This window comes from Mucilaginibacter sp. 3215 (assembly GCF_050433785.1).
Classification (GTDB): Bacteria; Bacteroidota; Bacteroidia; order Sphingobacteriales; family Sphingobacteriaceae; genus Mucilaginibacter.
This window is the reverse complement of record NZ_JBNPWO010000012.1, coordinates 115343-173013: the sequence shown is the minus strand read 5'-3', so window position 1 is coordinate 173013 and position 57671 is coordinate 115343. Positions and strand designations below refer to the sequence as shown.

The 57671-nt window shown below is 41.0% G+C and carries 55 protein-coding genes and 1 riboswitch (2 of these 56 running past the window's edge); of the genes, 28 read left to right on the top strand and 27 right to left on the bottom strand.

From position 1 onward, the window contains the following. The 6 genes from ABIC84_RS19105 to ABIC84_RS19080 all read left to right on the top strand — a co-directional run. On the top strand, positions 1 to 752 hold the 3' portion of the coding sequence (locus ABIC84_RS19105; protein WP_429264567.1) for a tetratricopeptide repeat protein. Its footprint begins 367 nt before the window's first position; only the last 752 of its 1119 coding nucleotides appear in the window; its start codon lies beyond the left edge, outside the window; the stop codon is at positions 750 to 752. Between the two features lie 5 nt (positions 753 to 757). Beyond that, entirely contained in the window at positions 758 to 2020 is a 1263-nt protein-coding gene (locus tag ABIC84_RS19100; protein WP_429264566.1) for a tetratricopeptide repeat protein, read from the top strand. 491 nt (positions 2021 to 2511) lie between these two features. Then, positions 2512 to 3372: a glycosyltransferase family 2 protein gene (locus ABIC84_RS19095; protein ID WP_426587753.1), complete on the top strand. Its 861-nt coding sequence runs from the start codon at positions 2512 to 2514 to the stop codon at positions 3370 to 3372. Positions 3373 to 3818: 446 nt separating this feature from the next. Beyond that, complete coding sequence (locus ABIC84_RS19090; protein WP_429264565.1) at positions 3819 to 4628, top strand: GNAT family N-acetyltransferase; 810 nt, start codon at positions 3819 to 3821, stop codon at positions 4626 to 4628. A gap of 7 nt (positions 4629 to 4635) precedes the next feature. Continuing rightward, positions 4636 to 5439 carry a phytanoyl-CoA dioxygenase family protein gene (locus tag ABIC84_RS19085; protein ID WP_426587749.1) on the top strand — a complete coding sequence of 268 codons (804 nt, stop codon included), beginning with the start codon at positions 4636 to 4638 and terminating at the stop codon, positions 5437 to 5439. 106 nt (positions 5440 to 5545) lie between these two features. Then, positions 5546 to 6340 carry an SDR family NAD(P)-dependent oxidoreductase gene (locus ABIC84_RS19080; RefSeq protein ID WP_429264564.1) on the top strand — a complete coding sequence of 265 codons (795 nt, stop codon included), beginning with the start codon at positions 5546 to 5548 and terminating at the stop codon, positions 6338 to 6340. An 81-nt stretch (positions 6341 to 6421) separates the two neighbouring features. On the opposite strand, the gene ABIC84_RS19075 is transcribed toward ABIC84_RS19080, so the two are convergent. Then, on the bottom strand, positions 6422 to 6622 hold the full coding sequence (locus tag ABIC84_RS19075; RefSeq protein WP_426587745.1) for a hypothetical protein: 201 nt from the start codon (positions 6620 to 6622) through the stop codon (positions 6422 to 6424). 174 nt (positions 6623 to 6796) lie between these two features. On the opposite strand from ABIC84_RS19075, the gene ABIC84_RS19070 reads away from it, so the two are divergent. The 4 genes from ABIC84_RS19070 to ABIC84_RS19055 are packed head-to-tail and all read left to right on the top strand — an operon-like array spanning position 6797 to position 9821. Next, a complete protein-coding gene (locus tag ABIC84_RS19070) occupies positions 6797 to 7273 on the top strand; it encodes a DUF4442 domain-containing protein (RefSeq protein ID WP_429264563.1) in 477 nt (158 codons plus the stop codon). A 9-nt stretch (positions 7274 to 7282) separates the two neighbouring features. Next, positions 7283 to 7738 carry a GNAT family N-acetyltransferase gene (locus ABIC84_RS19065; protein ID WP_354482810.1) on the top strand — a complete coding sequence of 152 codons (456 nt, stop codon included), beginning with the start codon at positions 7283 to 7285 and terminating at the stop codon, positions 7736 to 7738. A 15-nt stretch (positions 7739 to 7753) separates the two neighbouring features. After that, complete coding sequence (locus ABIC84_RS19060) at positions 7754 to 8386, top strand: AlbA family DNA-binding domain-containing protein (RefSeq protein WP_426587739.1); 633 nt, start codon at positions 7754 to 7756, stop codon at positions 8384 to 8386. Between the two features lie 52 nt (positions 8387 to 8438). Continuing rightward, positions 8439 to 9821 (top strand): MATE family efflux transporter, encoded by a 1383-nt coding sequence (locus ABIC84_RS19055; protein WP_429264562.1) that lies wholly within the window; start codon positions 8439 to 8441, stop codon positions 9819 to 9821. Here ABIC84_RS19055 and ABIC84_RS19050 read toward each other — a convergent pair. Genes ABIC84_RS19050 through ABIC84_RS19025 form a run of 6 tightly spaced genes read right to left on the bottom strand, consistent with a single transcriptional unit; the run spans position 9818 to position 14629 of the window. Continuing rightward, positions 9818 to 10720, bottom strand: a complete 903-nt coding sequence (locus ABIC84_RS19050; RefSeq protein WP_429264561.1) for a histone deacetylase family protein — start codon at positions 10718 to 10720, stop codon at positions 9818 to 9820. The two genes, ABIC84_RS19055 and ABIC84_RS19050, sit on opposite strands and share 4 nt — an antisense overlap. A 5-nt stretch (positions 10721 to 10725) precedes the next feature. Further along, positions 10726 to 11580 carry a bestrophin family protein gene (locus tag ABIC84_RS19045; RefSeq protein WP_429264560.1) on the bottom strand — a complete coding sequence of 285 codons (855 nt, stop codon included), beginning with the start codon at positions 11578 to 11580 and terminating at the stop codon, positions 10726 to 10728. A 14-nt stretch (positions 11581 to 11594) separates the two neighbouring features. After that, positions 11595 to 12878, bottom strand: coding sequence for a kynureninase (kynU, locus tag ABIC84_RS19040; protein ID WP_429264559.1), 1284 nt, complete (start codon positions 12876 to 12878; stop codon positions 11595 to 11597). Positions 12879 to 12903: 25 nt separating this feature from the next. Beyond that, positions 12904 to 13506 carry a DNA-3-methyladenine glycosylase gene (locus tag ABIC84_RS19035; protein WP_429264558.1) on the bottom strand — a complete coding sequence of 201 codons (603 nt, stop codon included), beginning with the start codon at positions 13504 to 13506 and terminating at the stop codon, positions 12904 to 12906. Beyond that, entirely contained in the window at positions 13503 to 14153 is a 651-nt protein-coding gene (locus ABIC84_RS19030; RefSeq protein WP_429264557.1) for an alpha/beta hydrolase, read from the bottom strand. Before ABIC84_RS19030 ends, ABIC84_RS19035 begins: the two co-directional genes overlap by 4 nt. After that, positions 14153 to 14629, bottom strand: a complete 477-nt coding sequence (locus tag ABIC84_RS19025) for a GAF domain-containing protein (RefSeq protein ID WP_429264556.1) — start codon at positions 14627 to 14629, stop codon at positions 14153 to 14155. Before ABIC84_RS19025 ends, ABIC84_RS19030 begins: the two co-directional genes overlap by 1 nt. 74 nt (positions 14630 to 14703) lie before the next feature. On the opposite strand from ABIC84_RS19025, the gene ABIC84_RS19020 reads away from it, so the two are divergent. Both ABIC84_RS19020 and ABIC84_RS19015 read left to right on the top strand, forming a co-directional pair. Beyond that, a complete protein-coding gene (locus ABIC84_RS19020) occupies positions 14704 to 15405 on the top strand; it encodes a DUF3291 domain-containing protein (protein WP_429264555.1) in 702 nt (233 codons plus the stop codon). A gap of 7 nt (positions 15406 to 15412) precedes the next feature. Continuing rightward, the gene (locus tag ABIC84_RS19015) at positions 15413 to 15661 is read left to right on the top strand and encodes a hypothetical protein (protein WP_090525603.1); all 249 of its coding nucleotides are present in this window, start codon (positions 15413 to 15415) and stop codon (positions 15659 to 15661) included. A gap of 225 nt (positions 15662 to 15886) precedes the next feature. Here the strand turns inward: ABIC84_RS19015 and ABIC84_RS19010 are convergent, their stop codons facing one another. The 4 genes from ABIC84_RS19010 to ABIC84_RS18995 form a co-directional block, all read right to left on the bottom strand. Further along, positions 15887 to 16600: a diphthine--ammonia ligase gene (locus ABIC84_RS19010; RefSeq protein ID WP_429264554.1), complete on the bottom strand. Its 714-nt coding sequence runs from the start codon at positions 16598 to 16600 to the stop codon at positions 15887 to 15889. 39 nt (positions 16601 to 16639) lie between these two features. Further along, positions 16640 to 17326 (bottom strand): SIR2 family NAD-dependent protein deacylase, encoded by a 687-nt coding sequence (locus ABIC84_RS19005; RefSeq protein WP_426587719.1) that lies wholly within the window; start codon positions 17324 to 17326, stop codon positions 16640 to 16642. Positions 17327 to 17408: 82 nt separating this feature from the next. After that, the gene (locus ABIC84_RS19000) at positions 17409 to 17981 is read right to left on the bottom strand and encodes a DUF6580 family putative transport protein (protein WP_429264553.1); all 573 of its coding nucleotides are present in this window, start codon (positions 17979 to 17981) and stop codon (positions 17409 to 17411) included. Positions 17982 to 18032: 51 nt separating this feature from the next. Further along, on the bottom strand, positions 18033 to 19982 hold the full coding sequence (locus ABIC84_RS18995; RefSeq protein WP_429264552.1) for a TonB-dependent receptor domain-containing protein: 1950 nt from the start codon (positions 19980 to 19982) through the stop codon (positions 18033 to 18035). Positions 19983 to 20102: 120 nt separating this feature from the next. Then, a riboswitch (cobalamin riboswitch) is annotated at positions 20103 to 20297 on the bottom strand. Here ABIC84_RS18995 and ABIC84_RS18990 point away from each other — a divergent pair. Together ABIC84_RS18990 and ABIC84_RS18985 are read left to right on the top strand one after the other, a co-directional pair. Continuing rightward, on the top strand, positions 20271 to 21596 hold the full coding sequence (locus ABIC84_RS18990; RefSeq protein ID WP_429264551.1) for a serine hydrolase: 1326 nt from the start codon (positions 20271 to 20273) through the stop codon (positions 21594 to 21596). Its footprint overlaps the riboswitch before it by 27 nt. A 68-nt stretch (positions 21597 to 21664) precedes the next feature. Continuing rightward, on the top strand, positions 21665 to 22399 hold the full coding sequence (locus ABIC84_RS18985; protein ID WP_426587711.1) for an SRPBCC family protein: 735 nt from the start codon (positions 21665 to 21667) through the stop codon (positions 22397 to 22399). Positions 22400 to 22451: 52 nt separating this feature from the next. On the opposite strand, the gene ABIC84_RS18980 is transcribed toward ABIC84_RS18985, so the two are convergent. The 6 genes from ABIC84_RS18980 to ABIC84_RS18955 form a co-directional block, all read right to left on the bottom strand. Further along, complete coding sequence (locus ABIC84_RS18980) at positions 22452 to 23525, bottom strand: acyltransferase family protein (protein ID WP_429264550.1); 1074 nt, start codon at positions 23523 to 23525, stop codon at positions 22452 to 22454. Between the two features lie 91 nt (positions 23526 to 23616). Further along, positions 23617 to 23961: a 50S ribosomal protein L20 gene (gene rplT / locus ABIC84_RS18975; protein ID WP_022829871.1), complete on the bottom strand. Its 345-nt coding sequence runs from the start codon at positions 23959 to 23961 to the stop codon at positions 23617 to 23619. Between the two features lie 81 nt (positions 23962 to 24042). Further along, positions 24043 to 24243: a 50S ribosomal protein L35 gene (gene rpmI, locus ABIC84_RS18970; protein WP_090525627.1), complete on the bottom strand. Its 201-nt coding sequence runs from the start codon at positions 24241 to 24243 to the stop codon at positions 24043 to 24045. Between the two features lie 84 nt (positions 24244 to 24327). Then, the gene (gene infC / locus ABIC84_RS18965) at positions 24328 to 24894 is read right to left on the bottom strand and encodes a translation initiation factor IF-3 (protein WP_090525629.1); all 567 of its coding nucleotides are present in this window, start codon (positions 24892 to 24894) and stop codon (positions 24328 to 24330) included. Position 24895: 1 nt separating this feature from the next. Continuing rightward, a complete protein-coding gene (gene thrS / locus ABIC84_RS18960) occupies positions 24896 to 26821 on the bottom strand; it encodes a threonine--tRNA ligase (protein WP_426587706.1) in 1926 nt (641 codons plus the stop codon). A gap of 233 nt (positions 26822 to 27054) precedes the next feature. After that, positions 27055 to 29658 carry a M1 family metallopeptidase gene (locus ABIC84_RS18955; RefSeq protein WP_426587704.1) on the bottom strand — a complete coding sequence of 868 codons (2604 nt, stop codon included), beginning with the start codon at positions 29656 to 29658 and terminating at the stop codon, positions 27055 to 27057. 248 nt (positions 29659 to 29906) lie between these two features. Here ABIC84_RS18955 and ABIC84_RS18950 point away from each other — a divergent pair, with 248 nt between their 5' ends. The 6 genes from ABIC84_RS18950 (at position 29907) to rseP (ending at position 36770) form a co-directional block, all read left to right on the top strand. Continuing rightward, the gene (locus tag ABIC84_RS18950; protein ID WP_090525633.1) at positions 29907 to 30857 is read left to right on the top strand and encodes a glycosyltransferase family 2 protein; all 951 of its coding nucleotides are present in this window, start codon (positions 29907 to 29909) and stop codon (positions 30855 to 30857) included. A 97-nt stretch (positions 30858 to 30954) separates the two neighbouring features. Next, the gene (locus ABIC84_RS18945; protein WP_426587701.1) at positions 30955 to 31923 is read left to right on the top strand and encodes a glycosyltransferase; all 969 of its coding nucleotides are present in this window, start codon (positions 30955 to 30957) and stop codon (positions 31921 to 31923) included. 5 nt (positions 31924 to 31928) lie between these two features. Then, entirely contained in the window at positions 31929 to 32630 is a 702-nt protein-coding gene (locus tag ABIC84_RS18940; protein ID WP_429264549.1) for a hypothetical protein, read from the top strand. Between the two features lie 2 nt (positions 32631 to 32632). Further along, positions 32633 to 34132 carry a GH3 auxin-responsive promoter family protein gene (locus tag ABIC84_RS18935; RefSeq protein WP_429264548.1) on the top strand — a complete coding sequence of 500 codons (1500 nt, stop codon included), beginning with the start codon at positions 32633 to 32635 and terminating at the stop codon, positions 34130 to 34132. A gap of 96 nt (positions 34133 to 34228) precedes the next feature. Further along, positions 34229 to 35416: a 1-deoxy-D-xylulose-5-phosphate reductoisomerase gene (locus ABIC84_RS18930; protein ID WP_429264547.1), complete on the top strand. Its 1188-nt coding sequence runs from the start codon at positions 34229 to 34231 to the stop codon at positions 35414 to 35416. Positions 35417 to 35435: 19 nt separating this feature from the next. Next, positions 35436 to 36770 carry an RIP metalloprotease RseP gene (gene rseP, locus ABIC84_RS18925; protein ID WP_429264546.1) on the top strand — a complete coding sequence of 445 codons (1335 nt, stop codon included), beginning with the start codon at positions 35436 to 35438 and terminating at the stop codon, positions 36768 to 36770. 176 nt (positions 36771 to 36946) lie between these two features. Here the strand turns inward: rseP and ABIC84_RS18920 are convergent, their stop codons facing one another. The 5 genes from ABIC84_RS18920 to ABIC84_RS18900 form a co-directional block, all read right to left on the bottom strand. Continuing rightward, positions 36947 to 37513, bottom strand: a complete 567-nt coding sequence (locus ABIC84_RS18920) for a DUF4199 domain-containing protein (protein ID WP_429264545.1) — start codon at positions 37511 to 37513, stop codon at positions 36947 to 36949. A gap of 449 nt (positions 37514 to 37962) precedes the next feature. Next, positions 37963 to 38535: a DUF4199 domain-containing protein gene (locus tag ABIC84_RS18915; RefSeq protein WP_429264544.1), complete on the bottom strand. Its 573-nt coding sequence runs from the start codon at positions 38533 to 38535 to the stop codon at positions 37963 to 37965. Between the two features lie 9 nt (positions 38536 to 38544). Then, on the bottom strand, positions 38545 to 39213 hold the full coding sequence (locus ABIC84_RS18910; RefSeq protein ID WP_429264543.1) for a hypothetical protein: 669 nt from the start codon (positions 39211 to 39213) through the stop codon (positions 38545 to 38547). A gap of 7 nt (positions 39214 to 39220) precedes the next feature. Further along, entirely contained in the window at positions 39221 to 40471 is a 1251-nt protein-coding gene (locus ABIC84_RS18905) for a dihydroorotase (RefSeq protein ID WP_429264542.1), read from the bottom strand. A 32-nt stretch (positions 40472 to 40503) separates the two neighbouring features. After that, complete coding sequence (locus ABIC84_RS18900; RefSeq protein ID WP_429264541.1) at positions 40504 to 42552, bottom strand: BatA domain-containing protein; 2049 nt, start codon at positions 42550 to 42552, stop codon at positions 40504 to 40506. 75 nt (positions 42553 to 42627) lie between these two features. Between ABIC84_RS18900 and ABIC84_RS18895 the strand changes: the two genes are divergently transcribed. From ABIC84_RS18895 to ABIC84_RS18865, 7 genes are all read left to right on the top strand, one after another. Beyond that, a complete protein-coding gene (locus ABIC84_RS18895; RefSeq protein WP_429264540.1) occupies positions 42628 to 43230 on the top strand; it encodes a CDP-alcohol phosphatidyltransferase family protein in 603 nt (200 codons plus the stop codon). 110 nt (positions 43231 to 43340) lie between these two features. Then, on the top strand, positions 43341 to 44336 hold the full coding sequence (locus ABIC84_RS18890; RefSeq protein WP_429264539.1) for an aldo/keto reductase: 996 nt from the start codon (positions 43341 to 43343) through the stop codon (positions 44334 to 44336). Positions 44337 to 44392: 56 nt separating this feature from the next. Beyond that, positions 44393 to 44848 (top strand): DUF3592 domain-containing protein, encoded by a 456-nt coding sequence (locus ABIC84_RS18885; RefSeq protein WP_429264538.1) that lies wholly within the window; start codon positions 44393 to 44395, stop codon positions 44846 to 44848. Positions 44849 to 44909: 61 nt separating this feature from the next. After that, positions 44910 to 46085, top strand: coding sequence for a dipeptidase (locus tag ABIC84_RS18880; RefSeq protein ID WP_429264537.1), 1176 nt, complete (start codon positions 44910 to 44912; stop codon positions 46083 to 46085). A gap of 73 nt (positions 46086 to 46158) precedes the next feature. Beyond that, the gene (gene trxB / locus ABIC84_RS18875; RefSeq protein ID WP_090526227.1) at positions 46159 to 47115 is read left to right on the top strand and encodes a thioredoxin-disulfide reductase; all 957 of its coding nucleotides are present in this window, start codon (positions 46159 to 46161) and stop codon (positions 47113 to 47115) included. 285 nt (positions 47116 to 47400) lie between these two features. Then, positions 47401 to 49704, top strand: a complete 2304-nt coding sequence (locus ABIC84_RS18870; protein WP_429264536.1) for a family 20 glycosylhydrolase — start codon at positions 47401 to 47403, stop codon at positions 49702 to 49704. A 17-nt stretch (positions 49705 to 49721) separates the two neighbouring features. Continuing rightward, entirely contained in the window at positions 49722 to 50465 is a 744-nt protein-coding gene (locus ABIC84_RS18865; RefSeq protein WP_429264535.1) for a hypothetical protein, read from the top strand. 144 nt (positions 50466 to 50609) lie between these two features. Here the strand turns inward: ABIC84_RS18865 and ABIC84_RS18860 are convergent, their stop codons facing one another. Both ABIC84_RS18860 and ABIC84_RS18855 read right to left on the bottom strand, forming a co-directional pair. Then, the gene (locus ABIC84_RS18860; RefSeq protein WP_426587685.1) at positions 50610 to 52238 is read right to left on the bottom strand and encodes an acyl-CoA carboxylase subunit beta; all 1629 of its coding nucleotides are present in this window, start codon (positions 52236 to 52238) and stop codon (positions 50610 to 50612) included. A gap of 187 nt (positions 52239 to 52425) precedes the next feature. After that, entirely contained in the window at positions 52426 to 53010 is a 585-nt protein-coding gene (locus ABIC84_RS18855) for a TIGR00730 family Rossman fold protein (protein ID WP_426587683.1), read from the bottom strand. 96 nt (positions 53011 to 53106) lie between these two features. On the opposite strand from ABIC84_RS18855, the gene ABIC84_RS18850 reads away from it, so the two are divergent. Continuing rightward, a complete protein-coding gene (locus tag ABIC84_RS18850; RefSeq protein ID WP_090525667.1) occupies positions 53107 to 53886 on the top strand; it encodes a hypothetical protein in 780 nt (259 codons plus the stop codon). Positions 53887 to 53963: 77 nt separating this feature from the next. Here the strand turns inward: ABIC84_RS18850 and guaB are convergent, their stop codons facing one another. The 3 genes from guaB to ABIC84_RS18835 all read right to left on the bottom strand — a co-directional run. Then, positions 53964 to 55436: an IMP dehydrogenase gene (gene guaB / locus ABIC84_RS18845; RefSeq protein WP_429264534.1), complete on the bottom strand. Its 1473-nt coding sequence runs from the start codon at positions 55434 to 55436 to the stop codon at positions 53964 to 53966. 573 nt (positions 55437 to 56009) lie between these two features. Beyond that, positions 56010 to 57287 carry a M16 family metallopeptidase gene (locus ABIC84_RS18840; RefSeq protein ID WP_429264533.1) on the bottom strand — a complete coding sequence of 426 codons (1278 nt, stop codon included), beginning with the start codon at positions 57285 to 57287 and terminating at the stop codon, positions 56010 to 56012. 102 nt (positions 57288 to 57389) lie between these two features. Continuing rightward, positions 57390 to 57671 carry the end of a M16 family metallopeptidase gene (locus tag ABIC84_RS18835; protein ID WP_429264532.1) on the bottom strand. Its footprint extends 957 nt past the window's final position, so only the last 282 of its 1239 coding nucleotides appear in the window; its start codon lies beyond the right edge, outside the window; it ends in the stop codon at positions 57390 to 57392.

Genomic DNA, 57671 nt, shown 5'->3' with positions numbered 1-57671 from the left:
GCTGCCTGGCAAACGTTTATATCCGAAAGGGGTTTGATGCGGTAAATAATTCTGATTTCACCAATGCTAAAACTTCGTTTGAAAACGCGAAAAAGTATGCGCCGGCGATGAATCAGATCAATACCTATATCGCTTTCGCAAACAATAAAGCCGGTAATTTGCAGGATGCTGCTGTGTATTATAGCAATATGCTCAAGGTTGACAGTGCCCGTACCGAGTATATCGAAACAGCATCAAATATCTATAAATCATTAGGCGATACGGCTAAAGCATTGCAAATCCTCCAAAAAGGAAGAAAGATTTTGCCGAATGATCGGTTCTTGCTGCTTGACGAGGCCAATATCTATAACAATAAGAAAAATTATAAAGCGTTAGAGCCTTTAATTGGTCCCTTGCTTGATATTAATGCCAATAACGCCGATATTGCATTTGTTGCAGCAAATTGCTATGATCATTTAGGTAAATTTGACCAGGCAGAATCACTTTATTTACACGCCATTGAACTAAGTGGGACTTATTTTGACCCCGTATTTAATTTGGGTTTATTGTATTTAAAACAAAGCACAACCACAAAAGGGGAGAGGAGCATTCAGGACTTGGGACGTGCTATACAGTGGCTTGAAAAGGCTAATGAAATTTCACCCAACAACGTAAATAGCCTGCAAGCTTTGCAAATGGCCTATGCCAAAACCAATAACCAGGATCAGTTAGATAAAATAAACAATAAACTAAAACAGTTAACCAATCAATAATAATCATGAAAATCAGACTTTTGATGGCGGGCCTGTTAGGCTTAGTTTCAGCAACCGCTTTTGCACAAAAAGGCGAGTTAAATACCGCAAAAGAAGAATATGAAAAGTATTCGGGCTTAAGAGGACAGCCGGCAATGGCAGCAATGGCGGGCAAAAGCCTTACTACTGCGAAAGAATCAATTGACAAAGCATCAGCCAATGAAAAAACCGCTACTTTACCGCTTACCTATGCTGTAAAAGGTTCAATTTACTCGGCGTTAGCTGTTCAGGACACTGTTCCTGCCACTTCATTGCCGTTATTTACTACAGCTGAAGAAGCTTTGAAAAAAGCTAAAGAAGTTGACACAAAAGGCGAAAACAAAAAAATGATTGATGAGGCTTATTTAAACCTTGCTCAATACCAGTTAACCAAGGGGGTTAAAGAATACTCTGCCGGTAAATATGATCTTGCTTATAAGTCGTTTGATTTTTACCGTACAGTATTGCCAGAAGATACTAATGCTATTTACTATACAGGCCTTGCAGCAGCAAACGGAAAAAACTATCCTGCGGCAATTTCAAACTACAGCAAACTGGTAACTACTAAATATTCAAAAAACGCTGGTGTTTACCTTGATCTTTCTTCGTTATATCTTGCCAGCAAAGACACCGCAAATGCTCTTAAAACTGTATCAGAAGGCGTAAGTAAATATCCGGCAAACAGCGAGCTGCGTAAACGTGAAATTGAAATCAGCCTGCAAACAGGCAAAGAAAAAGAGGTTACCGATAAGATCCAGGCGGCTTTAGCAAATGACCCAAAAAACAAAACCTTGTATTATTATGCCGGTTTAACTTACTCACAAACAGCCGATAATTACGCAAAAGAAGCGGGCGCAACTAAAGATGCCGCTGCAAAAGCAAAGCTACAAGCATCAAAAGCCGAAGCTTATGTTAAAGCCGGTGAAATGTATAAAAAAGCTTTAGAAATTGATCCAAATTATTTTGAGGCTAACTTAAACTATGGTTATGTAATTCTTAACCCGGCCATCGATGCTTACAACGCAGCCAATAAATTACCGGCTAACAAACAAAAAGAATATGATGCTGCCATTGCGAAAGCCAAAGCTCAGTTTGAACAAGCTAAACCATATTTAGTAAAAGCTGTAGAACTTCAGCCAAAATCGATTGACGCATTGCAAAATTTAAGAACTTATTACTTAGGTGTTAAAGATGATGCGAACGCCAATAAATTAAAAGCACAAATCGACGCACTACCAGCTAATCAATAATCTCCAAAGATATACTATAGAAGAGGGCCTTTTTATAAAGGCCTTTCTTTAAAAATCGTTATTTAACATAATGTTAATTATGAGAATTATTTAAGAAGCAATTTTTACGCGCTTAAGTACCTAAATTTAGGTCGGATTGCACGGATGCACACCTGATATTTACAGCCATTCACATGAGTGTAAACTAAATAAAAAAGTAGTTTACAATTTGGGAGTCAATAAAGTGCTGTTGACTGCTATTGGGTGTGGAATAAATATATTTGACATAGCAAAATGCTGTATTAGCCGACTCGGAATTATTTAATTTTTTGATCGAAACTCAACTGAAAAAAACCTATTTGACACAATAGGCTTTTTCAATTAAATAAATAATGTGAGTCATATGGCGAAGCATTGCACAATCTCCAAACGTATGAATGGTTCGGCATTTATCAAATGCCATTTCACCAGGAAACCACTTAATAAGCCTATAAATAAATTTTACTTTTTATATGATAACAGATCAGAACTTGATGGTCAGTGTTTGCTGTACTACTTATAACCATAAAGATTTCATCAGTCAAACCATTGAAAGCTTCCTGATGCAGGAAACTAACTTTCGATATGAAATTGTTATTGGTGATGATTGCTCAACCGACGGTACAACTGAAATATTGAGATCATACAAGGAAAAATACCCGGATAAGATCAAGATAATTTACCCGGAAAAAAATCGTGGTGCTCATTTAAACGCAATTAATACTATCAAAGCATGTGAAGGAAAATACATTGCGCTTTGTGATGGAGACGACTACTGGACGAGCCCAAAAAAACTGCAAAAGCAAGTGGACTTTTTGGAAAATAACCCGGAATATATTATTTGCTGTCACTACACGCGGGTAATTGACATCCATAACAATACGCTGAATATCGATCCCAACCCGGTACCGCTTGAGTATACTTATCACGATTTGTTGATTGGCAAGCAGGTAGAAACCAAAACGGCTACTGTTGTTTATCATAATATTCCTGAGGTACACGAATTATTTGAAAAACAATGGTATATGAGCTGTTATGCAGCTGATAAATTTTTTAAGATCTTCGCAACCTTTAAGACAGGGCGTAAAATATATGTAATTCCCGAGGTAATGAGTTGTTATCGCAATCATGTTGGAGGCATTTGGAGCATGATAAGGAATGAAGCTCGTATGGAAATGGTTATCAGTGATTTTAACCTGATCATCAGGCGTTTTCATTATCGCGGCATGCAAAAGAAAATGCTGCTGCTGTTGTATCTTAAAAGATATATACTATTTGAATTAGGCCGTTTTCGGTTACGTAAAGCTTTTGATACAATAAAATACCTGCTTTAAACTAAATTAGTTTATTCTTCCCAATACTTTAATTTGTGCTTTTTATCACAGCACCTGAATGTTTTTTTAACGTGTCAACTGGCCAATAACTGCTGTTGATCGCTCTCTACCTCCTGCCCTCCCCGGCATGTAATCAATAACCATGTATATAATAAAGAGATTCACTTATGAATTATCGAAGCGTCACTATACGTAATAGAAAAGATTGGGACGAATATATAAGCCGGTCACATGCACACGAGGGGTTTCATACCTGGTATTATCATTCTTTAAATACTGAGGGAGAACCACTTTTGTTTGTTTATGAGGAAGAGAAACTCTTCATTGCGTTGCCGGTGATCAAAAGAAAAATTGAAAACTCCGAATACTTCGATATGACTTGTGTGTATGGTTATTCAGGGCCTATATCCAACATCTATCTGAACAATTTGTCGGTCTCAACAATCATGCAATTTAAAAATGCATTTACAAGTTTCATGAAGGAAGAGTCGGCCATTTGCATCTTTTCGAGATTGCATCCATTTCTTAATCAGCATCATTTGTTAGAGAACATTGGCGGTATAAAGGATAATGGAACAACATTATACGTTGACCTCTCCATATCTGTGGAAGACCAGCGAAACAGATATGATAAAAGGCTTGGTCGTCAAATAAGAAGTCTTCGGAAAATGGGCTTTGTTATCAGAGAGGCAGGTACAGTTCAGGAAATTGAAGATTTTGCCGAAATGTATTATAAAAATATGGATCGGTTGAAAGCTTCATCCAATTACTATTTTGATGTCCAGCATTTCGTCAACCTTCTTAATGAAGAGTACATGAAAAACAAACTTATTTTAATATACGATGGGCCCAACCTCATGTGTGGAGCACTAATTCTACTGTCTGATAACATTGTTCGGAATCATCTTTCGGCTACATCACCGGATTACCTGAATATCTCTCCGAGTAAATTATTAACAGATGAAATAAGTATGATAGGCAGAAGATTAGGAAAAAAGATCTTTCACCTTGGAGGCGGCGTTGGCGGAAAGGAAGACTCGCTTTTTAATTTCAAAAAGCTTTTCTCCAACTTACAGATAAAAGACCGGATCTGGTGTTACGTTAACGATGAGTCTGTTTATAACGAGCTTGTTTTAAAATCGGGTGTGGATCCCAACCCTGAAATTAAATTCTTCCCTTTATATCGTCATCCTGACAAAAAAACACAGGCAGCTACCTCTGAATCAGAAACAACCACAATTGACAACCTTAATTAATTATAAAATGAAAAATAAGTTTAACTATTCCGATGCTGACCTTGCCGTATTTGACCGGGTAATGGATGAATATGGATGGATTATATACGAAAATGCCCTGGACGATGAATTCATTGTCGAAATAACAGATTCATTGATACCTGCATACAATCTCAGGCGTAAAATTCAAATTGCAAATGGTATAGGTGATAACATGAACGGAACATTACACCACCTTGTTGAACGGGAAAGATTTTCACTGAAGTTTCTTGAACGAAAATATTGTGCAGATCAGATAATGCATTTTTTAAAAGGAAATTACATTATAAATTCGTTGGGTGCGGTCATTAATTTAAAAGATGAAAAACCATATGTTCAAAACATCCATCGGGATATAAGAAGTTTTACCGGCGACTTTAAAGTAATGATTCAAATGATGATAATATTAGATGATTTTACTCTTGAAAACGGATCAACTTATTTTTTGTCAGGCTCGCATAAAAGCGATGAAAAACCGGAGAGCGATTTTTTTTACAAGAATGCTGATCGCGCCAATACAAAAAGAGGCAGCATTATCTTGTTTGACTCCAATTTATGGCATGCGGCCGGTAAAAATTACACTGATGCAACAAGGAGGACATTAACCATGGCTTTTACTAAGCCCTTTTTTAAACAACAGCTTGATTATCCCAGATTTTTGGGATATGAATTTGGCGAAGGATTAAGTGATGACCTGAGGCAAGTATTGGGTTATAAATCCCGGGTGCCGGAAAACTTAAACGAATATTATCAGCCTGTTGAAAAAAGAATGTACCAGCCCGGCCAGGGTTAATTCAAATTTGGCATCTATTGTCAATGCTATTTAATCTTTGATTTTAAAATCTGCCTTAAGCTAACAACAGTGCTACACTTGTGTTATTAAAGCAAAAATTAAAATTATGGATCTTAAACTTAATGATAAAACAGCGCTTGTAACCGGATCAACGGCCGGCATTGGTTACGCTATTGCGAAAGCATTAGCCAGCGAGGGTACTGCGGTATACGTAAATGGTCGTAACCAAACCAAAGTTGATGAAGCTGTAAAAAAAATAACTGCAGAAACCGGCAATAATAAAATTAAGGGCATCGCCGCCGATTTTTCAAATATTGCGCAAGTTGAAGCACTCATAACCCAATTGCCTGAAATTGATATCCTGGTAAACAATGTTGGTATTTTTGAACCTAAGCCATTTGCTGAAATTACAGATGCCGACTGGCTGAAGTTTTTTGAGGTTAATGTGTTGAGCGGGGTGCGGTTATCGAGGGCTTATTTTAATAAAATGATCAGCAAAAATTGGGGCCGTATCATTTTTATTTCCAGCGAATCTGCATATCAGATCCCTGAAGAAATGATCCATTACGGGACAACCAAAACAGCTCAAATTGCAGTTGCACGTGGCCTGGCCGAACTTACTAAAAGCACCGGTGTTACTGTAAATACTGTTTTACCCGGTCCAACCTTATCTGAAGGTGTTGGCGACTTTATAGAGGCGCTGGCGAAAGATCAGGGCTTAAGTAATGCAGAAGTAGAAAAAGAGTTTTTTACCAATATGCGCGGTACCTCCTTAATAAAGCGCTTTATTACTACAGATGAAATTGCCAGTATGGTTACTTATGTTGCCAGTCCGCTATCGGCAGCAACTAATGGAGCAACATTGCGCGCTGATGGCGGTGTTATAAAAACCGCATTCTAAAATTTAAAAAGAGGAAAACGAACGCATAAAAAATCCCGGTCTGGTGAAATACCCGGCCGGGATTTTTTATGCGTTACCAAATTACATTTTCTTGGTAGTGTCTTTTTTAGTAGTGTCGGTTTTAGTTGTGTCAGTGGCTGCCGGCGCCGGCGCACTCTGGCTTGTTGAATCCATTTTTGTACTGTCAGAGCCATCGCCTGCTTTTTTTTCCGAACTGCAGCTGGTCGCGATAGCGCCTATCATCGCCGCGACAAGTGCGAAACTTAAAAATTGCTTTTTCATAGTTATTTGCTTTTAATTAAATGATCAATTTATGTGAACCATACTATAAACCAACCTTTAACCGTATTGTTTACCCGTTATTCTGGATTTTGTTATCTTTTTATTTTTAAACATAGCCTTGTTTGATTAACATTTGCGACTCAGTGTTTAATTTTTTTCTCATCTTTAAGCGCTATGGTAGTATCCGAAGGATTATTAAAGTGGGTAATGCGCTTCTACCCTCCTCTCCTTTTCCAGCGCATCTGGGTAGTTAAATTCAGTAAAGGCTACCGTGGTGTTAAGGTAAAGATCAGGAAGAGTTTTCTTAACAAAAACTATAATAACTCAATTTTTGGCGGCACGCTTTTTTCGGCTGCAGATCCCTTTTACCCTATTCTGTTTTATCAAATATTTAGCCATAAAGGCTATAAATTAATGGTGTGGTCAAAATCAGCAACTGTAAAATACGCAAAACCGGCAGCAACAAATTTATTTTTTAATATTGAATTGACTGATAGCGATATAGCCGAAGCTGAGTGTGTTTTAAATACAGGAGGAAAATTTATTCGCTCCTTCCCTATTGACATTTACAATAAAGATGGCGAAATATGCGTATCCGTCATAATTGAGGTTTACGTACGAAACTTAAACTTTATTGATACTACTATATAACTTATACTGATGACTGTAATTATGAATGACGAGGCTTTTGAAAAAAAAGGCTTCATGATCTCAACTGATAAAAATCTGCTTAATGTTGATGGTATTTATGATTACCTAAATAATGAATCATACTGGGCAAAAGGGATCCCGCGTCAAAAATTAGCCAGGGCAATTGAAAACTCCATGTGTTTTGGCATCTATCTCAAGAATGAGCAGGTGGGTTTTGCGCGCGTTGTTTCTGATAATGCTACGTTTGCCTATATCTGCGACGTATTTATTTTACCCGGTTATCGGGGCATAGGCCTTTCCAAATGGCTGGTACAAACCATTGTCAAGCATCCCGATCTGAAAGGTTTAAGAAGGTGGTCGTTAGCTACAAAGGACGCGCACAACTTATATAGCCAGTTTGGCTTTTCACCCATTTCACGCCCTGAAACCTGGATGGAAATTTTCACACCATACATTAAGCCCTGATAATTATAAAAGGCTATGCATAAAACAAATGTAAAGAAGCTGATTTTTGAAGGAGAAGGCGTAACCGTCGACTTTAAAAAAACGATAACCAGTTGCGAAAAAATAGCCCGGACAATGGTATCATTCGCCAACAATAAAGGCGGCAAACTACTTATTGGCGTAGCTGATGATGGCACAATAAAAGGGGTAAAATCTGAAGACGAGGAAAAGTACATGATAACAAAGGCGGCACACTTATTTTCGCGCCCGGCCCTTGAGCCAACTTTTGAAGAGGTTTACTTTGACGATAAGCTGGTGTTGGTTGTTGATACACCGGCAAGTGAACTAAAACCTCACTATGCCCTTGCCGAAGATGGTAAATGGTGGGCGTATGTACGTGTAAAAGATAAAAGTGTATTGGCCAGCAAAATTGTACTTGAGGTCTTAAAACGTTCGTCAAATGACCAGGGTGTTTTAATTGAGTATTCTGAAAACGAGAGTACTTTACTTGGCCATTTAGAAAAGGCTGGCCGCATTACCATAAAAGAATGCAGCGAGCTGCTTAAAGTTGGGCGCAGACGTGCGCAAAATGTATTGGTAGACCTGATACTATCGGGCCTGATCAAGATCAATACAACCGAAAAGGAAGAATATTATACAGCCTGCTGACTGTTGTGTGTGCCCAAATGGTTACTTTTGCGCTCCTGTTGCCTGAGTAATTATGAGAGCCGTTTACCAAAAATACAAACCTTATTATCTTGAAAGCCTTAAACTCGCTATCCCGGTAATCATATCAAACGTTGGTCACACGGCTGTCCAGATGTCTGATACCATTATCGTTGGGCATTTTGCAGGCACTGTTTCATTGGCTGCGGTATCAACAGTAAATAGCCTTTTTATGGTGCCGCTGGTTATAGGCATGGGCATCTCGTATGGTTTAACACCGCTTGTCGCTCAAAATAACGGCCGTAAAAATTATAAAGAGTGCGGACTGTTATTGTCTAATAGCTTATTTCTTAATATCCTAAGCGGGATTATTTTATTTTGTGGAATTTACTTTGGTACCATGTTACTTATTGGTCACCTTGATCAATCGCCCGAGGTTGTAAAAGAAGCTAAGCCATATTTATTCCTGCTGAGCCTGTCTCTGATCCCGCTACTCATTTTTAATACGTTTAAGCAGTTTGCCGAAGGTCTTGGCTTTACCAAACAAGCAATGATGATATCTATATGGGGCAACCTCATTAATATTTTATTGGGGATAACTTTTGTTAAAGGCTTGTTCGGTATTCAGCCCATGGGCATCAAAGGTGTTGGTTACAGCACACTTATTGATAGATGTGTAATGGCTACCGTTATGGGTATTTATGTTTTCCGGTCGAAGAATTTCAAAGCTTATTTAACTGATTTCGCTATCAGAAATATCGACAGACTGCGGGGCATTCAGATCATGAAGATCGGGGCGCCTGTGGCTATGCAATATACTTTTGAGATCAGCGCCTTTGGCGGGGCAGCGTTATTAGTGGGCACCATCGGCGTGGTGGCACAGGCTGCACACCAGGTAACTATTACTATGGCTTCGATGACATACATGATGGCAAGTGGTATCGGCGCGGCTGCTGCTATTAAATCAGGGAATTATTTTGGCATAAGTGATCATCGTAATTTAAGGTTGGCGGCCATCTCCAATTACCATATCGTATTGCTGTTCATGAGTTTTACAGCCATTGTATTCGCCCTGGCAAGGAACTTTTTACCCTGGATAATTACTTCAGATAAAGAAGTGATAGTTATTGCATCACAGCTGCTTATCATTGCAGCTTTTTTTCAGTTGTTTGATGGAACGCAGGTTGTTGGGCTGGGCGTGCTGAGAGGCATGGGCGATGTGAATATTCCAACAGTTATTACCTTTTTGGCTTACTGGGTGATTGGTTTGCCCATTGGCTACCTGCTTGGTATTAAATTTAACCTTGGGGTTTACGGAGTTTGGTATGGCCTTGTACTTGGCTTGGGAACAGCATCGGTACTTTTGTTCGCGCGCTTCAACCTGCTTAGTAAGAGCCATAAGGTTAAACCGGCGATACCTGTAATTGCAAAAGATTAAAAATAAAGGTCTACAGCCACTTTGAAGGTATTACAATGTGCATCGACAATATCTTTAATTTGGGGCGAATAACCACCTCCCATGCTTACCTGTACCGGGATATTGTGTTTAATGCACTGTTCAAAAACAAACTGATCGCGGGCTTTGCAGGCCTCTTTACTTAAGGCAAGCTTACCCAACTTATCGGTAGCTAAAACATCCACACCCGATAGGTAAAAGATAAAATCCGGCTTATGCTGGTCGATCAGTCGCGGCAATGTTGTTTCGAGGATATCGAGAAACTCATCGTCGCCCACACCATCCTGTAAAGGAATGTCTAAATCCGAACGTTCTTTTCTGTAAGGGAAATTATTAGCTCCATGCATCGAAAACGTGAATACCCTTGATTCATTTTTGAAGATCTCGGCAGTGCCATTGCCCTGGTGCACATCTAAATCAATTATTAAAATAGATTTGGCTGATTCACTATTTAATAAATAATTAGCCGCGATAGCCTGGTCGTTTAAAAAGCAAAAACCTTCTCCCCAGTTACTGCCCGCATGGTGGGTTCCGCCGGCTACATTGAAAGCAATATCATTTTCAAAAGCATAATGGCAGCCATCAATTGTACCCCGGGCTATCTTAACCTCACGCTCCACCAACCTTGCCGACAAGGGAAAACCCGTACGTCTTTGTTCTTTTGGCGACAAGGTTAAATCACGAAGCTGATGCCAATAATTTTCATCATGCGTTAAAGTGATAATATCTTCAGCAAGAAGTCCTGGTGAAAACAGGTTGTCTTTACTAATTACACCTTCATGCAATAGCTGCGCCGGGATCAGCTCATATTTGAGCATCGGAAAGCGATGGCCTTCGGGCAGCGGATGGGCATATATCGGATCGTAAGCTATTTTAAGCATTTCTCTTATCCTATCAACTCCCCTACGTGTTTCTGGATATTTTCGCAAATGCTATCCAGCGGCAGATCATTAGCATCGCGACCAAATGGGTCCTCGATTTCTTCGGCTAATAACTCAATACTCGCAAAAACAAAAAGTACAAAGCAGATTATCGGGATGATAAAATATTTGAGATCAAAGGCCCAGGTAAACGGCAGGGTCATGATGTACGTAAAGATAAATTTCTTGATAAAAACATTGTATGAAAACGGAATAGACGTTTTCTTAATTCGTTCACATGCTCCGCAAATATCTGTAAAAGAAGTAATTTCAGCTGTTATACTAAACAATTGCTCCGGGTTGATAGCACCTTCTTTATTTAACCTGTAAATGTTTTTAATCATTTCAGAAGCTACCTGGTTGGGTACATGTTTTTGTGCATCGACACTGATGAACGACTGCTCCTCCGGAACATATTCATCCCGTAAATGATCTCTCAAGGCTCTTGCATAACGCGGAATAGCGTAATTAAAAAAAGCCAGTTCATTTTCGCCAATCAGATGTTTTAATTTGATGGCAAGGTTGCGGCTATTGTTAACCAGGCTTCCCCAAATCTTACGCCCTTCCCACCAGCGGTCATAAGCAGAGTTGATACGAAATGCAAGCAATAAGGAGAATACGAAACCTATTGTTTGATGAATAAAGATTACCTTCTTAAGTATGCTTGTATCGGGTAGCTGCCAAAAATCAATCAGGAAATAGGTAACAACACCTGCATATGCACCTACGGCAAGCATAAGTGGAAATAACTCGCGCAGCGTTTCGGCTTTATTTATTTTAAAAATGAATGAAAACCACTCTTTGGGATTGTAGTAAACCATATATCTCTGAAAATTTAAACAACTTTTAGTGCATCAGCCATCAATCTGGCTGCTTTGTAAACATCCTCAAATGTATTGTAAAGCGGTACAGGGCTCAGGCGGATCACATCCGGTTCGCGCCAATCGCCTATAACACCATTTTGTGCGAGATAGTTGAAAATAACCCTGGCATTTAGCTTGCAAACTACTGAAAGCTGGCAGCCGCGGGCAGCCGCATCAGCTGGAGTAATTATCCGATAAATCTCTTCGCCCTGCTGTTCATTGATGCCTTGAATCAAAAACTCCAAATATCCCGTTAAATGAATGCTTTTTTGACGAAGAGTATCTAACCCGCCCGCATCATTAAAAATAGCCATAGAAGCTTTAAATAAAGCGAGGAGCGGAATTGGACTGGTGCTTACCTGCCAGCCGGCCGCGCCAATCTCAGGATCGAAACCAGGGGCCATCAGGAATTGCTTGTCGCGACGGTATCCCCACCAGCCGGCAAACCTGTTCAGTTCCTTATCGGTAAAATGTTTTTCATGCACAAAAATGCCGCTTATACCGCCCGGTCCGGAGTTCATGTATTTGTACGAACACCAGCAAGCGAAATCGGCTCCCCAATTGTGCAACTGCAAGGGGACGTTCCCCGCAGCATGAGCCAGATCAAAGCCTGCATAAGCGCCTGCTGCATGAGCCGCATCCGTAATTGTTTTCAGATCAAAAAACTGTCCGGTATAATAATTGATTCCGCCGAACAGCACTAAGGCAAGTTCATTTTTGTTTTGATCAATGGTTTGAATGATATCTTCGGTACGTAATGTGACCTCCCCCTCTCGCGGGAAAATCTCAATTATTGTATCCTTAGGATCGAGACCGTGGAATCTCACCTGGCTTTCCATTGCATATTGATCAGAAGGGAAAGCCCCTCCCTCCATGAGAATTTTAAAACGCTTATTATCTGGTTTATAAAAACTTACCATCAATAAATGAAGATTTACTGTAAGTGAGTTCATTATGGTAACTTCATTTTCCTGGGCGCCTACAATGCCAGCAATTGAGCCGGTAATGGATTTGTGATAATCAAGCCAGGGATCATCTCCCTGAAACCAACCTTCAACAGCAAGGTTTTTCCAGGTGTTTAATTGATCGGCTAAATATTGTTGCGCGGAAACCGGTTGCAAGCCAAGCGAGTTGCCGCAAAGGTAAATTGCATCTTCGCCGTTATGCTGAGGAATTAAAAAACGGCTCCGGAAATTTTTTAACGGATCCTGGTCATCCAGTTGCCGGGCAAACGCCAGATCATTTTGATAGTTCATTTGCCAATATTACAAAATTGAGAACTTATTTATTGGGCTTACTTACGTAAACATTGCCTTTTACATAGAAACGATAAGGCAGCAATGCATCTTCTGCCGCATAAGCCACTCCTATCCTCGGGCCGGCTTTTATTTGATCATCTGGGAAATGAAGGCCGCGATCTTCAAGCCAGATCGTATCGCCCTGCAAGCTAAACGCATTGATATCGCGCGAAATCCCCAAAGCCTTAGCTACCGAACCCGGACCGGCAGTGATGGTTGGTTTAAGAATCGGCATATTGCGACGGGCCTGCATCGCCTCAATGCCATCGGTGGGTTGGATAGCCCGGATGAGTATAGCCTGCGGGTGCCCTTCAACGGAAGTAACGATGTTAAACATTTCATGAATGCCGTAGCACAGGTAGATATAAGCAATACCTCCCTGCATAAACATGGTTTTAGTGCGGGGCGTAAGGCGGTTACCAAAAGCGTGAGAAGCTTTGTCTACAACACCATTATAAGCTTCTGTTTCAACTATATAGCCACCTGTAGTTACACCGTCAATACAGGTAAATAAATACTTGCCTAACAGGTCTTTACTGATACTTACAACATCGTTACCCAGGTAATAACTTTCAGGTATTTTCATTTTTTCAGGATTCCCTTCAATAATTTGTTAATCTCTTTTGACTTGTCAAAGATCATGATATGTGTACCTCCTTTAACAATGGCGGCGTTTTTTATTCTTTTGTAATCAAACACCAAATCCATATCACCAGTGATGTGATAGAGGTTTGGCGGGATAGCTTCGTTCTTCCAGTGCAAAATGGCATACATGGCCCATTTCATAAATACCGGCGATGATCTTTTGAGCATATCGCTAAATAACCAGGCATCCTCCTGACTCATGTGACCAAACAAAGGTTTGATCATAAAACCCATCAAATTAAATATTTTACCCGGAATGAGCTTGTAAACAGGCAAAGCGCGAAAAAGGCTAAAATACCATGGCGCCTCATCACTGGTCTTAATACTGGAAATCAAAATAACCTTTTCGACAGGGATGAGCTTCGCCATTTCAACAGCGACAATCCCGCCTAAGGAGTTGCCGATCAGTACTGAGTTTGATTTTATATTGTATTGATAAATAAGCTTTTGAGCATAACTAACTAAAGTGTCTTTTGAATTCGGTTCTATCCAGTCTACCGTAATTACCTCATGTTCATCACTGAGGTTAATATTGTTGTATACACGCGTATCAGCACCGAGACCGGCAATAAGATAGATCCTGCTCATTAAAAATTAATAAGCTTTACTATTTGTTCAAGATATTGCGCGTCGGTCTCATTAAACTGATCGAGTAGCTCGCTATCTACATCAAGTACGGCAACTACCTTATCGTCTTTAAATACCGGCACCACAATTTCCGAGCGGGAAAGTGAGCTACACGCAATATGCCCGGGAAATGCATCAACATCCGGCACAATCAAAGTTTTAGCCTGCTGCCATGCGGCTCCGCAAACACCTTTCCCCAGGCCAATGCGGGTACATGCAACCGGTCCCTGGAACGGCCCTAAAACCAATTCGTTTTCTTTAACCAGATAAAAGCCCACCCAAAACCATTTAAACTGTTCCTTTAAGGCTGCCGCTACGTTTGCCATATTAGCAACGAGGTCAGGCTCACCATAAAGTAATGCTTCTATTTGAGGGACAAGTGTTGCGTATTGCTCTGCTTTATCGGTCGATGTATTTATTGTTAGATCTTCTGCCATGATGTAAAAGTAACTATGCTGCGTTGAAAGTAAATAAGGCAAATATCATATTTAATCTTTTATTTAGCATTTACATGATCGTTAGCCTTACCATAATCCGCTACCGCAAGCTGTTTGTTCCATTTGCCCTGCTGGCAATGGCTGTTCATCGCCTTCCCCTGTTGATGCAAAAAGGATGCAGCTTTTACAAACTTCTTGGCTCTGGCAAAAACGGAACTTTTGATCTTGAACCAGACTGGCAGCAATGGGGCTTATTAGCTTGCTGGGATAGCCGGGAAGATTTCGATGGGTTCTATAACCGGTCATTCGTATCCTCCTGGTGGAAGCTGTTAAGCACCGAAAGCTGGACAATAATTTGCCGACCCCTGCAAAGCCACGGGAGTTGGGATGGAAAAGAGCCATTCGGCAAGCCCGAAGCGAACGATATCAATGGCCCTGTCACTGTGCTTACCCGCGCTACTATCCGGTTTAACAAGCTTAAGAATTTCTGGGCCAATGGTGATACCGTTGCAGATATGATGCGATCCGCTCCCGGTTATATCAGCTCGTTTGGCATTGGCGAAGCGCCGGTATACAGGCAAGCCACATTTTCTGTTTGGGAAAGCCTGGAGCACGTGAAAGCTTTTGCCTATAAAAGCCCCGAACATGCCGAAGTGATTAAAAAGACAAGAAGCGAAGGCTGGTATAGCGAAGAGCTTTTTGCGCGGTTTAAGCCGATTGCCAGCTTTGGTACCGTTAACGGAAAAGATCCCCTGAACGGTTTATTGAATAAATAAAAAAGACATGAGAATTATTGCAGAACTCCCCCATCCCGATTTTAAAATCTCTATCCTGAATATGAACAATAAGTTTATTGTTAAGGTAGAGCAGGGCTCTCTTGAGCAAAGTTACAAGATCCCGGAAATGGACTTAACCGACGGGGTTAACAGTGTTTTTGAATTACTTGATGAAGAGTTTTTAAAAAAAATAGCCGCCCGGTTTATCGACATGCGTAATGATTACAAAGACGCTTATTTTAGATATAACTATTGAAGTAAAACATCCATTTACGTTGATAAACAATAACTTATAATCAATCGCAACTGCAGGCAGAATTTAATTTGGCAAAAAGTTACATTTTAAGCGCTGTTTGTCTTCATTTTACCTTGTATCTAAATAAAAAATTAAACAAGTATATGTTAATATATTGATATAAAAATAGTTATATATTTAATCAGAATTTTATTCTGTGTTAATTTTGGCAGAATAAATGAAAGATCAAGCTAATAAAAGGTCGCAATACCAAAAGCCGGAAGGCTTGGTGTCAGTAGCTGAAGTGCAGGAATCATCGGCATTTTTCGGTGCTGCATATTCCTTAAAGATCTTCACACCTGTTTTGTATTCAATTGGGTTTTTAAATATCGGCCCTTTAAAAGTGAAGGTGTGGAACTCCCCGTTTTCGCCGCAAACGTCAATATCGTCAGGCAACGCATCAATTAACTCCCGACTGATCTCTTTACCAACAATGCGTTCCAAACGTTGCTGGGTACATGCTATTACAGTGCCGAAACCGAGGTTCAAAAATTCATCTATTAATTCGGATGTATCCCTTTGCCACAGCGGGTAAATACCTTTGAGCCCGATCTCATTTAATCGTGTGTCGCGATAATCTTTCAGGTCCTGCAAAAATATATCGCCAAAAATGGAATGGGTTACACCTTCATTTTTAAATCGGGTTAAATGATGGCGCATTACATCGTCATATTGCTGCATTCCCGGCATTTCGGGCAGGCGGATCTGGTATAAAGGAATACCAATAGCTTCGGCCTGTTTAATCAGCAACTCTGTTCTTACACCGTGCATCGAAATTCTGTCAGCCGCGTCATTGATCGTAGTTACAAGATAAACGATTTCCAGATCCGGATTTTGCAGGCAATAATATAAGGCGAGGGCGCTGTCTTTTCCGCCGCTCCAATTGAAAATACATTTCATATTTAATGAGAGGATTTATTGAGTTAGCGAATTAGTGATTTAATCTTTCAATAATTCATTCACCAATGCAGGTACGCCTATGGTAGCTTTTTCCTGAATCTTAATTACTGGCCCTTTAACATTTACCGAAGGAATATTAGGATCGATAATATACTTTGGCACCTCGCGGTCAACATAACCGATAAGCCCTGCGGCCGGGTAAACAGCAAGCGAAGAACCTATGAGCATGAACACATCAGCTCCTGCACAGATCATCGCAGCATGCTCTATCATCGGTACAGGCTCACCAAACCACACTACATGTGCGCGTAATTGCGAACCTAATTCGCAAAGGTCGCCCATTTTAATTTCCCAACCTTCAATTGGATAAGTAAGCTCGGGCTTTATGCTTGATTGCGAACGGGTGATAATGCCGTGCAGGTGCACCACATTAGTTGAACCCGCCCTTTCATGCAGGTCATCGATATTTTGGGTGATGATGGTTACATTATATTTTTCTTCGAGGGCAGCAAGGGCGTAGTGTGCTGCATTGGGCTTGGCTTCCAATACTGTTTTACGGCGTTCGTTATAAAATTGCTGTACCATAACCGGATTATGCTCCCAGGCTTCGGGGGTGGCTACATCTTCAATATTATATCCCTCCCAAAGGCCATCACTGTCCCTAAAGGTTTTTAAACCACTTTCGGCGCTGATACCTGCGCCTGTTAATACTACTAAGTTTTTCATTTTGATATAGATGATAATTGGTCAGGCCAAAAAAAAGCGGATTGCCTTTCAACAATCCGCTTTAAATTTAAATGCTTTTATATCATAATGCCAATTGCTTTTTGTCACGAAGAAAAGTGTACTTATTCTTAGCTAACTCAAAGCCGCCGAAAAGTATTGCACTAAATACTAATGTACCCAATGCCATGTTTTTCTCAAACGGAATAGCTTTAATCAATGATTCACCATAGCCAGCTAAGGTATGCGGATAAAGTGTACCATATAACCAGGGCAGATCTGTAATTAACCAGTGAATTAAAACTGCTGCGATTGAGCCTAAAAGCACATTAAGAACATTTACCTTTTCAAGCAAATTACCAACAAGTACCATTAATGCAAAACATAGGTAAACCCATACGGCTCCGCCATACCATAACGTTAACTTTGAAGTATACAGGTAATTGATTATGATATCGGTTGAAAACAGCGTAAGCAACACTGTTGCATAACCTTTCCACTTTGACGTAAAATAAGCGCCTCCAAATAATGCAATAGCACCCACCGGATTGAAATTACTCAATTCTTTATACTTAAATGCTAAAAGCCTGAATGCGGCAGCAACCAGGATCATCAAGATCAGGAACAGGTTGCGATTGGTATTATCTTTTGCGGTCATGATTTTATATATGGCGTAAAATTACTTAATAATCCGTACAATAAACAAACACTATTTAAATTGATACCTGGCGCCAAGCATAAAGTTAATACCACGTGTGTTGTATCCTAACCAGTCCACGTACTTAGTATCCAAAACGTTGTTCAGGTCACCAAAAACATTTAGATTTTTTGTTGCCTTGTATTCCAGGTGCAGATCAACCAGGTTATAGTGCTTCAGTGTAATCACTTCTGATCCGGTGTTTGTAAAAGTCAAATCAGTACGGTCACCTGTATATTTGTAGTTAACACCTACCTCAAAATCACTTAAGATATCATAGCTGATGTTGGCACCCAAAGTACTCTTAGGCCTGCGGTAAAGGTTGCCGGTTTGTGTACCGGCTTCGTCGGTTAGTTTACCTGTTACATAAGCGTAATATGCAGATGCATGAATTTTATTCTCGTGATATTTTAACTCGCTTTCAAAGCCCTTATCTTTTTGTTGTTGCCCGTTTGCATATTGACTATAAGGGGGGCCAGGCAGGTTTTTAAAATAGATAACATCTTTGGTATTACGCTTGAAAAACTGGGTATTAAATGAAAGGGCATTCTTAACAATATCCCAATCAAAACCTGCTTCATATGATGTCGTGATTTCAGGGTTTAATTTAGCATTACCATATTCTGAAAACAACTGATATAGCGAAGGTGATTTGAAGGCCGAAGCTATGGTACCAAAGATCTTAAACTGATCGGCAAGGAATAATGATGGGTTGATGGTGTAGGTAAACTTGTCGCCATATTTACTATGGTTATTGTACCTGCCGCCTAACTCCATGTGAAAGATATCGTATTTGAAAAATAACGACGTATAAGCGCTGAATATGTTATTAGCAGCATCACCAGCTTTAATAATGCTCGGAACACCCGGATAAGATGTTGTTTCATACAGACTGTACTGGCTTGTGTTGCTGTATTTAAAGGCCGCACCGCTGGTAATATCAAAATACTTATTCAATTCATAATTAAATACAGCTTCGACATTGGTTATACGACCTGTATTTTTTGTAACCTGGTGGGTTCCGTAATTGTCAGATGGCAGGTTATTGAAATCATTTTGAACAGTATTTTGAGAAAGGTTTAAGTTCAGGTTACCTTTTGGCAAAATCAATTTTGCACCTACACCGCCAAATAAGAATGTGTTTTTATAAGTGTAATCATTGTCGTTTATAAAAGCACCGTAAGGAAGATCACCGGTATTGTGGCTTACCTGCAGGTTTCCGTTCAGGATAAATTTAGATGAAACATTTTGGCTCAGGTTCACACTGGCCGAACGTTGGTGAAAACCATCTTTCTTAAATACACCTTTGCCGGTAGTATCTGTGGCCGCGGCAAAACCTTTTGAATCGATATTTGAAAGATTAACAGCTATACCTGTGTTCTTTACCCTTCCAATTAATGAAGCCGATTCTTTAAACGTATTATAGCTGCCACCTGTTAGCTGCAATCCACCGGTTAATCCTTGCTGTTTAGCTTTTTTAGTAATGATATTAATAACGCCTGCTACAGCATCAGAACCATAAAGCGTTGAACCGCTTCCTTTCAAGATCTCGATATGATCTATCAGATCCAGCGAAAAAGCGTTAAGATCATAGCTACCATCAATGCCCGAAGCATTGTTTACCGGAAAACCATCGACCAGGATAAGGGTATTGCCAGATGAAGCTCCGCGCAAGAAAACCGATGTGCTGATACCGGGGGCATTGTTTGCACCTGAAAAAGTTATACCGGCAACCGTATTTAATAATTGAGGTAATGATTTACCCTGAGATTTATTGATCTCATCGGCAGAAATGATGGTAACAACGCGGCCGATGTCTGACAGTTTTTTAGGCGACCGGCTTGCAGTTACTACTACCGTATTGAGTGTGCGTGTGGTATCCTGTGCATATGCTGCTGAGGTAGATAAACCAACAGCTAACAAACCGAATCCCAAAGTAATTTTAGCGTACTTTTTTTCCATGTATGATTGATATGTGTAAAATAATAATGCAGCCTTAATAGCATACACGGAAATGAATAAAATGAAAACACGCCAAACGAAGAGCATTCACATTCAAGCTTCAATCCCCGAAAGCTATGAATAACATATAACGCTTTGGCAGGTCTTCTGACTTACTCCCCTTTTTGCCTGGCCTTCCCTCCTGTTTACAGAAAGTGGCTATATAGATTTGGCAACGGTTACGGAGCTTACAGCTGCGGGACAGTTACGGACTTACACCGTATTCCCTTTTAATTCATTAAACAAATAATGAAACCTAAAGCGCTGCAAAAGTACAATAAGTATCCGTTAACCTCAAATTACATAGCTATATTTATCATGATGAAATATCTCTGTATTTTACTGCTGATCATGAGCGCATCTGGCAGCTTTGCCCAGCAACCGGATACCATTTTTCTGAAGAGTATGCTGTATGAACATCCCGAATTATTTTCGGGTATCCTGAACCATCCCACGCAAAACGAGGTACAAATACTATATACCCGGATAGACAGGGATAAAAACAACATCCCTCACTTCACCTCGTATAGTTATCGCCTTAACGCGCATCATTATTTTTATCCGGCAAGCACGGTAAAACTCCCCACAGCCATATTCGCCCTTGAGAAGTTGAACGAGCTGAAAGTAAAAGACTTAAACAAAAAGTCGGTAATGATCACTGATAGCTCATTTGCCGGCCAAACCAAAGTCCAGGTGGATACATCATCGGCAACGGGTCTCCCATCCATTGAGAACTACATTAAAAAGATTTTACTGGTGAGCGATAACGATGCGTACAACCGGCTTTATGAATTTGTTGGGCGGGCGGAGATCAATCGAAAACTAAAAAAATATCACCTTAATAACACCCGTATTGTGGGCAGATTGGCTATTGGCGATGCGGGAGAAAGTACGCGGCACACCAACGCTGTCAATTTTTACAACGGCGATACGCTGGTTTATCACAAACCGGCATTATATGATACGTCAAACTATCCCATGCACCTGGAAAACATGCTGCAGGGCAAAGCTTATTTAGATAGCAGCGACAGGCTGGTTAACAGGCCGCTCGATTTTTCTGAAAAGAATGTTTATGCTCTTGCCGATCAGCAAATGGTTCTTAAACGGTTATTATTTCCGGAAATTTTTCCTAAAGCGCAACGCTTTAATTTAACGGCGGAAGACTATCGCTTCATTTACCGTTATATGAGCACTTTCCCTACCGAAAACACTAAACCTACCTATCGCCGGCCTGAGTATTTTCCGGCTTACTGCAAATTTTTGTTTTATGGCGGGGATAGTACAGCAGTTATTAACCCAGATATCAGGGTCTTTAATAAAATTGGCGACAGTTATGGTTATGATATTGATAATGCCTATATAGTAGATTTTAAAAATAAGGTTGAGTTTATGCTCAGTGCCGTTGTACAGTCAAATGAAGATGGCATACTCAACGATAATAAATATGAGTACGCAACGGTATGCCTGCCTTTCCTGAAAAACCTCAGTCGGGTGATATATCAATATGAACTTAAACGCCCTAAAAAGCACTTTCCCCATTTAACTAAATTTAAATTTACTTATAGCAAAAAGTAATAAAATTCACTTCTGAAAAACTTAGTAGCCCTAAAGGTGTTTTAAAAACGATAACTATTTAAAAACCTATGGCAACTACAATAGTAAAATATACCGACAACTTCCCCGTGCTTTATGGCGATGACCGCATAAACCTGAACTGGCCCGAGCGTTTTACGTCCATTGCCGGAGGTGTGAAACTCGGCTTTTCAGGCTTTAAAAACATATTCAAAAATCCGCTTTCAAGTATTGTAAAGATAGGTGCAGGCGGTTATCTGTTAAACCGTGGGATCACCGGGCATTGCGAACTTTATAAGCGCATCGGTAAACTATCAACCAACCCGATAAACGTAAATATCCGTTCGTCATTTGTAGTAAATAAACCAAGGGAAAAGGTTTATCAATTTTGGCGCAAGCTGGATAACCTGCCTCTGTTTATGAAACATCTGGAAAGTGTAGAAGTTATCGACTCCAAATATTCGCATTGGGTGTTGAAACTCCCCAAAAATGTAGCCACTATCAGCTGGCATGCTGAAATTGTTCATGACGAACCTAATGAAGTGATCGGTTGGAGTTCGCTGTCTGATTCAATGATCAACAACGCGGGTAAAGTACGTTTTCAGGATACCGTTGACGGGAAAGGTACCATCGTTGATGTAGTGATTAGCTACCAGCCGCCTGCAGGTGGTGTTGGTGCAGGCATCGCCAAAATATTAAACCCTGTTTTTAAAAATATGGTTGATAAGGATATCCAGAATTTTAAACAGTATATGGATATTAATAACGATCCGGATGAGTTTGTCGAAGTAATTGTCGTTAAATAATAAAATTAACACTTTTATCCCAGGGTGCCTTTATATCTTACAACAATAGCTATCATTTCCGTCTGAATTTTGATTTAAGTTTTAGAAAACTCCGTTCATAAAAGTAATATGATAATAAAGGGACAGTAATCAAACCCAATACATTGTAAGGAAATATGCTTAATGGCATTTTGCTATCCTGGCCGGTAAATAACTGTTGCCATATGTATATGCCATATGATAGAACACCAATAAATGACAGTAATTTATTGTTTAATACTTTAAAAATCCAATCATTTGCGGGTATGATATTGCTTAAAATTAAATAGCCGATAATTACCGAAATCGCCAGGTTTACGTACAGTGATTTTAAGGTATAAAATTCGTCAAAGTGTAATCCAAACATCAATATTATAGCCAAAATATTGCCGGCTACCTTTGTTTGTTTGAGCCAAATTACCTTCAAAGTTTCTTCGGACGCCATCAACGCAAAAAAACAGCCGACACCAATTGATTGAAACTTTATAAAATAGTGAGTAAAACCGTAAATAATGCCACGATTCAAAACGGGAACAAACTGCTGCACTGTACACAATAGCGGCAATGTGAATACAATGGTGATAATGATATAATAAAATGCAGTTCTGTTGATCTTTAAAATAAAAGGAAAAAGGAGATAAAATTGTTCTTCAACCGATAAAGACCAATAATGACTGAAGTAGTAAGTGAAATCATGGCTCCGGAAATAACTGAAATCCATTAGATACAATGCTGACCCTGCAAATTGAATCCACGAAATGTTTAAACTGTAGAAATGGTTTAATAAAAACACCACTCCGATATATAAATAGGCTAAAGGAAATATTCTCAAAAATCGCCTGATATAAAATTTCTTTAACGATAAGTCTCCTGTTACTTCTTTTTCTTTTAAACATAGACTTGTAATTAAAAAGCCACTTATTACAAAGAAAATATTTACTCCCAACCCGCCGTTGAATATTTTGGTATAAAAATAATTATCGGATAACTGAAGATGGTAAAATACAACCAGGATAATTGAAATGCCCCGAAATCCATTTAAGGAGTAATAATAGTTGTTGCGCAATAGGCTGGATAAGGTAGGCTGCCCTTCCGGGTTTAATATCATACAGTAAAAATAACAAGCAATTTAAATTTTCAAGCTATTAAAACAAAAAAGGCCGCAATTGCGGCCTTTTTCATGCATTTATAATGCGATATTATTTTACTGCATCAACAACTGCTTTGAAAGCGTCTGGGTTGTTCATCGCTAAATCAGCTAATACCTTACGGTTTAAGCCAATTTCTTTAGCGGCTAATTTACCCATTAACTGAGAGTAAGAAATTCCGTGCTGACGGGCACCAGCGTTGATACGTTGGATCCATAAAGCTCTGAACTCTCTCTTTTTGGTTTTACGGTCGCGGTAAGCGTACTGTAAACCTTTTTCAACTGTGTTTTTTGCAATGGTGTATACCTTGCTACGTGAACCCCAATAACCTTTGGCGAGGTTCATGATCCTTTTCCTGCGTCTTCTCGACGCTACTGCGTTAACTGAACGTGGCATCTTGTGTGTTTTTTGGTAGTGAGTGCCTGCATCTCGTGTGCCGGACTTAAAACTCTAATACCTGGTTTTAAAATTTGTGAATTACTTTCCGATACAAAGCATACGTTTTACGTTACCCATGTCGGCATCAGATACTAAGCTGGTTTGACCAAGGGCACGCTTACGTTTTGTCGACATCTTGGTTAAGATGTGGCTTTTGTATGCGTTTTTTCTTGCGATTTTACCTGTTCCAGTAAGCTTAAAGCGCTTTTTAGCACTGGAATTGGTTTTCATTTTTGGCATAACTCTATTTATTTGTGTTAGATATTAACGTTTCTCAACGTTTTATTTTCAAAGCACCTGCCCCTAAAGCAGGTGCAATCTTAATTATTTTTTTGCTGCCTTTGGTGCAAGGGTTAAAAACATCCTTTTTCCTTCAAGCTTTGGTAATTGCTCCACTTTACCAACTTCTTCTAATGCCTGGGCAAAGCGAAGTAATAAGATCTCACCTTGTTCTTTATAAACAATGGCACGACCTTTAAAGTGTACGTAAGCTCTTACCTTTTCGCCGGCTTCCAAAAACTTAATGGCATGCTTCAATTTAAATTCAAAGTCATGATCATCAGTATTCGGTCCGAAACGGATCTCTTTAATAACCGTTTGCTTGGCATTACTTTTTATCTCTTTAAGCTTTTTCTTCTGTTCGTAAATGAACTTGTTATAGTCCGTTACTTTACAAACCGGCGGTACGGCGTTAGGAGATATTTCAACCAAATCCAGTTCCTGCTCCTGCGCTATTGCAAGGGCATCTCTTAATGAGTAAACTCCCTGCTCAACGTTATCACCTACAAGGCGAACTTCCTGAGCCCTAATGAATTGGTTTATGTTATGTTCGGCTTCTTTTTTCTTAAAAGGAAGCCTTGGTCCTCTATTGAAAGGTTTGTTTAATGCCAAGTTATACTGTTATTTCTTTAGTTATCTGTTCTTTAAAATCTTCAATGCTCATACTTCCCAAATCACCGGTGCCATGTTTACGTACAGAAACCAAGCCTTCGGCAGCTTCTTTTTCGCCCACAACCAGCATGTAAGGGATTTTTTTGACTTCAGCATCACGTATCTTTCTGCCTATTTTCTCGTCCCTGAAGTCGATTAGCCCGCAAATATCGGAATCTTTTAATATATCAGAAACTTTTTTTGCATATTCTTCATATTTTTCTGATATAGGAAGTATAATGAACTGCTCGGGCGATAACCACAGCGGGAAATTGCCTGCACAATGCTCAATTAATACTGCTATAAAGCGTTCCATTGAGCCAAACGGCGCCCTATGGATCATTACCGGGCGGTGCTTTAGGTTGTCGCTTCCAGTATATTCCAGTTCAAAACGCTCGGGCAGGTTATAATCAACCTGGATGGTACCCAACTGCCATTTACGACCGAGGGCATCTTTTACCATGAAATCAAGCTTAGGGCCATAAAACGCAGCCTCACCGTATTCAACCACAGTTGGCAAACCTTTTTCGGCGGCAGCTTCTATGATAGCGTTTTCGGCTAATGCCCAGTTTTCGTCACTGCCTATATATTTAGCGCGGTTCTCCGGGTCGCGTAACGACACCTGCGCTATGTAGTTATCAAAGCCCAAAGCTTTGAATACATACAATACAAGGTCAATTACTTTTTTAAACTCATCCTTCACCTGGTCCGGACGGCAAAATAAATGGGCATCATCCTGAGTAAAGCCACGTACACGGGTTAAACCATGCAACTCGCCGCTTTGCTCATAACGGTACACTGTACCAAATTCAGCAAAACGAACCGGCAGATCCTTATATGAGCGTGGTTTTGTTTTATAGATCTCGCAGTGATGCGGGCAATTCATCGGTTTCAGGAAAAACTCCTCACCTTCCTGCGGGGTTTTTATCGGCTGAAATGAATCGGCACCGTATTTTTCATAATGACCAGATGTTACATACAGGTTTTTATGGCCAATATGCGGAGTGATCACCTGCTCATAACCTGCTTTTACCTGGGCTTTTTGTAAAAAGTTTACCAGGCGCTCACGCAACGCAGTTCCCTTAGGCAACCACAGTGGCAAGCCCATGCCCACTTTTTCAGAAAAAGCGAACAACTCCAATTCCTTACCCAGTTTGCGGTGATCGCGCTTTTTAGCTTCTTCGATCATGTGCAGGTATTCAGTAAGTTCGCTGGCTTTAGGGAAAGTGACGCCGTATATACGGGTTAATTGCTTGCGTGTTTCATCGCCACGCCAGTATGCGCCGGCAAGGCTCATCAACTTAACCGCTTTTATAAAGCCTGTGTTAGGGATATGAGGTCCGCGGCATAAGTCGGTAAAATTACCTTGCGAATAAAAAGTAATAGCGCCATCAGGCAGGTCTTTGATCAGGTCAAGCTTGTACTCATCGCCTTTTTCTGTGAAATACTCAATAGCATCAGCCTTGCTCACCGGTTTGCGGATGTACTCCTCTTTAGTTTTAGCAAGTTCAATCATTTTATCCTCTATCTGCTTAAACTCGTCAGAAGATAAAACCTTGTCGCCAAAGTCAACATCGTAATAAAAACCTGTTTCAATAGCCGGACCGATACCAAATTTAGTACCCGGATAAAGGGCTTCCAAAGCTTCGGCCATTAAGTGAGCCGATGAGTGCCAGAAAGTTGACTTGCCATCGGCATCGTTCCAGGTTAATAATTTAACGTGTGCATCTTGCTCAATAGGGCGGCTTGCGTCCCAAACCTGGCCGTCAACTTCGGCCGCTAATACGTTACGGGCTAATCCTTCGGAAATCGACTGCGCGATTTGCATGGAAGAGATCCCTTTGTCATACTGACGAACGGATCCATCGGGAAGTGTAATGTTAATCATCTACAACTATGATTTAAAGTTTTATAAAATTACGTTTAAACGGTCACCTACAAAGTGACCCTCATTTTGTGGGTACAAAAATAGAATTTTAAATAGCATTTAACATCAAAGCAGTTTCAATTTTTTGTTTGATGGGGATTTTCAGGCTTGTAGCATAGAAAATAAAAATGGGGCATCTTAATTTTCAATTTATATGAAAAATTAAGATGCCCCATCGGTTTATGGTGTTGAGCCTACTTAAAAGCCTCGTTCGACGGATTAGAATTAACAGATGTCTCTTTAACCTTAAATTCAATTGGCTGGCCAACCAGGATGGTCTTTACAGAGAACGGAATTTTAATACCTCCGTTTATACCTTCATAGTTACCAAACTCAACAGTCAGGTCATTTGCTCCTTCAATGGTTTGTTTAAGCTTCAGTCCTGTTTTTTGGCTATAATAATTATGGATATGAATCTCAGTACCTATATTGATATCAACCTCGTAGGCAAGCTCGTTATTTACCACTCTTAAAATAGGCTGCAGCGTTATATTTTGATTTATCCGCTCATAATCAAGTTCGGGAAACGGGCGGCTTTTAAGTTTGATCATTTTTTTGGCTGCATCATCAAGCTGTACATCCCTGTTAACCTGCCTTGCTTTTATACTATCGCCGTTAAGTGTTATATGCGACACAACGAGGTTGTTATATGAGGGCACTATTGCTTCCTGGTAGTACTTATCAGGCATTTTATACCGGGTTACCAATTGCACGTCGGCGCCTTGTATATTACCAACTGCCGATGTTTGCAGATCGTGGATATTTTTGAGTTTGTCGGCACCGCCAATGGCATCTAAATACGCCTTGATAACAGTACTTGCCGTTGTGCCTTGTGGAATCGGAAGCCCGCTGTATGAGTTGTTTTCGGGGTTAATATCAGGTAAATTATGATCAGGGTCGATGGTTGCATAAGCAATTTTCGAGGTCGATTTGTATGGGAAGGTCCAGGTATCGCCGCGCTGCCAGATCTCAGCCGGAAGTTTTACAGTGCCGGTTTTTCCGTTCTCTTCTTTAATAGATATAGTAACCGGTAATGCCATTTCTTCCAGGTTTACAATGGTGATCATAGCACCTTTGGTGGCATCATTATCAGGATATGAAATATCCTTTATACCCTGATCAACTTTCCAGGTGGTGAAAAACCATTCGTTCCAAAACCAGCTCAGGTCCTCACCTGCGGCATTATCCATCGTATGAAAAAAATCCCAGGGGGTTGGGTGTTTAAAAGCCCAGCGTTTGATATAGGTTTTAAAGGCATAATCAAAACGCTCTTCGCCTAAGATCTGTTCTCGTAAAATAGTTAATCCTAATGCCGGTTTTTCATAAGCAGCAACTGCTAAAAAATCCTCCTGTATCACATCGGGCGTATTCATAATAGCCTCAGCACCTGGGCTAAATAAATAAGCGGCACTTTTTTGCTGATCGGGCTTTTCATAATATTCACCCTTGTTAAATACCTTGGTATCAACATTATTTAAAAAGGTGTTAAAACCCTCGTCCATCCAGGCGTATTTACGCTCATTTGAGCCAACAATCATCGGGAACCAGTTATGGCCAAATTCATGATTGGTAACTTCCCACAAACCTCCGTTTTGATTATTTGAGCCACAAAATACTATACCCGGGTACTCCATCCCTCCTACTATACCGGCCACGTTGGTAGCTACAGGATAAGTATATTCAAACCATTTATCACTATACAATTCAATGGCGGCTTTAACATATTCAGTTGAGCGGCCGTACGAATTATTCCCTTTAGCCTCAACTGGATAAACTGATTGTGCAAGAACTTTTTTACCACTCGGCAAATTGATCCGCGCAGCATCCCAAATGAATGCTTTTGACGCAGCCCAGGCCACATCACGGGCGTTTTTACACATAAAATGCCAGGTAAGCGTCGGCTTTTTCGGGTAATCGTTATTACGTAAAATATCAGTTGAATCTTTAATGATAACTGTTTTATCACTCTTACGGGCTTCGGCCAACCGGTTTATCGAGGTAGGTGATAATACTTCAGCAGGGTTAAGCAGTTCGCCCGATCCTGCTACAACCAAACTGGCAGGCGCGGTAATAGTATAATCAAAATTGCCGTACTCCAGGTAAAACTCGCTTGCACCAAGATATGGTATGGTGTTCCATCCGGTTACATCGTCGTAAACTTCCATGCGTGGGTACCACTGCGCAATTTCATAGATCCAGCCATTTTTAGTATGCTGACGGCCCATTCTGTCGGTACCATATTCGGGAATGTCAAAACCGTATTCAATCTTGATCTGCAATTTGCTCCCGGCTGCGCGTAATGAATCTTTAAGCTTGATCTGCATACGGGTATCCGTGATCAGATAATCGGCTTTCAGCGTTTTGCCTTTGTTGATGATATAAACCGATTTTATTTCGGCACCCTTTGTATATGATTTATTTGCAAACCTTCCACCCGAAACATTGCTTGTAGCTTCGGCACGTGAATCCTCTTTATAGATATTCTGATCTACCTGGAGCCATAAAAAGCCAAGGGCATCCGGGCTGTTATTGGTGTAAGTAATTAAAGTACTGCCCTCTATCCGGTGTTTAGCGGTATCAAGCGTAACATCAAGCTTATAATCGGCCCGGTTTTGCCAGTATTTTGGACCTGGAGCACCACTGGCCGTCCTGAACTCACCGCCCCTTTCGGGGTAAAATATAGGGTTAAATACTTTATGCTGATCATACTTGGGTGCTGCCTGATCTGCATTTTGCGCTTTTACTTCACCGGCATAAATGCCTAAAACCAATAACAACGCGGCTTTATAGAATTTCATTAACTGTGTTTTAATTGTGAGGGAAAGATATTAAAATATATTTGACTTGAAACGTAATTGCTTGGTTACGTAGTATCAAACGTCATTTTTATAACGGCCCCCCTCTAAGTCTCCCCCTCCCTTCCCGGGAGGGTTGGGTGGGGCTTATAGGCAATTTGATTTGTCGCCTTGTTGCAAATCAATCCCTATTTTTTATATTTTTGCGGATGATTTACGGCACATACAGTCGTTGATCGCAGCCCTAATAAATGGATATATCAGTTGTAGTACCTCTTTACGATGAAGTAGAATCATTACCCGAATTAACCTCTTGGATTAGCCGGGTAATGGACGAAAACCGTTTTACTTACGAGATAATTTTGGTTGACGATGGCAGCAAGGACGGATCATGGGAAATGATCAGGAAGCTGCAAACCGGTAATCCTTTTATCAAAGGCATTAAATTCAGGCGTAATTATGGTAAATCCGCAGCCCTTAACACCGGTTTTATCGCTGCCAAAGGCAATGTGGTGATCACCATGGATGCCGATTTGCAGGATAGTCCGGATGAGATCCCGGAACTTTACCGCCGGATAACTGAAGAGAAATACGACCTTGTTTCGGGCTGGAAAGCAAAAAGGCACGACCCATTGAGCAAAACTATACCTACCAAACTATTCAACGCGGCAACCCGTCGTATGAGTGGCATCCATAACCTGCACGATTTTAATTGCGGTTTAAAAGCCTATCGTAATGTTGTAGTTAAAAACATTGAAATTTATGGCGAGATGCACCGTTATATCCCGGTTCTGGCAAAATGGGCCGGCTTCACCAAAATTGGCGAACAGGTTGTTGAGCACCGTCCTCGTAAATATGGCAAAACCAAGTTTGGCTTAAGCCGGTTTATCAACGGCTTTCTCGATCTGCTTTCAATTTTCTTTGTAGGTAAATTTGGCAAGCGTCCGATGCATTTTTTTGGTACGCTGGGCACATTGAGCTTTTTTACGGGTTTGATTATGGCCATCTGGATAATTTGGGAAAAGCTTTACAATATAGCACACAACCTAAAATACAGGGATGTAACCACGAGTCCGCTGTTTTATATAGCATTGGTAGCTATCATATTAGGTTCACAATTGTTTTTAACAGGCTTTGTTGCCGAGCTTGTTTCACGCAGCGCAAGCGAACGTAACCATTACCAAATTGAGGAAACAATTTAATTAGATTTGAGATGTTAGATATGAGATTTGAGACTTTTTGAATACTTGCCTCCTGTCTCATATCTAACATCTCAAATCTCACATCTATTCTAAAAACATGTTTTTTTCCATCATCATTCCTTTATATAACCGACCGCAGGAAATTAAAGAACTGCTGGAAAGCCTCACCTTGCAAACCTATCACAATTTTGAGGTTTTGGTTATTGAAGATGGTTCTGTAAATGATGCTGAAGCCATAGTAAATACCTTTACCGATAAACTTAACCTGCGTTATTTTAAAAAACAGAATGAAGGCCAGGGTTTTGCACGTAACTTTGGTTTTGAGCGTGCCAAAGGCGATTATTTTGTAATTTTTGACTCGGATTGTTTAGTCCCCCCCAATTACCTCCGAATTGTAAACGATTCATTGGCAAAAAACTATCTCGATGCCTATGGTGGTCCCGATGGCGCACATCAATCTTTTACCCCTACACAAAAAGCCATAAGCTATTCAATGACCTCCCCTTTTACTACCGGAGGTATTCGTGGTAATAAAAAAGGTATAGGGCAGTTTCATCCGCGTAGTTTTAACATGGGTGTTTCAAGGCAGGCCTGGGAAAAAGCCGGCGGATTTATTATCACTCGCCTTGGTGAGGATATAGAATACAGCATTAGGATCCATTCGCTGGGCTTTAAAATTGGGTTGATTCCAGATGCAATAGTCTATCATAAACGACGAACCAACTTTTATCAGTTTTATAAGCAGCTGCACTTTTTCGGAAGGGCGCGCATCAATATTTCTAAATTTTTCCCGCAGGAGTTAAAGCTGGTTCATTTTTTCCCGGCTGCTTTTACAGTAGGTGTTATCCTTACTATTATTCTAAACCTATTTGGCTCTGTATTAGCACCTGTAGGTAATTTTATACTGTTGATTTTCACTTTGTTAATATTTTTCCATTCCTGGTGGAAAAATAAATCGTTAAAAATCGCATTTTTGAGCATTATAGCTGCCTTCACACAACTTATTGCCTACGGGTTAGGATTTATACAGGATTTTTGGAAGCGGAAAGTTTTAAGTAGATCATAAGCAATATGTACCACCCCTTTTCTGTAGCGGAGACCATTAAAACCGCATGGAATATTTTAAAGAAGAATTTTGCCATAATCTCGGTCTACTCGGTAGTTGCCATGATACTTGTATTCATATCAGGCTTTGCCGTATTTTATTTTGATGATAATGCAATGGTGAGTTCTATTGGCTTTGTTGTGTTACTGGTTGAAATAACTTTCATATTCTTAGCATTTATAAAGCTGGTATTCAGATTAATGGACAAAGAATACTATGATTTTGATTTTAGCGAGATCATTCCTAAAATCAGGATGCTGGTAAGCTATCTTACGTTATTGGTACTGGTGAGTACATTAGCTGTTTTTGCGACCCACCTGGTTGAAGGTTTAAAAGAAGGTTTCGCCCAGGATTTTTTCAAATTTATTATCGGACTTATTGTTCAGTTCTTTTTCCTGTTCTATTTTCCTATTTGCACCTGTTTCATTGTTGATGACGCGTCGGGGCCGATAGAATCAGTACAACAAAGCTTTTATTTGATAAAGGGGAATTTTTTAAAATATTTCTTGATCTTCATTATAATCGAAATATTGATGTTGGTTGCAGCTATCACCGTTGTAGGGTTAATAATAGCTATTCCATTTGCTAACATAATTTTGATGGCAGCCTATCGCAAACTGGTTTATAGCCACCTTGATGTGGATGATGACCTATCTGAAACCAATTAAAAATGGGATTTAAATCTGCATTAAGTAAAGTATTTGCTGCCTTTGTTAATCGGGAATTAAATAAGGTTCGTAAAAACGCGGTTGCATTTCAGCAAAAGGCATTTACAGATCTGGTGCATGCGGCCAAAGACACCAGTTTTGGTAAAGATCATCAGTTTGAAAAGATCAACAACTACGGGGATTTTAAGCGATTGGTGCCTGTACATGACTATGAAGACCTTCGCCCCTATATCGACCGAGTGGTTAATGGCGAGGAGGATGTGCTATGGCCCGGCAAACCTGCTTATCTCGCCAAAACATCCGGTACAACATCCGGTGTAAAATATATCCCCATCTCTAAAGAAAGCATGCCGGAGCATATCAAAGCGGCACGTAATGCTTTGCTAAGCTATATCCACGAAACCGGTAACGCTGATTTTGTTGATGGCAAATTGATATTTTTGCAGGGCAGTCCCATTTTAGCCGAAAAGCATGGTATTTCAACAGGCAGGCTTTCGGGTATAGTTGCGCATCATGTTCCCGCTTATCTGCAAAAAAACCGCTTGCCCAGCTACGAAACCAATTGCATTGAAGATTGGGAGCAAAAAGTTGACGCCATTGTAGACGAAACTTTTAATGAAGATATGCGCCTCATCAGCGGGATCCCGCCATGGTGCCAGATGTATTTCGACAGGCTTTCGGCCAAAGCAGGAGGTAAAAAGATAAAAGACATTTTCCCAAACTTTAAGCTTTACGTTTACGGCGGAGTTAATTACGAGCCGTATCGCGCCCGTATCGAGGAAAGTATCGGTTTCAAGATCGATTCGATCGAAACCTACCCGGCATCCGAAGGCTTTATCGCGTTCCAGGACTCGCAAAAAGAAAAAGGCCTGTTGTTACTGGTCAATTCAGGGATTTTTTACGAGTTCATTCCATCCGAAGAGTATTTTAACCAAAACCCAACCCGCGTCAATCTTAAAGATATCGAGCTAAATAAAAACTATGCGCTCATCATGAATACCAGCGCTGGTTTATGGGGATATAGCATAGGCGATACTGTGAAATTTATTTCAAAAGATCCGTATCGTATTATCGTAACCGGCCGGATCAAGCATTATATCTCGGCTTTTGGCGAACATGTTATAGGCGAAGAGGTAGAGCATGCATTGATGACTGTGGCTAAAGAAGAAGGTATCGACGTGGTTGAATTTACAGTTGCGCCTCAGGTTAACCCTCGGGCAGGGCAATTACCTTATCATGAATGGTTTATTGAGTTCGGCACAGCCCCGGCCGATCTTCCGGCCTTCGCCATAAAAGTGGATAAGGCACTGCAGAATAAAAATATTTACTATTTTGACCTTATTGAAGGTAACATTTTGCAACCTTTGGTGATCCAAAGCCTGCAAAAAGATGCCTTTATCAATTTTATGAGGGGCGAAGGTAAACTTGGCGGGCAAAACAAAGTGCCACGGCTATCAAACGACAGGAAGATTGCCGAAGGATTGAAGAGTTTTATAAAATAAAAGCTGAAGACTTACGAAGTTTTTAAAACTTCGTAAGTCTGGATTCTACAATTTGTCATGCGTAGAAACCAAGCAATGACGTTAAAATAAAGATAATTGAGTAACCAAATAAAAAACATTGCCATCCTTGGCTCAACAGGCAGCATCGGTACACAAACACTTGATGTTATAAGGTGGAACAGCAATTTATTCAGGGCGTTTTTGCTCACTGCACATTCAAATGCCGATTTGCTCATTAGCCAGGCTATTGAGTTTGTGCCCGAATATGCCATTATCTGTGATCAAAGCAAATACCAGGAGGTTAAAGAGGCTTTAGCACATTTGCCAATACAGGTACTTGCCGGTCACCAGGCTATCATTGATACAGTAACGCATCCCGAAATTGCGGTTGTGCTTACTGCCATGGTAGGTTTTGCTGGCCTGGAGCCAACTATTGCAGCTATTAAAGCAGGTAAAGATATCGCCCTTGCCAACAAAGAAACCCTGGTGGTTGCCGGCGACATCATAACCGCATTGGCCAAACAACATGAAATTCAAATTTTACCGGTTGATTCGGAACATTCAGCTATTTTCCAGTGCCTGGTTGGTGAGGACTATAAATCGATAGAAAAGCTGATCATAACGGCATCAGGCGGGCCATTCCGGGGCCGGGGCCTTGATTTTTTGGCCACCGTTACTCGTGAGGATGCGCTTAAACACCCCAACTGGGTGATGGGCGCTAAAATAACTATCGACTCGGCATCATTAATGAACAAGGGGCTTGAAGTTATTGAGGCAAAATGGCTGTTTGATGTTGAGGCCGATCAGATCGAGGTTGTGGTTCACCCGCAATCTATCGTTCATTCACTGGTACAGTTCAGGGATGGTTCAATTAAAGCACAATTAGGCTTGCCCGATATGAAGCTGCCGATACAGTATGCCCTCACCTATCCCGAACGGATTGAAACTAATTTTAAACGTTTCAGCTTTACCGACTACGCTAATCTTACTTTCGAAAAACCGGACATGGAAACTTTCCGTAATCTAAGCTTAGCCTACACTGCTCTACAACAAGGGGGTAATATGCCTTGCATTATTAACGCGGCAAATGAAGTAGCAGTTGCAGGGTTCCTTGATCGTAAAATTGGCTTTTTAACCATGAGCGGTATCATTGAAGAGTGCATGCAGAAAATAAATTTCGTTGCAAACCCTACCTTAACAGACTATTTGAATACTGACAAAGAAACACGCATCTTTGCGCAAAATTATATACAGCAATTGCCCTCAAAGGCATTACAGTTTTAATATTACATAAATATAAATAATGAGTATAGTGATCATGGTGGGCCAGCTTATACTGGGCCTTTCAATTTTAATAATCTTGCATGAACTGGGGCATTTCCTGGCGGCACGCGCCTTTGGTATTAAGGTAGAAAAATTCTACCTGTTTTTTGATGCCTGGAACGTAAGCCTGTTTAAATTTACATATAAAGGTGTTGAATATGGTATTGGCTGGTTGCCGTTGGGTGGCTATGTTAAAATTGCCGGTATGATTGATGAGTCGATGGATACCGAACAAATGGCCGGTCCGCCTCAACCGTGGGAGTTTCGTTCAAAACCGGCCTGGCAACGCCTTATTGTGATGCTTGGCGGTGTTACGGTAAATGTTATACTGGGAATCTTGATATTTTGGGTATTAACCATGCGTTTTGGCGATAGCTATATCCCAAATTCTGCAGCAAAATATGGTATAGTACCTGGCGAAGTAGGTAAAAAGATCGGCCTTCAAATAGGCGACAAGGTTGTAGCCATTAATGGCAAACCTTTTGAGCGTTTTGATGACCTTACAAGTCCGCAGGTATTGTTAGATAATACTGTATTTACCATATTACGAGGCACTCAAACTTTACAAATCAGCATCCCGCGTACCATCCTAAACGATTTGAACGACCATGATATAGAAGGTTTTATTAGCCGTCTGCCCCGTGCTAAGTTCATTGTTGATTCATTGGAACCGGGCAGCAACGCTGTAAAAGCCGGTTTAAAAAAGGGTGATAGCATTGTGATGGCCAATAATCATCCAGTTGTGTTTTGGGACGAGTTGCAGGCTCAGCTATCTGCTAATAAAGGCAAACAGGTTGAACTGGGTATTAAACGCAACCACGAATTGATTACCTTAAAAGCGCAGGTTACGTCAGAAGGTAAACTTGGGTTCTATCGTGCAAAAAGCGATTTTCCGGATATTAAAACAATAAAGTATGGCTTTTTTGAAGCTTTCCCGATAGGTGCGCAGAGAGCCTGGGGAACTTTCAGGGATAATGCCAAGGGTATTGGTAAAATTTTCAGAGGCGATGTCAACCCGGGTAAAGCTGTAAGCGGACCGGTAGCTATAGCCAACCTGTTTGGCGGCACTGTTGATTGGGTTCACTTTTGGACACTGGTAGGCTTCCTTTCAATGGTATTGGCATTGATGAACCTGTTGCCTATCCCAGCACTTGACGGCGGCCACGCGGTATTCCTGATCATTGAAATGATCAAAGGCAAACCATTGAGCGATAAGTTCCTTGAACGTGCGCAGATTGTGGGCTTTGTAATTTTAGTTACCCTAATGGTATTTGTTTTTGGTAACGATATTGTGAAGCTGGTAATGAAGAAGTGATTTGGAGATTAGTGATTGGAGGTTAGAGATTAGTTGCCTCCCAAGCATATAATACAAGAAAGGCCTTTCAACCACTGAAAGGCCTTTCTTGTATTATATAAATTTATCAATCAATTGAGTAGCTGTACAAATTAGAATTAGCTTTAAGCTTTGAGCATTCTGCCGTCAGCTTGTTTTTATACCGCCGGATCAGTTGGTTTTGGGCTTTCGTAATTATCGGAAACGGTGTCAAAAGGTGATCTTTCATTTTTGAATACCGCTGCCGAGATCAGGCTCACTATAGCGCCGAAAATGGCGTATATAAATACTACGCTTACGGTTGTTATAACCGCAAAATATTTACTTACCATACTTAATGCATTGTCAATTTGGTCCTGCGACAGGTTTCCTTTTGCTTCCATTTGCGCGCGTGAAGCAGTTAGGGCTTTAGTAACCATTTCCGGGCTTAATATCGCATAATACACATAAGTGAATACCGCAACGAAAACTCCTGTAAAAATCGCATATAAAAAACCGGATAAAAAGCCTTCTCCATAGGTAATATATCCGCCAAGCTGATCTTTGTATTCTTTTTGTGTTAACAGCAAGAAAGCGATGAAGGGCAAAAAGCTGAGGTATTTAAGAGATGAGTTGGGGTCAATATCCAGAAACTGAAATGCATAAGTTATAACTATTGAAGTTACCAGGTTAATTAAAGCCCACTTCAGGGCTGGTTGCGACGGGCTCGCTTTTTTTACTTCCATGATATAGGTTATTTAGTGTTTGGTTAAAATTAACTAATTATCTTATATCATGTATATGTTTATTTTTTACCCAGGCAAACGCTTTTCAAATATTTATCGCCGATACTTTGTTGTTAAATATAGTTAAGAAAAGGTTATGATGCAGATGAGCCATTAGATACGTGTTTTATAGTCTGAAGCAGGTTAACGCCCAAGCCTCCTCAGTACCTACTTTTGCAAATAACAGGCACAAACATTCGGAGGTGCTTAATTACTTAAAAAAATCAATTAGTGTCAACTCCATAAATATAAAATATTGATTATTAACTATTTAGTCGATGTATTTTAAATATGTTAACCCGTATTAACCCTATTTAGATGCGTTTGCCCTGGTTTTAACTCCTCAAATTTGCTATAACAAAACAGGCCTTTCAAATTTGAAAGGCCTGTTTTGTTATACGATTAATGTTCTATTCAGGAAATGGGTCCCGTTTAAAGAAGGCAGCAAAAATTATAGATAAAACAAACAAAAATATAATGCTTATCCCTAATGACTGAATTTGTTGCCCTATGGTAATGCTTTTTCCGGTTTGAAAGCTTTTCTCCATCTCCTGAATCTTGGCATCAGCTTCCTTCTTTTCTTCCGGTTTAGTAGTGCTTTCTTTCAGTTTATTCAAAGCTGTAACCATAGCTGTTTTAGTTTTCTGAGCCATTTGCGGTTCTATAGCGTTTGCAAATATCTGATCACGTAGTATAAATATGGTCAGGTTTGAAATGAAAAACATAATGAAAATTCCGGTAGCGGCCTGCCTCATTGTCCAATACCCGCCCACTTTGCTCCTCAGATTTATGCAAAACAAAGCAGCAATAGCTATCGGAAATATGTACGTGAAAAGTATTGCACCAGCTGTTATTGCGACAGCCGATGCTACACTTACCATAAAATAAAAATAAATAATACTTACAACAGCCAATACTGCACCTAAAATCAATCCTTTGATAAGTCCTCGTATTTTTATGGTTCTTTCTAATTGTGCGCTCATTTAAGAGGGTTATTGAAAACTAACTAAAATTTCTAAAACAGCCATATCAAATTCCTTGTTGATGGAGTTATCGGCAATATCCTTTTTCTCTTCATCAGAAGGATCAATATTTTGAAAAAAGCACATCATTGGGTAAAACAATTCCTTAAGTTCTGAATCCTCAGGAAGCGTTGTTGCTACTTTACTGATCTCCGATACCGGGCTTTCAATCAGGATTTGATTGGCGATAACCGGTTCATAAATGCGGTACTCGTCCTGGAACTCATCTTCATCAACCAGTAAAAATTCCTTCAGGTAATCTTCCAATTCCGGTTCAATATCTTCGTCTTCACACTCGTTAAGGTAAAGTAACAGATTAAGGAGTTCGGTACCGCGGTCAAGCGTTTCTTCTTCAATGCTTTCCCATTCCGGTGTATCAAGATAATCTTCTTCCAGTTTTTTAACATCGGCGCTGAAGAAATTAATCATCAGCAGGTCGAAAAATATTTCACGAAGCTCTTCAACCTCCGGGTTTTCATCAAAAACCGCGTCAAGTTCATCTACTTTGGATAAAAAATCTTCGTCGGATGCAAATACATCGGCAAACTCATCGGTTAGCTGGGTGGCATCAAAGCTGTTGTATTTGGAGAAAGCCTCAAGCGCTGCTATAAAGGCGGTTTCTATTTTTGGATCGATCATAGGTATGTTATTTAAAGATTTGTTGATTGTTGTAAGTTAACAATACTTTACCTTTTAAACCCTGCCCGATATAAGGAGAGTTTGCAGATTTAGATTTATTATTAGTTGCGGTATATTCCCATTCAGCATCTGTATCAAAAATTACAAAGTTGGCATTTTCACCCTCCGCAATAACCGGCAATTCAACCCCTAATATTTCACGGGGATTGATAGCCAGTTTTTCAATTATCAGTTCAACCGGCAAGCCTGCTTTTAAAGCCAGTGCAAAGGCCGTTTGTAAACCAATAATACCATATTCGGCAACTTCAAACTCCACATCTTTAAATTCAATTTCATGTGGGGTGTGCTGCGATACGATGGCGTCAATAGTACCATCTTTCAGGCCTGTTATCAGCGCGGCAACATCATCAGCAGTGCGCAGCGGCGGCTTAACTTTATATAAGCTGTCGAAGCCTAAAAGGGCTTCATCGGTTAACACCAAATGATGTGCGGCAACGTCGCAGGTAACTTCAATGCCTTTACGTTTGGCCTCGCGGATCAGCTCGACCGAACGGGCTGTTGATATGGTTGTAAAATGAATGCGCGATACAGTGTATTCGGCCAGATAAAGATCGCGGGCAACCATCAGTTCTTCGGCCAGGGATGGAATTCCCTTCATGCCCAGCAGTGTACTGATCTCACCCTCATTAACCTTCGCTTTACCGGCTATAGCAGTATCCTCCGGATATGAGAAAACCAGCGCGTCAAAGCCTTGTGCGTATAACAAAGCTCTTTCCATTAAACCGGCATCCTGCACGGGCCGGTTGCCGTCTGTAAAGGCTTTAGCGCCGCTTTGGTACATGTCGTACATTTCGGCAAGGTCTTTTCCTTCGCGCTTTTGCGATATGGTGCCTAAAGGATAAACATCAACCAAATTACGTTTCGACCGGTTAAGCAGGTACTCCACCTCTGATTTGGAGTGTACTGGCGGCTGACTGTTAGGCATCAGCGCTATGCCCGTAAAACCACCGGCAGCTGCGGCGATGGTACCAGACCTAAGGTCTTCTTTAGTTTCCATACCCAATTCGCCTATGTTGCAGTTAAGATCGAAAAAACCGGGCGAAACATATTTGCCTTCGGCATCAAACAGTTCGGTATCGGCATCAATATCGTCGGCTATGCGGGTGATAACACCATTTTCAATTAAAATATCGGCAACTTGTTGATGAAAGGATGATCCGGGATCAAGAATAGTGGCTGATTTGATAAGCAAATTCATTAGCACTGCTTTATGTGTGGATTTGTATCGACCTATCCCGCCTGAATAACACCCTGCTGACCGGGTTTATAAAACCTGATCAGAAATATTTCTGCAAGCAGGAAGATCAGCGTCAAAATTAGACAAAGTTTCCATAATTGTGTGCCAAAATTTGATTCGGCAACAACACTTTTTAACGAGCCATTTCCTGCTGTTAATAAAGGCTTTGCATTCGGCAATAATTTTTCAAGATCGGTTACTGTAAAATAACTCATGTCTGATTCGGCCCGGTTATCATTAAAAGCAAGCGCAGCCAATGTGCTATCCTGTTTCTTCAGCGAATAAATTCCGGGCTCACGTAGCTGATCCGAAACATATAGGAGCGTACTCCCCTCCTGCTGTTTTACATCGGGGATAATGCTCTGATCGCCTTTGCTCAGTTTGAGCAGTTGTTTTTCGGTGGTTTGCACCGGCGGTATCTCAAAGCTTTCATCAGCACCAAGTGTATAAAACAGCGGCTGGTCATGTTCGCTTAACAAGGCCATTCTAAAAAGTACCGGCACAAACAGGGCATGCCTGGGCAAATTGCTAAATCCTTCGTTGAGTGGTACAGCACATATATATACATTTCCTTTTCCGGTGTTATAACCTTCCCAAAAAGGTTCGCCGGTAGCAAGGTTCATGAGGCTTTCTTGTTTAGCACCGCTTTTGCTTAGCTGGTAATATTTTTTAACCAAGGGCAGATCGGGGTTTTGAGGAAAGCTCTCAAACACGTTCTTAAATACAGCACTTTGCCTGTTGATAGAAGCCACTTTTACATCTTGTGTTATCAACTTTTCAGGATACCCCGTATTTAAGCCTGATAAAAAGGATCTGTAATTAGCCAGATCAGCATCGGCCGATGGAAATACAACCAGCGTCCCTCCTTTTGTTACATAGGTTTTAAGTTGCTGTGCCAATCCGGTGGCAATGGTTTTAACATCGCTGATTATAATTATAGGGTAACTGTTAAGCGCAGCGTAATCAACGTTACCATCGGTTACACGGTTTGTAGCAAAGAAAGCGTCAGATGCAAAAACAGCTTTCAGATATGGATTTGGAATGCCTCCGTCAATCAACAGAACAGGCATTTGCTGCTTTACATTAAAACTAAAATAAAATTGGTTATCAAATGTAACCGGGTTATCCTGTAACTGAATTACGCCGCGCTGCCATCCGGGTTTTAGGCCCGAAAATGATAACGTATCGTTTTGAACTTCGCGGGCGTCGATAGTGAAACTGCCGAGCGCCTTCTGCTCACCATTGATCAATAGTTTAAGAGGGATCTTTTCGGCTTTTTTTTCGGCATAATTATGCAAGCGAACAACCAGTTTTTCGCTTTCGCCCGGGCGATGTACTGCGCTAAGCAGCCAGACTGAGTCGACAGCAACATTAGGGAGGCTCCCGGCTTTGAGCTGAACAAAGTTCACGTTAATATTACTATCAACTTTTACGGGTTTATCATTTTTGTTCTTTTGAAAATCAGAAATAATAAATACCGACTTAACCGGCCCTGCTTGATTTTTCAATAAGTTTTCCTGCCTGCTGATCACCTGTTGCAGGTTACGGCTTTGCGGGCTTACCTTAACCGCATCAACTGCATCATTAAATTCATCACGGTTCAATAGTCTTTGATGTTTACCTTCAAAATCTTGCGTAAGTAATTGAAACCGATCATTAATATTATAAGCCGAAGTAATTTCCTTAGCACGGCGTTTAGCCCCATCAAGTAATGAGCCTTCGCGGTTAAGGCTTTCCATAGAGTAAGAATTATCCACAAAAATGCTGATCACCTGTTGTTTTCCAGCATTGACATTTTGCGCGCCGGGGATATACGGTCGGGCAAATGCCAGTACCAGAAATAACAAAGCAAGTAAACGCGAGGCCAATATCAATCGCTCCTTCAAATTGCGGCGTGAAGCCTGCTGTTCCTGCACCTCTTTTAGAAACTGTACATTACTGAAATATACCTTTTTGTATTTACGGAAATTGAACAGGTGGATCACAACCGGGATGGTCAAACTTAGCAACGCGAATAAAAAAGCAGGGTATAAAAAATACATATTTTATATAGGTGGTTGTGCTATTTACAAATGTGGTAATTAAATTGAAATTCTGTTATCTTGCGGTACCGGAACATGAAAAAAATCCCCCTGTTATTAATTTTATCGCGAGTTTTATTTGGTATCATAATTATTGCATTAAGCTTAATGCAATGCCTGTATTTCCAAAACATCATTATAATGTTAATGATACTCGGCTTATTATCAGATGTTTTTGATGGAATCATTGCCCGACGGCTGAACGTTTCAAGCCCCATGCTCAGGCGGCTTGATTCAGGTGTCGATCAGTTTTTTTGGTTGAGTATTGTGGCGGGATGCTATATTACCTGTCCAAATTTTTTTAAAGACAATCTGCTAAAGATAAGCTTGCTGGTTGCCATGGAAGCAGGATGTTATGCCATAAGCTATATCCGGTTTGGTAAAGAGGTGGCCACACACGCCATATCTTCAAAGTTTTGGACACTTGTACTGCTCGCAACTATGATTCAGGTTACAGCAAGTTGCTCTTCTGTAATTTTGTTTAATATTTGTTTTTATCTGGGAATAGCTACCCGTATAGAAATAATAGGCATGCTACTTATTATAAAAGAGTGGACAAACGACATCCCAACTATTTATCATGCTTTTTTGATAAGGAATGGCAAAGAGATAACGCGCCATAAACTTTTCAATGGCTAATTGCAAGGAAACAATATGCGCTTGTCTCTTTAACTATCCTAATATCGGTCTCCCCTTTCAAATCATGTATAAATAAATATATTTGGTGCATACATCAATCTACTTAAAAAATGGAATACAGAAGATTAGGCGAAAGTAAACTAAGCGTATCGGCAATAACTTTTGGAGCATGGGCAGCAGGCGGCTGGATGTGGGGCGGCAATGACGATCAGGAAGCTATTGATGCCATGCGCGCGGCTTACGATCTTGGGATAACATCAATTGATACTGCTCCGGTTTACGGCCAGGGTAAAAGCGAAGAATTGGTTGGCCGAGCCATCAAGGATCTGCCGCGTGATAAAGTGCAGATCCTGACTAAATATGGCTTGCGCTGGGACCTTGCAAAAGGTGAGTTCTTTTTCAAAAGTAAAGACAACAGCGGAAAGGATATTGATGTATATCGATATGCCGGTAAAGACAGCATTATAGCCGAGTGTGAAAATAGTCTCAAACGTCTTGGTACGGATTATATCGACTTGTACCAAATTCATTGGTCGGACAAAACTACGCCTATTGACGAAACTATGGAGGCCATTTTACGTCTGCAGGAACAGGGTAAAATTCGCGAAGCAGGTGTTTGTAATTATAATTTGAGTCAAATGCAAATCGCTGCCAAAACCATTAAGCTGGCGGCAAACCAGGTTCCGTTTAGCATGGTAAACCGCGCTATTGAAGATGAGCTAATTCCTTATTGCATCGAGAATAGGAAAGCGATATTAGCTTATAGTCCCCTTGAGCGTGGTTTATTGACCGGTAAAATGAAACCCGGCCAAAATTTCGGCGAAGGCGATCATCGTGCAGGCGTTAAATATTTTAAAGATCAAAACATTGAGCATACCAATGCTTTCCTTGCCAAAATAAAGCCGTTGGCTGATGAAAAAGGTGCAACTTTAGGGCAATTGGTTATCCGGTGGACAATCAATCATCCAGGCATAACCGTAGCGCTGGTTGGCGCCCGCAACGCTGAGCAGTCTATCCAGAATGCTAAGGCTATCAACATCCATATCAATGGAGAAGAAATGGAATACATCAATAACCAGTTGAATGATTTGGTAATTGTTGGATAAATTATTCACTTTTGTGAAGATTCAATGACTCTTCACAAAACCCAATAACCTTAATCATGATTATTGATACTTTACTATATAGTAACAATTTTACATCTAACACTGATTCTGCTACGCGCGCTTTAATATTTGGCGGCATAGGAGCCATATTTAGCCTAATAGGCGCTGTAATGCATGATCGCCGTAAAACGCTGGTCAAAGAAGGCGTACAAGTTGAGGGTACGGTTATAAGTATTGAACGCGAAAGGAGCAGTAAAAATTCGATGACCTTGAATTACCCTGTAGTTAGTTATCGGACGTTACAAAATGAGCTGATAACAAAAAAATACAACATCGGTATCAGTAGCGGCTCTTCATATAAAGAAGGTGATTCCGTAAATGTTATATATGATCCTAAGGATACTTCTTCATTTATACTCAATGACGCTTCATCAAAAATCATTCCCCGTATCTTTATTTTAATTGGCTTAGTGCTAACCATTGGAGCTGTTGTTTTCTATATAATGAAATAGAATCATTTCAAGGGAATCAAAAAACAGTTAAATCGGTGGCCCAGTTTCCTATATTCCAAGTATGAAAAAGTCGTTATTATTGTTTCTTTTATTACTCACGCTAAAACTATCTGCCCAAAACGCACAGCAAATCCATCAAAAAGCTATCTTAATTGATACGCATAATGATGTTATTTCAAACGAACTGATAACCAAAGTTGATTTGGGCAAACGTCAAAGCGAAGGGAATTTTGATTTGGTTCGAGCCAAGGAGGGCGGACTTGATGCACAGATCTTTTCTATCTGGTGCGGCGAAAGTTATGGTAAGGGAACTGCCTTCGCTTTTGCTAACCGGGAAATTGACTCTTTGTACGCGCTCATCAAGCGTAATCCTGATAAAATAGCTTTAGTGCGTAATACCAAAGAACTTAAAAAAGCTGTTGCAGGCAAAAAGCTGGCAGCTTTGATTGGTGTTGAAGGCGGGCATATGATCGAAGACAGGATGGATTACATTGACAGTTTGGCTAAACGAGGGATGTGCTATCTTACCCTCACCTGGAATAACAGCACTTCATGGGCAACTTCGGCACGTGACGAGGTTACTAAAAAGGATAGTTTGAAACATTTAGGGCTTACCGATTATGGCAAACAAATAGTAAAGCACCTGAATGAACTTGGCGTTATGATTGATGTATCGCATGTGGGCGAACGTACTTTTCATGATGTATTGGCTACTACCACAAAGCCAGTTATCGCTTCACATAGCTGTGCTTATACTATCGATCCATTTCGCCGCAATTTAAAGGATGACCAATTAAAAGCGCTTGCCAAAAATGGAGGTGTGGTATGTATTAATTTTTATAGTGGCTTTGTAGATAGCACCTATACACCTAAAGTGCTTAAGTTTTTGGCAGAGCACAAAGCAGAGCTTGATTCATTGACTAAGGTTTATCATGATGTCGATCTGGCGAATATCAGGATAAATGCCTTGTACAAAGTTGAGTCTGACAAGCTCCGGCCGCCGCTTGAATTATTGATCAGACACATCGACTATGTAGTGAAGCTTATCGGAGTGGATTATGTAGGCATAGGATCTGATTTTGACGGTGCTGAATCATATCCTCTTGGTTTGGACAGTGTAAGTGATTACCCTAAAATAACCGAGGAACTCCTGAAACTGGGATATAAGCAAAAGGATGTCAATAAAATATTAGGTGGAAATGTGATGCGGGTACTTGCAGCTAATACCGGCAAATGATGTCACTTTGTTGACGATATGCGCTTTGCCTTATGCGCTTAAAATCGTAAATTCGCAACTCATTTATAATAAAATGTCTCAAGAAACTGAACACGTAAAATGCCTGATCATAGGCTCAGGTCCTGCAGGTTATACTGCAGCTATATATGCTTCCCGCGCTGATCTTAAACCAGTTATGTATACCGGTTTACTGGCAGGCGGCCAGCTTACACAAACTACCGAAGTTGAAAATTTTCCGGGCTATCCGCAAGGCATTATGGGGCCTGAGTTGATGGAAGATTTCCGCAAACAGGCTGAGCGCCTGGGTACCGAAATCCGTTTCGGATATGTTAGTTCTGTTGATTTTTCAAGTTTACCACATAAAGTAGTTGTTGATGATGTAAAAACCATCACTGCTGATACTGTAATTATCTCAACCGGCGCTTCAGCCAAATGGCTTGGTCTGGAATCTGAACAAAAATACAGCGGCTTTGGCGTTTCTGCCTGTGCTGTTTGCGATGGCTTCTTTTTTAAAGGCCAGGATGTGGCTATTGTTGGTGCCGGTGATACCGCTGCCGAAGAAGCTACTTATTTAGCTAAATTGGCCCGCAAGGTATATATGATCGTTCGCAGGGACGAGTTCCGCGCTTCAAAAGCGATGGTTCACCGCGTATTGAATACGCCGAATATTGAAATTTTATACAATACCGAAACCAAAGAAATTTTGGGCGATGGTCAAAGCGTTACTGGTGTTAAAGTAATTAATAACCAAACAAACGCCGAAACCGATCTTGACGTTACAGGGTTTTTCGTGGCAATAGGCCACCATCCTAACACCGATATTTTTAAAGGCTGGCTACATATGGACGAAACCGGTTATATCATCACACGTCCTGGTTCAACCGAAACCAACGTAGAAGGCGTATTTTGCGCCGGTGACGCACAGGATCATATTTATCGCCAGGCTGTAACAGCAGCGGGCACCGGCTGTATGGCCGCAATCGACGCTGAGCGTTACCTGGCAGCCAAAGAGCACGTGGTGACGGCGTAATGAGTGGTTAGAGATTGGAGGTTAGTGATTAGTGTCTTAGCCTCAGAAAAGCGATAGGTTTACCTGTCGCTTTTTTTATTTCTTTAACTTTCCTTAATACACAACTCCCTCCTTTGCGTTAATAAGATCTTTTTGAGTTTGCTTAGCATTCTGTTAATTCATTTAATTCCACAAATTCGGTTCAGGTATTCTCCTACTACACTAAACATTTTACACACCAAAACTTCTTATATTTTTTTAAAAAGTTTTATCTTACGGGCTCATACTAACCTGTATAGATAAATTATGTATAAAAAGGCCTCTTTGATACTGCTTGCTGTGCTTGCAGTAACCACCACCATTGTAAACGCGCAGGATGCCGATCCAAACCTGGGTATTATCCCCGCTCCTGTTTCACTGAAAAAATCTCCCGGGCAATTTGTTTTGAGCCAGGAAACCATTATCCAGGCGGATACGCCTTCAAACAAAGCGGTAGTATTTTTTAAAGATTACCTTGCCAACAACCAGGCTTATCATAAACCTCTGATTGTTAAAAGCGGTGCAAGCACAAATGTTATAACCCTTACTACCGCCGGCACCGATGGTTTACCTGCCGAAGGCTATCGTTTAACTATAACGCCGCAACAGGTTATTGTTGCAGGTAAAGGTGCCGGATTGTTCTACGGAGTACAAACACTGCTTCAACTAATGCCTTCCGAACATGCCGCCACCATTAAGCTGCCGTGCGTACAGGTGGAAGATTATCCGCGTTTTGGTTACAGGGGGGCAATGCTTGATGTTGGCCGCCATTTTTTTGGAGTAGAGCTGGTGAAAAAATACATTGACCTGTTAGCTGCCTATAAGCTGAATACTTTTCACTGGCACCTTACCGAAGACCAGGGATGGCGTATAGAAATAAAGAAATATCCGAAACTAACCCAAATCAGCAGTATGCGCGCGCAAACCCTGATTGGTGGTTACCGCGACCGTACCCCGCAGCAGTTTGATGGCACACCGTATGGCGGGTTTTATACACAAGATCAGATTCGCGAGGTGGTAAAATACGCGTCTGACAGGTTTATTAATATAATACCCGAAATCGAGATGCCCGGACACTCTCAGGCTGCACTTGCTGCTTATCCGGAATTAAGCTGCGATCCCGGCAAAACGTATAAACCTGCCGAAACCTGGGGCGTATTTAAAGATATTTACTGCCCTAATGAAAAAACTTTTGCCTTTTTACAGGATGTATTGACCGAGGTGATGGCACTTTTCCCGAGCAAATACATTCACATTGGCGGTGACGAAGCACCGAAGGATGCCTGGAAAAACTCGGCTTTTTGCCAGCAACTGATTAAAAAGTTAAAGCTGAAAGATGAGCACGCGCTGCAAAGCTACTTTATACAACGCATTGAAAAATTTGTAAATTCCAAAGGCCGCAGTATTATTGGCTGGGACGAGATTTTAGAAGGCGGCCTTGCACCTAACGCCACTGTAATGAGCTGGCGTGGTGAAGATGGCGGGATTGCCGCGGCACAACAAAAACATGATGTGATCATGACGCCGGGAAGCAATGGTTTATACATTGATCATGGCCAGGGCAAACCAAGTCAGGAACCCTTGAGCATAGGCGGCAACGAACCACTTTCAAAAATTTACAGCTATAACCCTACTCCTGCTGTGTTAACAGCCGATGAGCAAAAATACATTAAAGGCGTACAAGCCAATTTGTGGACAGAATATGTAGCAACAGATGCCAAGGTGGAGTTTATGCTGCTGCCGAGGCTCTTAGCTTTATCGGAAGTAGCCTGGTCACCGTTGGCCAACAAAAACTACACTGATTTTGCTGATACACGTTTACCGGGCCATTTGGCATGGTTGGATAAAAATGGGTTTGATTATCACGTGCCCACAGCTATAGGTGCAAAAGATACAGTAATGATTGGCAGTAAGTTAACTGCCGTATTGAAACCCTCAGTTGAAGGTGCAAAAGTTTATTATACTATTGACGGTTATACCCCACGCGAGACAGATTTAATTTATACTATCCCTTTGAATTTGGATATACCCATTGATCAGTACCGCGAACTACAAACCATAGTGATCACTCCTTCGGGCAAACGGAGCAATGTTACCCGTACATTGGTTTATAATAAAGCGCCAATGGCGGCCGTTACTTATACAGGTACAGCAACAGGCCTTAAGTACCAGGTTTTTCCTGGTCTTTATACCAGTACAAATCAGCTCGGCGTTATGCCTGCCGACAGCGGCGTGACAAAAACCTTTAATACTGCCGATCTGCGAAAAAATAAAGGCAAATATGGTGTGATTTATACAGGATTTGTTAATATTGAAAACGATGGCGTTTACGGCTTTACAACGTCATCTGCAGGGGGCTCGGTGTTATTAATTGATGATCAGCAGGTAGTTGATAACGACGGAAAACATACCATGGATGAACAAATGGGAGCTGTACCGTTATTAAAAGGCTATCATAAGATAACAATAAAATATTTTGATCAGGGCACTGGTCCTGTAGCGTTAAAAGTATTTATTACTGCCCCCGGCAAAGCAAAAGCCGAGCTAACACCAGATACGTTATATAACTAAGTTGAACCATAAAAAATATGACTAACAGGGTTTACCTTTTTGCGCTTGCGATGAGCGCGTTAATGGCTGGATGCGGCGGGCAGGAAACAAAGAAGCCTGCCGCTCCTGCGGCACCTAAAAAGCCGGTTTTGATGGCGCCTTTCAGGTTTCACAAACTGATAGAGGTATCGCCGGGGCAAAGCTATGATGTTTTGAGCTGGGGCCGCGGTGCTGAAGAAGCGGGTTCGTTTATGATATTGCATTCAGACTCATCGGCGATAAAATACACTACAACAACCGGTGATTTAGATGGAGCTATCATTGACGTTTATAATTCAGATATGGATGTAGATGGCAACCCGGAAATCCTGATCCAGGCTAAATCAAAAGATACAACCAGCTACACCTCCATCTACGCTTTTGAGTTTAACGACAATAACAGCAAGGCAAATAAGCTTGATTTTCCGAAGCTGACCAGTTCGCAACGCAAAGGGTATCGCGGTAATGATAATTTCTATATTAAAGAAGGTAAGCTAATGCGGGAGTTCCCGATCTTCAATGGCACAGGCAAAGATGCTAAACCTTCAGGCGCAAAACGCCAGTTGGAATATGGTTTACGTGGCAATGAATTTACGGTTAAACAGTTGAGTAAAGATTCAACAGACGTAAAGCAACCGGACAATCAACCCTCCAAAACTGAAGAAAGAAAATCATCGGATAAACGAAGTTCATCTTCGTCGTCAAAATCATCTAAGAAAAAGCATAAAAGGCACCGAGGATAATTTAGTTTGCGTTACAAACGCAAACCCTGGTCAAGCACTCGTTGGAAACGAGCGCAAGGCGAAACAAGTCAAACATTAAAAGTGCCATGATGAGCAGTTCATCATGGCACTTTTTTACTAATCTCCAGCCTCTAATCACTAAAATCACGTCTGTATCACCCCCACATTAAACGCCTTTTCAATAGGCGCGTGATTAGCGGCCTCAATACCCATAGATATTACTTTACGGGTTTCAAGCGGATCGATGATCCCATCAACCCAAAGCCGGGCAGCGGCATAATACGGGGTTGTTTGGGCGTTATACCTGTCGGTTATCTGTTTCAGCAATTCAGCTTCTTTTACAGCATCCACCTCTTCTCCTTTGGCTTTGAGGCCCGCTGCCTGGATCTGTAGCAGGGTTTTGGCAGCTTGTCCGCCTCCCATTACAGCAATCTTGGCCGATGGCCACGCGTAGATCAACCGGGGATCATACGCCTTGCCGCACATGGCATAATTACCGGCACCATAGCTATTACCTATAACAATGGTAAACTTAGGCACAACAGAATTTGCCACCGCGTTAACCATTTTTGCACCGTCTTTGATGATGCCGCCCTGCTCCGACCGGCTGCCGACCATAAAACCGGTAACATCCTGCAAAAATACCAATGGGATCTTTTTCTGATTACAGTTCATGATAAAACGGGTAGCCTTATCTGCCGAATCCGAATAGATCACCCCGCCAAACTGCATTTCCCCTTTTTTTGACTTAATCACCTTGCGCTGGTTGGCAACAATTCCCACAGCCCAACCATCAATACGGCCCAGTCCACAAATAATAGATTGTCCATAACCGTCTTTATAAGGTTCAAAGGCCGAATTATCCAACAGGCGATGGATAATTTCCATCATGTCGTAAGCTTTCTCCCGGTTATCGGGCAATATGCCATAGATCTCCTTTTCATTGAGCTTTGGAACTGATGACTGAATCCTGTCAAAACCGGCTTTGGTATAATCGCCAGTCATGTTCATGATATTGCGGATGGAGTCAAGTGCGGCCTGATCGTTAGGTTGCTTATAATCGGTAACGCCAGAGATTTCGCAATGGGTTGTTGCGCCTCCGAGCGTTTCATTATCAACATCTTCACCTATTGCAGATTTTACAAGATATGATCCGGCCAGGAAAACAGAACCGGTACCTTCTACTATCATAGCTTCATCGCTCATGATAGGCAAGTAAGCGCCCCCAGCCACACATGAACCCATAATAGCGGCAATCTGGATAATGCCCAAACTACTCATCACCGCATTGTTGCGAAAAATTCGTCCGAAATGCTCTTTGTCAGGAAAGATCTCGTCCTGTAAGGGTAGATAAACCCCTGCCGAATCGACGAGGTAAATGATAGGCAATTTGTTTTCGATAGCTATTTCCTGTGCACGAAGGTTCTTTTTAGCTGTTATCGGAAACCATGCGCCAGCCTTTACAGTGGCATCATTGGCAACAACAACACACTGCCTGCCTGAAATATACCCAATACCACATATGACACCACCAGATGGGCAACCACCATGTTCGGCATACATACCATCGGCTACAAAAGCGCCGATCTCCAGCCATGGTTTATCTTTATCAATGAGGTAAGCCACCCGCTCGCGGGCCAGCATTTTTCCTTTCTCTTTTTGTTTGGCTGCAGCTTTTTCACCGCCGCCCTGGTATACTTTGTTAAGCCGGGTGTTTAGTTCATAAACAAGCTGCTTATTAATATCTTCATTTTTATTGAATTCGATATTCATAATTGGTTTTAGATAGGACAGGTAATTTAGAAAATTTCCTATCTAAAAAGGGAATTGCAAACGGTTTTGTTTTAAAGAGATAAAACCGGTATCAGTTTGCAGTATAAAGCTGGCAGCAGACAGTTTAATCAGCTAATAAGACTATGCTACAAACTAACACTTTTGACTTAAGTCTGCGAACTTAAGACTAAGTAAGGTTTCTGTCTTTAAACCATACCTCGTCGGGTTTGGCGTTGAAGTTATCCATAAGGTTCACCAATTCTATCGGATCGCCGGAAGTAAGGATCAATTCTCGGTTAGTAGGTTTCAGGAAACGTTGTTCAACCATTACATCCATTTGTTTAAGTAACAGATCGTAAAAACCATTTACATTTAACAATCCGATTGGATGGTTATGCAAACCCAATTGCAGCCAGGTTAGCACCTCAAAAAACTCCTCAAGAGTGCCCCATCCGCCCGGAAGCGTAATGATGCCTTCACTAAGATCGTTCATCATTTGTTTACGCTGATGCATATTTTCTACAATGTGCAACTCGGTTAAACCTGTATGCCCTACTTCTTTATCCATCAAAAACTGCGGGATTATACCGATAGCATTACCTCCCCTGTTTAACACAGCATCGGCCATTAAACCCATAACGCCAACTTTACCGCCGCCAAACACAAGCGTAATGTTACGGCTTACCATAACCTCTGCTAATTGTTCGATGGCTTGTTTCAATACGGGATCGCCATTGAAATTAGCTCCGCAAAATACACAGATAGATTTCATGCCCAATGATAATAAAATTTGTTCAATGGCCTATTAAGGTTTTATTACCTGTTGATTGTATTGCTTTAATATTGATATATTTAGAAAAATTATCACATGAAAAAACCTATTTTAACCATTATTACGTTTTTTATTGTTGCAGTGCAGGCATTCGCACAAAACATCACAACTCCTAATGTTGAGCAAAAAGACGATCAATCAACAATCATCAAAAAGATAGAAACCAATAGTCAGTATACTATTGTGACCTTTGAAAACTATGCTTACCAGGATAATGCGTGGCTACAGCTCAATAAAGAGATCTTTATTCAAACTGATTTAAGCAACGCACATTATGAGTATGTTAAGTCGGAAAACATAGCCATGGTACCCAATAAAAATGTATTAAAAAAGGCTGGTGATAAGCTTGAGTTTAAGGTATATTTTAAAAAAATACCTTCTGCTGCAAAATCCATTGACATCATAGAGCATGCCGGGTTAAGCAGGTCGGGAATTAACTATTTTAATTTTTATAATGTTAGTTTAACTGAGCAAGCTGCCGCAACCAAGCATGTCAAGGTAACCGATGTTGTATTGCTTCCGCCACCACCTGTAGCCACGGATACAGCCTCAACAGGACTATTTAATGGAAGCCCCTCTAATGACATGCAAAACGCGATGAATTCTATGGGACCGATGTACGCATCGATGGCAAAATCAGTGCTTGACGCTCAACTCGCTTACTTTAAGCAGCCCGGCAAAATAGCCGAAATAGCTAAATTAAATAAAGATTATTTTGATGCACTTGTTAAAGTGGGATTCAATTACGAACAGGCGTTAAAGATCATCACCGCGAACGGTTTAATTTCAAAATCATCATCAGTGACCGGCCAATAGGTTATTATCAAAAACAAAAGCGGCTGAAAGATAGAGGATCTTTCAGCCGCCTTATTTTATGCAGTTTATATTAAGAATTACCTGCTTGTATAGTTAGGGGCTTCTTTAGTGATAGTAATATCATGCGGATGACTTTCGCGCATACCAGCAGCGGTGATCCTCACAAATTTGGCACGTTGGAGGTCTTCGATATTGGCAGCACCGCAATAGTGCATGCCGGCACGTAAACCACCGATGTACTGGAAAATCACTTCGGCCATGCTGCCTTTAAATGGTACACGCCCAACAATACCTTCAGGAACCAATTTAGTTACCACATCGGTTTCGTCCTGGAAGTAGCGGTCTTTTGAGCCTTTTGCCATGGCCTCAACAGAACCCATACCACGGTATGATTTAAATTTACGGCCTTCGTATATAATGGTTTCGCCCGGCGACTCTTCAACACCGGCAAATAATGAACCTGCCATGATTGAGCTTGCACCTGCCGCGATTGCTTTAACGATATCACCGGTTTGTTTGATACCACCATCGGCAATTACCGGAACGCCCCGGCCTTCGAGTGCCTTGGCACACTCATATACCGCATATAACTGTGGTACACCCACACCGGCAATGATACGGGTTGTACAAATCGAGCCCGGGCCAATACCTACTTTAACCGCATCAGCGCCGGCATCGGCAAGTGCAATGGCAGCATCGCCCGTTGCAATGTTGCCGGCAATTACCTGCAGGTTAGGATAGAGTTTCTTAACTGCCTTAACCATATCAATAACTCCTTTTGAATGCCCATGGGCCGTATCAACCGTAATCACATCTACACCGGCATTAACCAGGGCAGTTACACGATCTATGTTGTCGGCGGCTACACCAACGGCTGCACCAACACGTAAACGGCCGAATTCGTCTTTACAGGCATTAGGGAAGTTTTTAACCTTTTGAATGTCTTTATAAGTGATGAGGCCTACCAGTTTTCCATCATTATTTACAACCGGTAGCTTCTCAATTTTATTGCTTTGCAGAATGTTGGCAGCATCGGTCAAGGTAGTTCCTGCCGGTGCGGTGATCAGATTAGTTTTGGTCATTACCTCAGTAACCGGAATGCTCATGTCCTTTTGGAAACGAAGGTCGCGGTTGGTGATGATACCTTTCAGGTTGTGATCTGCATCGATAACAGGAATGCCGCCAATGCTGAATTCTTTCATCAGTTGAAAAGCATCTGCCAGTAAAGCATCTTCACGCAAGGTAACAGGATCCTGGATCATGCCGCTTTCTGAGCGTTTTACTTTACGTACTTCATCGGCCTGTGCCTGTATGGTCATGTTTTTATGCAACATGCCTATTCCACCGGCCTGCGCAATGGCAATAGCCAGCTCGGCCTCGGTAACGGTATCCATAGCGGCCGAGATAATAGGAATGTTTAACCGGATGCTTTTAGTTAAGTAAGTGCCGGTATTCACTTCGCGCGGTAAAACTTCTGAATAAGCCGGGAGTAGTAAAACGTCGTCGTAAGTTAATCCTTCGGCAACAAATTTTGATGGGTCTAACTGCATAGCAAATAATTATTTTGGAGTTATTATTTGCCGGGCAAAGGTAATAAAATATTTCGGACTTTGGAATTTCGCTTTCCTATTTATTTAAAATTGCCTTAGGATGATAATTCGGGATTTGAGATTTCGAATGTTCGATTTCGGATTTATTTTATTCTTACTAAGAAGCTGTTTAAAAACGGTAATTTAAAAATGTTATTGGGCGTTTTGCAGACATTCAGGCTTAATATTCTGCGAATTTTCTCAATCAAAGCCGCTATAAGCCGCTTAATTATTCGCCAAAATCCGCTATAACATTTTTACTCCGTTGGTTTTAACCAACGGAATAATGAGTAATAACAAGGGGCTTCAGCCAAAATCCTTTTGCACAATTGAGCTAAAGCCAAGCCACTTTTCAACTTTTTTACCGTTGGTTAAAACCAACGGCAATGAATATTTCTCATTTTTTAAACAGCCTCTAAGAATTTGGGATGTTCGCTTTCTGATTCGCCATTAGACAAATCCTAAGTCGAAATTCCGAAATTCGAAATCAAAGTAATCCGAAATCGAACATCCCAATTCCGAAATGAAATCAAATTAATATTTCCCTACAATCACTTTATAAAACTGATCGAAGTTGAAATAAGTGTTGGCCAGCTGGATCAGCTTATCTGAAGTTATGTTTTTTACAGTTACCGTGTACCTGTCATAATAATCGTAATCCAAACCCGCAAAATAGATGGTTTTGAACTTATCAGCATGCGAAAATACATTTTCCAAACTGCCTAATAATGAGCCTAACATGTAGTTGCGCACCAGGGAAAGCTCCTCTTCTGGTACCAGTTCGGTTTTCAACAGGTTCATTTCCTTTTCAATTTCGGCAACCGCCGGCTTGCAAACATCTGCACCGACCTCGGTCGCTATAAAAAACGATCCGCCCTGCTTAAATGACGCCAGCCCCGAGCCTATACCATACGTATATCCTTTATCCTCGCGGATGTTAGCCATTAGCCGTGATCCAAAATAACCACCGAATACTGTATTTAAAACCTGTAACGCCTGAAAGTCCACATGCGAACGGTTGATGATAGACGTACCTATCCGGATGGCCGATTGCAAAGCTTCAGGTTTCTCGGTAAAATAAAACAGGTCGGCAGCCGCTTTAATATCAGGCTGTATTGTAATAGCCGGTGTTGGGCTGTTTTCCCAGTTTTTATCAAATGTATCGGTAAGCAGTGTTAGCGTTTCCGGCTCAATTTTACCCGCTATGACGATAGTGCAATTGGAAGGCTGGTACATTTTTTTGTAATGTGCCAGCATATCATCATGCTGCAGAGTTTGATAGTCGGTCATCTCGGCAGCATATCCAAAAATGGTAGCTCCATAAACTGCCCTGTTAAATGCCCTGCGGGCCACCACATCATTTTTTTGCAGGCTCACCTGCAATTTTTGTTGTTGGTTGCGCTTAAAAGTTTCCAGCTCCTTTTCAGGAAAAATGGAATTATTCAGGATATCGGCAATAACCGGCAAAGTATGGTGCAGGTGTTTATTTAAGCTATACAGCGTTACCTGCGAGTTTTCGTATCCATAGTCAACCTGCAAAAAGGCACCGTAAAAGTCAATTTTGTCGGCAATTTGCGCAGCTGTTAAAGTTGCAGTGCCATCGGTAAGCATGGAGTTTACGGCCATGTTAAGCAACGGTTTCGCCGGATCAAAGCTCAGGTTACCGAAGATCCACTCAATACGCACCAACTCCTGGTCGCCGGAGTTAAAGCAAAAAATATTGCAGCCATTATTGAGTTTCTTGTGCTCTGGCCTAATCAGATTAATATTATCGATAGCCCTGAATTCGGGGGCTAATTTTCTGTTGATCATATGTATATTGTTTGCCCTTGGTTGGCGTGATTTAAAGATTTCCTGATCCGAATAACTCTATGCATCAGGGCAATTCTAAAATCCTTTCAATCAGGGTTTCTTTTATTTCTCCGCCAGATAAATAAGCGTTGATGAATTATCTTTTATGAATAGTTTATTGGCTTTTGCTTTTACCTGGGCAGCGCTTACAGCAAGATATTTTGCTGTTTCATGGTTGATCAGGTCAGCATCGCCCAGCAATTCAAATGAGGCCAGGTTCATGGCCTTATCCAATAGCGACATTTCGGAAAAAATCATGGTTGACTCGGTTTTATTCTGAACTTTAGTAAGTTCATCCGCCGGGATCTCCTCAGCTTTTATTTTCTCCAGTTCATCCCATAGTGC

Excerpts from the sequence above, each read along its gene's own strand:
- ABIC84_RS19100 (WP_429264566.1), top strand. The coding sequence starts at position 758 with ATGAAAATCAGACTTTTGATGGCGGGCCTGTTAGGCTTAGTTTCAGCA.
- ABIC84_RS19095 (WP_426587753.1), top strand. The coding sequence starts at position 2,512 with ATGATAACAGATCAGAACTTGATGGTCAGTGTTTGCTGTACTACTTAT.
- ABIC84_RS19090 (WP_429264565.1), top strand. The coding sequence starts at position 3,819 with ATGCAATTTAAAAATGCATTTACAAGTTTCATGAAGGAAGAGTCGGCC.
- ABIC84_RS19085 (WP_426587749.1), top strand. The coding sequence starts at position 4,636 with ATGAAAAATAAGTTTAACTATTCCGATGCTGACCTTGCCGTATTTGAC.
- ABIC84_RS19080 (WP_429264564.1), top strand. The coding sequence starts at position 5,546 with ATGGATCTTAAACTTAATGATAAAACAGCGCTTGTAACCGGATCAACG.
- ABIC84_RS19075 (WP_426587745.1), bottom strand. The coding sequence starts at position 6,622 with ATGAAAAAGCAATTTTTAAGTTTCGCACTTGTCGCGGCGATGATAGGC.
- ABIC84_RS19070 (WP_429264563.1), top strand. The coding sequence starts at position 6,797 with ATGGTAGTATCCGAAGGATTATTAAAGTGGGTAATGCGCTTCTACCCT.
- ABIC84_RS19065 (WP_354482810.1), top strand. The coding sequence starts at position 7,283 with ATGACTGTAATTATGAATGACGAGGCTTTTGAAAAAAAAGGCTTCATG.
- ABIC84_RS19060 (WP_426587739.1), top strand. The coding sequence starts at position 7,754 with ATGCATAAAACAAATGTAAAGAAGCTGATTTTTGAAGGAGAAGGCGTA.
- ABIC84_RS19055 (WP_429264562.1), top strand. The coding sequence starts at position 8,439 with ATGAGAGCCGTTTACCAAAAATACAAACCTTATTATCTTGAAAGCCTT.
- ABIC84_RS19050 (WP_429264561.1), bottom strand. The coding sequence starts at position 10,720 with ATGCTTAAAATAGCTTACGATCCGATATATGCCCATCCGCTGCCCGAA.
- ABIC84_RS19045 (WP_429264560.1), bottom strand. The coding sequence starts at position 11,580 with ATGGTTTACTACAATCCCAAAGAGTGGTTTTCATTCATTTTTAAAATA.
- kynU (WP_429264559.1), bottom strand. The coding sequence starts at position 12,878 with ATGAACTATCAAAATGATCTGGCGTTTGCCCGGCAACTGGATGACCAG.
- ABIC84_RS19035 (WP_429264558.1), bottom strand. The coding sequence starts at position 13,506 with ATGAAAATACCTGAAAGTTATTACCTGGGTAACGATGTTGTAAGTATC.
- ABIC84_RS19030 (WP_429264557.1), bottom strand. The coding sequence starts at position 14,153 with ATGAGCAGGATCTATCTTATTGCCGGTCTCGGTGCTGATACGCGTGTA.
- ABIC84_RS19025 (WP_429264556.1), bottom strand. The coding sequence starts at position 14,629 with ATGGCAGAAGATCTAACAATAAATACATCGACCGATAAAGCAGAGCAA.
- ABIC84_RS19020 (WP_429264555.1), top strand. The coding sequence starts at position 14,704 with ATGATCGTTAGCCTTACCATAATCCGCTACCGCAAGCTGTTTGTTCCA.
- ABIC84_RS19015 (WP_090525603.1), top strand. The coding sequence starts at position 15,413 with ATGAGAATTATTGCAGAACTCCCCCATCCCGATTTTAAAATCTCTATC.
- ABIC84_RS19010 (WP_429264554.1), bottom strand. The coding sequence starts at position 16,600 with ATGAAATGTATTTTCAATTGGAGCGGCGGAAAAGACAGCGCCCTCGCC.
- ABIC84_RS19005 (WP_426587719.1), bottom strand. The coding sequence starts at position 17,326 with ATGAAAAACTTAGTAGTATTAACAGGCGCAGGTATCAGCGCCGAAAGT.
- ABIC84_RS19000 (WP_429264553.1), bottom strand. The coding sequence starts at position 17,981 with ATGACCGCAAAAGATAATACCAATCGCAACCTGTTCCTGATCTTGATG.
- ABIC84_RS18995 (WP_429264552.1), bottom strand. The coding sequence starts at position 19,982 with ATGGAAAAAAAGTACGCTAAAATTACTTTGGGATTCGGTTTGTTAGCT.
- ABIC84_RS18990 (WP_429264551.1), top strand. The coding sequence starts at position 20,271 with ATGAAACCTAAAGCGCTGCAAAAGTACAATAAGTATCCGTTAACCTCA.
- ABIC84_RS18985 (WP_426587711.1), top strand. The coding sequence starts at position 21,665 with ATGGCAACTACAATAGTAAAATATACCGACAACTTCCCCGTGCTTTAT.
- ABIC84_RS18980 (WP_429264550.1), bottom strand. The coding sequence starts at position 23,525 with ATGATATTAAACCCGGAAGGGCAGCCTACCTTATCCAGCCTATTGCGC.
- rplT (WP_022829871.1), bottom strand. The coding sequence starts at position 23,961 with ATGCCACGTTCAGTTAACGCAGTAGCGTCGAGAAGACGCAGGAAAAGG.
- rpmI (WP_090525627.1), bottom strand. The coding sequence starts at position 24,243 with ATGCCAAAAATGAAAACCAATTCCAGTGCTAAAAAGCGCTTTAAGCTT.
- thrS (WP_426587706.1), bottom strand. The coding sequence starts at position 26,821 with ATGATTAACATTACACTTCCCGATGGATCCGTTCGTCAGTATGACAAA.
- ABIC84_RS18955 (WP_426587704.1), bottom strand. The coding sequence starts at position 29,658 with ATGAAATTCTATAAAGCCGCGTTGTTATTGGTTTTAGGCATTTATGCC.
- ABIC84_RS18950 (WP_090525633.1), top strand. The coding sequence starts at position 29,907 with ATGGATATATCAGTTGTAGTACCTCTTTACGATGAAGTAGAATCATTA.
- ABIC84_RS18945 (WP_426587701.1), top strand. The coding sequence starts at position 30,955 with ATGTTTTTTTCCATCATCATTCCTTTATATAACCGACCGCAGGAAATT.
- ABIC84_RS18940 (WP_429264549.1), top strand. The coding sequence starts at position 31,929 with ATGTACCACCCCTTTTCTGTAGCGGAGACCATTAAAACCGCATGGAAT.
- ABIC84_RS18935 (WP_429264548.1), top strand. The coding sequence starts at position 32,633 with ATGGGATTTAAATCTGCATTAAGTAAAGTATTTGCTGCCTTTGTTAAT.
- rseP (WP_429264546.1), top strand. The coding sequence starts at position 35,436 with ATGAGTATAGTGATCATGGTGGGCCAGCTTATACTGGGCCTTTCAATT.
- ABIC84_RS18920 (WP_429264545.1), bottom strand. The coding sequence starts at position 37,513 with ATGGAAGTAAAAAAAGCGAGCCCGTCGCAACCAGCCCTGAAGTGGGCT.
- ABIC84_RS18915 (WP_429264544.1), bottom strand. The coding sequence starts at position 38,535 with ATGAGCGCACAATTAGAAAGAACCATAAAAATACGAGGACTTATCAAA.
- ABIC84_RS18910 (WP_429264543.1), bottom strand. The coding sequence starts at position 39,213 with ATGATCGATCCAAAAATAGAAACCGCCTTTATAGCAGCGCTTGAGGCT.
- ABIC84_RS18905 (WP_429264542.1), bottom strand. The coding sequence starts at position 40,471 with ATGAATTTGCTTATCAAATCAGCCACTATTCTTGATCCCGGATCATCC.
- ABIC84_RS18900 (WP_429264541.1), bottom strand. The coding sequence starts at position 42,552 with ATGTATTTTTTATACCCTGCTTTTTTATTCGCGTTGCTAAGTTTGACC.
- ABIC84_RS18895 (WP_429264540.1), top strand. The coding sequence starts at position 42,628 with ATGAAAAAAATCCCCCTGTTATTAATTTTATCGCGAGTTTTATTTGGT.
- ABIC84_RS18890 (WP_429264539.1), top strand. The coding sequence starts at position 43,341 with ATGGAATACAGAAGATTAGGCGAAAGTAAACTAAGCGTATCGGCAATA.
- ABIC84_RS18885 (WP_429264538.1), top strand. The coding sequence starts at position 44,393 with ATGATTATTGATACTTTACTATATAGTAACAATTTTACATCTAACACT.
- ABIC84_RS18880 (WP_429264537.1), top strand. The coding sequence starts at position 44,910 with ATGAAAAAGTCGTTATTATTGTTTCTTTTATTACTCACGCTAAAACTA.
- trxB (WP_090526227.1), top strand. The coding sequence starts at position 46,159 with ATGTCTCAAGAAACTGAACACGTAAAATGCCTGATCATAGGCTCAGGT.
- ABIC84_RS18870 (WP_429264536.1), top strand. The coding sequence starts at position 47,401 with ATGTATAAAAAGGCCTCTTTGATACTGCTTGCTGTGCTTGCAGTAACC.
- ABIC84_RS18865 (WP_429264535.1), top strand. The coding sequence starts at position 49,722 with ATGACTAACAGGGTTTACCTTTTTGCGCTTGCGATGAGCGCGTTAATG.
- ABIC84_RS18860 (WP_426587685.1), bottom strand. The coding sequence starts at position 52,238 with ATGAATATCGAATTCAATAAAAATGAAGATATTAATAAGCAGCTTGTT.
- ABIC84_RS18855 (WP_426587683.1), bottom strand. The coding sequence starts at position 53,010 with ATGAAATCTATCTGTGTATTTTGCGGAGCTAATTTCAATGGCGATCCC.
- ABIC84_RS18850 (WP_090525667.1), top strand. The coding sequence starts at position 53,107 with ATGAAAAAACCTATTTTAACCATTATTACGTTTTTTATTGTTGCAGTG.
- guaB (WP_429264534.1), bottom strand. The coding sequence starts at position 55,436 with ATGCAGTTAGACCCATCAAAATTTGTTGCCGAAGGATTAACTTACGAC.
- ABIC84_RS18840 (WP_429264533.1), bottom strand. The coding sequence starts at position 57,287 with ATGATCAACAGAAAATTAGCCCCCGAATTCAGGGCTATCGATAATATT.